Here is a 53918-nt window from a genome sequence, read left to right as displayed (position 1 = left end):
GGATTGAGCTTTGGACAGTTGGCACCTGACGTTTGTTCACTGGAGTTTTTCAGAGCGTATATCTTCGTTTTTCATGCGATTGCTGAAGTAATGAGAGAGGCAGGGGATTTCATGCCAAGAGGGATGTGTACAGCTACTGACAGAGGATAGAGATCATGTACAATATACAAAACCTAAAAACGTAAACGGGGGCTACAATAGACATGGCATAGATCGGCTCCCATATGTCACGCGTATAACACACAGGGAAATTTATGGGTCTAGTGAGATGTAAAACGTTATATCAAAGTGTGTATATTATATAATCGAAGACTCATTAGAGACGTACCTTTCCTCACCATACATCTCCCCACCTCTCTCTTGGCCTTTCTCTGGGGGGCTTGGGGGGTCTGTTTTGGGTGTGTCGGGGGGTCTTATGTGGCCGTAGGTTGCCGCCGGGGGGCCAAGCGTCGTTCATGTGTAGTTGGAGTTGGGTGGTGATGGCCGGGGGGTTGTTTCTAGCCCCCAGTTGTCTGAGACGCCGCTTTGCTTCTTCGCCAAATACGTCTCGTCCCCCACTGCGTCAACTACGATCGCGGCTTGCCAGCTTTATGATCTCGCGGGCGGCGTTGCCCTTTCCAGTACGGGCCAACTAGAGATGGCCATATACATGACGCCCGCCGTGTTGGCCACGGCAGCGGTGGCGCTGAGCGGCGCCGTCGTAAAGGCGACGTTGGGAGGCATGTTGTTGACCTTCGCAGCCACAAGAGCAATCGTTGTCATAAGCAACATATTGATACTCGCCGGCGTCATACGCCGCCGTTGCCACCCCAAGTCTTGTTCAATTGACAATACCCATCGTGGCGTTGGCAGCGACGCCGTGAGAACGACCGCTTGCTCACGCCGGACAGGCAGGAGTTGGCGCACCGGATTATCGAGGAGGTGTTTCCAAAGTACGGACTTGGGAAAGCCCTTGTGGGTTATGCCAAATTTCTCTGGCGCGACGTGGCGTTCTTCAGAACAGTCCTCCTTGACGTACAACTTAGGGTTGAAAACGAAAAGACGTGAGTAGAGCGGTCTTCGTCAACCTAAAGAGCGGCATCCTCAGACCGCGGAAGACCGGTATAGCTTCATTCGCCATACCACTTAAGAAAAATAATGTCGCTTGGATTAGGCGGAGGTTGGAGGAGGGCGCCGAGCTTAAGTTGGCGTCCCTAGGCGTGGAGGTGCAGAGGGGCAGAGAGTTGCCCCTCGCCCCAGCGTACCCGGGCGGACTCTTGTGCCGCTAGCAATACATCGGCAACGTAGACTCTTCGTAGCAAAAATGGAACGGGACGCAAGTCCAACAGACAATATGTTGACGTAATCTCCTTCAAGCAGCAGCTATAGTCTCTTCTTGTTGTGTTAATTGAGTCGATAATGTATGTTTAATTAGCTCATCTATTGTTAAGCCGATTTTCTTCTCAATTAATTTATAGAGGTTTTTCTCTAGTGGTTCCCTATCTAACCTTGTAATTATCGATAGATTATGTGCTATCTCATCCACATATTTAGCTAGAGATATGTATTTATTCAATAGTTCCATTTCCTTCTCCTTCCGTGATAAGTATAGTCTCAACTTCTTTGCCGCATCTCTAAGCGCAAGTCTTATCTCCTTTTCTATTTCTGGTACTTCCGCAATGGCCTCTTTACCTGCTGATGCATATGGTATCTTGGTTGAACATATATGAGTAATTACAGCAAGGGGGGCTGGGAATTTTATCTTGTAGTTCTGCCAGTTAAACTCATCAACTATTTTTCTAGCAACATCAGCACCTTCGTCGTATAGTAGGGGGATTTTATTAGCATAACGTAACAAGAGGGGTTTGTCAACCGGCGGTATCTGGCCGCCCCACGCCACAGCCACTTCAACTATAAAGGGGTGGCCGCTGTAGGATTCTGGCTTACGCGTAACCGCGAAGACAGCCTCAGCGCCCAAAATAGCCTTCGCGCCTATTTCTAAGAGTTCCGAGCCGACCGGAGAGAGCCAGTCGGCACGAGGCCTTCGCCAACCTTCGTATTGTTTCATTTTTTCAACCAGTCTTACGATTTCCTCAGGAGTTAGCGCCGTAGTCTTCGTATTTGGGTTGAAACCTGCCCACTCAAGAAAAGCCTTGGCTGTGCCCTCGCCAACTGCATCAAAATTTTCCGTTAGAAACTCCAAGAGACTCATGTTCCTACTTTCTAACAGCATTTGTTTTACAGTGTCTACGTCTACGCTTTTTGGATGCGGCAATCCTTCCTTAGGCGGTGGCGGTAATTTCGTGGTTCTCCTCTTTAACCACAACTCTAAATCGGGACTCTTGAGTATAATTTCGGCATACGGCGCTATGATGGCAGTTCTCTTTAAATAGTCTTCGATTCTCTTTTTTGCAGCAGGCCAGTTGCCCTCTAAATATACTTTGACAGCTGTGCCGTGCCATTTGTATTTATTAGGGTACTCTCGTCTATCTAAAATAATTGGACTGTTATTATTTGTATCAATCATTATTTGGTATTCATATATTTTATCTGATTTAATAGTTGAAGATCTGACATATACAGGTTTATTTGTAGTACTTTGTGAATATAACACCACCATCTTAAGGCCTAGGCCAAATACGCCGCGATGTTGTTTTATCTTGTATTTACTGCTATAAAAGACGCGGCCAAAGACATTCGGAATTTCGTTGCCTGGAATACCTATTCCGTTGTCTTCTACATATACCGACGCCCACCCCTTTTGCTCATCTTCTATGCTAATCCGGATGTATATGTTAGGTAAAATGCCGTAGGTCTCCGTGGCGTCTAGAGAGTTTTCAACAAGTTCTCTAATAGTTTGATAAAGTGCCCTTGCTGGATTGTGGAATCCCGCCAACTCTCTATTGCGTCTAAACCATTCGGCTACCGGCAAAGCTTCATAAGAATATATTGAAGACACAACGGCCCGTGCTAAAAGTTATTTAAGCTTTCGGCCTCTCTGGCTAGATTTAGTGCGGCGCTAATGTATTTAAAGACGCAACTTGGCCGTATCATGTTCCCACCTGCCATGGCGGGTTACGATAGAGCAATAACTATATTCTCACCTGAGGGAAAAATATATCAAGTAGAATACGCCGGAGAGGCTGTTAAAAGAGGTTGGCCTACCGTCGGCGTAAAGTGTAGAGGCGGCGTTGTATTAGTTGCAGAAAAGAGAAAAATATCCGCTCTGTTTGACCCATCTTCCTTAGAGAAAATTTATCTTATCGATGAACATGTAGCTGCTTCTCCCTCAGGACTTCTGGCAGATGCCAGAATTTTAATAGACTACGCTCGCGATGTGGCGTTAAGCCACAGGTTCATCTATGATGAGCCTATCGACGTAGAGCTTCTCACAAAGGCTATATGTAACTTAAAGCAACAATATACACAATTCGGTGGAGCTAGGCCTTTTGGTGTCGCGTTATTAATTGCCGGAGTTGATAGACATGGCGCCCGTCTATTTCAGACAGATCCTTCAGGAGTTTACATCGGCTATTTTGCTACAGCAATAGGTTCAGATGCCGGCACAATTTCGGAATACCTAGAAAAGAACTATAAATTCGACATTGATATCAGAGAGTGCATAGAGCTTGCAACTAAAGCCTTGGCCTCCGCCGTAGAGATTTCCGATAGCAACAATATCGAAGTTGCATATGCCACAATTGAGGAGAGAAAAATACGGAAAATGACACAAGACGAAATTGCTACTTTATTGACAAAACTACCTAAGAAGACCTAGCAGAAACGTGACAACATAGCTATTTCCTTTATTACCTCTCCGGGTGTCTTACCTGTCTTAAATATTGACGTTAATATATAGAGCGTGTTATCCTCCACTTTTACATAATCTTCAAGCCCTATCTTTCTTATTGTGTCATCTAAACACTCATGTGAAACCCCAACTACTTTACATACAATGTCCTTACTTACGCCGTACTCCATATCGCACTCTATGTGTATATTGTCGATTTGAATAATATAAGTGCTCATGTTACTAGCTCGATATACTCATTTTTAAGTATGTCATATTAGATCCATGTCTTGCCCAATTTCCCTCCTTTATGCACGTGTATACATACACGCCACAGAAGATCCTGAGAAAGTCCTACATGCGCTAGAAAACGTAATAAGGGGACGCTATGTTGTAAAAAATGTAAGAGGGCACTATGGCAATGTGATACAGATAGTAGAGATAAGGCTATACGAATGTGAGGCTTTAGAGGCGTTGAAGTCCATCTTGGTGAGACTCGACGATGTCGAATTTACGCTTATGTTGACAGGAGTAGAGGAAACACGACTATATTTAAAGCTGGATAAACAACAAGCATATAGAGGAATTTTGAAAATTTCACATGGAGACGATACTATATATTTAGAAGTGAGGGGAAAGACATATGCTGTAGGGGATATGAGAAATTTTCTAATGTCTTTAAGAGAAGCGTTAAAAACCTAAGTCAATATAAGCCACATGGAGAGGTTGCCGCTTGAGTTAACTACAAAACTTCGAAAAATGGCCCAAGAGCTAGAGGGCGTGGGGGCTAGGTCAATAATTAACTACGTCATTTACGAGTTTGAGGTTGGGGGACAATCGCTCGAGGTCTTAGAAGAGGCTGAGCAAATGGCAAAGAAGGAAATTGAAGAGCTCTACGAAGTGATAAAGGTAATTGAAGAGTTAAGAAAGGCTATTGTGTAAACGTTTACAACACGTTTACAACTGAAAATTCTGTCCTTTAGGGCAGGAAGGAGATCATAACATTACCTCTACAACAGATTTGTTGGGAATATCGAACCAATCTACAATTCCCTCATTGTGTATTTCTGCTACAACTCTTGTAGGTTTTTGTCTAAGCATCATTGCTATAGTTTCTGCAGTTTTACGCGTCATACAGTAGTCAAAATTATCTATTAACAAGATATTTGGTTTAATTTCTAATGCTGTAGTAAGAGCAAGCAGACTTTTTATAGAACATGGCGCTTTAGATAAAGGCATTTTCAAGCCCTTAGAGATAACAAATGCGCCTATTTTACCAGGTTTGGCCAAGCCTACTGAGAGAGAAACCCCCACTCTCTTGAGACTAGCCCTTATAGAGTCGTATGCAGATGGTCTATAAAGAGCTAAATATGATAAAACTCCTGCCAAATTCCTGGCATAGCGATCTAGCGTATTTACGCGTGCATTAGCGTCTACGAGAGATTTGGGGCTTATGTAGGGCCCTAACATCTGTATTTTAACGCCTAAGCTCTTCCTGGCCGTGGCCAGGAGACTGTTGAATCTATTTATATCCTCCTCAGCCACAATAGATAGGTGTTCCTCCGTTTTAATATTGGGGATTATGACATCTGCCTCTGCGATAGTTACTTCTATAGGCTTTATTAACCTATGTAGGGGCTTTGACGGAATATATTCAAATACTATATCCTCTCCCTTTACAGATATAGTTTGTCTAACTCTCCATTTGTTAACAACTATTGAATAGGAGATGTCTCCACTTTGAGCATAAAAGCTCCAACTTTCTCTTATCTTAGGTATCTTTTTACCAATATTTGAAATTACTCTATACAACACCTCAAGAAATGTCGATTTCCCCACTCCTGTGACGAAAGTTACATCTACGAGCCTAACCGAGACTTTTGAATCTCCAATTCCTACTTCTACGTAATCTACCATCTGCCTAAACTCTAAAATTAAGTAATTAAATATGCTTTATGATACCTGTCGAATTCGTAGTCGAGGTCTTCATAGCGCCTTTAAAAGGCTTGTTGGCACACGAACTAGCCGAAATGGGATACTCACAAAGCAAAATAGGGCAACTCTTAGGTATTTCGCAACCTGCTGTCAGTGCATATCTCAAAAACCCGAAGACATATTACGAAGAAAAACTTCTTAAGATAATAGACAGGAGAGAACTGGGGAGATTGATAAGATCCACAAAGAGTTTGGTCGAGTTGGGAAGTGTGGAAGAAGCACTACGTTATCTCAACAACTATGCGTTAACTCTACTTTCAACACTTAGATTATGTCAATTACATAGAGTAATGCACCCAATGTTACAAAGCTGTGAGATTTGTAAAGATATCCATATATACACCGAGGTTGTAAAAAGAGTAGAAACTGCTTTCGAGATTTTGCGTAGGTGTAATAACTGCTACAAGTTGGTGCCAAAGGTTTTAATGAATATAATAGAACTAGACCTAGGAGTCGGAGTTGGATTTCCAGGTAGAATATATGTAGAAGGAACTCAACTAATGGTGAGGGGGAAGCCTAAGCCGGGTGCTTCACGATTTTTGACAGCTCTATTACAAGAGGTGAATAAAATACACGGCGAGATCAAGGCGGTTGCAAATATCGCATACGTGGCTAAGGAATGTATTAAAAATAAACTAAATGTAGCAGAGGTAGGGCCTAGCAATAGCGAGGAGGAAATAATATCTAACGTTGTTTCAGTATTTCGTAGAGAAGTATTCGACGTCATTTATGATTCAGGAGGTCGTGGGATAGAGCCAAACGCTTACGTTTTTGGCATAGACGCCATAGATGTTGCCACAAAGATCGTGGAAATAGCCAATTGCATCTCGTAAAGAGTGTAGATAAATTTTTAATACCTTTGGGAGATGTGGGTGATGACGAAGAAGGTGGCGGTTGCAAAACTTGACAGAGGCGGCGAGCATTTTGAAATCCTAGTAGACCCAGATGCCGCGCTAGAGCTAAAGTTGGGGAAGCCCCTGGGGATAGATAAAATACTTGTCCACGAGGAGATATACAAAGACGCAAAAAAAGGTCTTCGCGCGTCGGAGCAGTCTTTGAAAAAAGTTTTTGGCACTACCGATATAAGAAAAATCGCTGAGATCATCATAAAGGAAGGTGAAATACCTCTTACGGCGGAGCAGAGGAGGAAACTTATTGAAGATAAGAAGAGACAGATTATCGAGTGGATTTCACGCAATTGTATTGATGTTAGGACGAGGACTCCTGTGCCTCCTCAGAGAGTTGAAAACGCTATAGAACAAGCCAGAGTGTCTATAGATCCTTTCAAACCAGCTGAGGAGCAAGTACAGGAGATTTTAAAAGAAATCCAGAGGATTATCCCTATTAAGATAGCTACTGCACGTATTTCTCTTTCCGTTTCGTCTACTTATGCCCAAAGAGTAAAGGGTTTGGTTGTAAAAATGGCGAAGATAGTAAACGAGAGATATAGACCAGATGGATCATGGGAAGCTGTATTGGAGTTGCCTGCAGGTCTACAAGATGCGTTAATTTCTAAAGTCAATGATATTACTCATGGTGATGCCGATATTAGAATACTAGAAATTGTGTACTAATGCATCTCGTAGTTCCCCGCCAGTTAGTATTTCCGGGCGATGTTGTAGCCACTGCAGAGAGTAGAGTAGAAGGGCCGGTGTACTTAGACAACGGCAAATATAGAAGCCTTGTTGTAGGTCTTGTGGAATTTAGAGAGGATGTTGTGGTCATAGTTCCATTAGAGGGCACATACAGGCCTAAAAAAGGAGATTTAGTCGTGGGGTATGTCACAGATGTGTTAGCTACAGGTTGGGAGGTCGATGTGAGGTCATTTATGCCGGCATATCTCCCTGTTAGCGAGGCGTTGCATAAACATGTCGACTTAGAGACCACGCCGCTCACAACTTTTCTCAATATCGGAGATGTAATAATAGCAAAAGTTAAGGATGTGGATTTAACAGATGAATACCCTATCATACTTACCTTGAAAGAGGAGAAAGTGGGAAAGGTAGAGCGTGGAACGGTTATAGAGATATCCCCTGTGAAAGTTCCCCGTGTAATTGGGAAAAAAGGAAGCATGTTAAACACATTAATGGAGTTGGGTTGTGACATCATCGTAGGTCAAAACGGCAGAATTTGGATTAGGTGTAAAGATGTAAAAGACGAAGTATTTCTAGCTAGCCTAGTTAAGAAGATAGAGGCCGAGAGCCATGTGATGGGGCTCACAGATAGAATAAAAACAGAGATAGAGAAGTGGAAGACGGGCAAGACCTAGAGTCCGAAAACTATAAGTAATTTTAATAATAAGGCGTCTTATGAAGAAACCTCCTGTGCCATTGTTTCAAAACGGTGTAAGAGCTGATGGAAGAGCTCCTGACCAAATGAGGGAGGTAAACATTACAGTTGGTATTGTCAGTAACGCGGATGGTTCTGCTATGGTCTCCTACGGCGCAACTACTGCTGTGGCCGCCGTATACGGGCCTAGAGAAATGCATCCACGACATCTTTCTTTACCAGATAGAGGAGTGATGCGTGTTAGATATCACATGGCGCCGTTTAGTACAAAAGATGAACGTAAGAGCCCAACACCAACTAGACGAGAGATTGAGATTAGTAAAATCTTGAGAGAAGCCTTGGAACCCGCGGTCGTATTAGAGCAATACCCTAGGTCTAGGATAGATGTCTTTATCGAAATTCTTCAAGCAGACGGCTCTACACGAGTTGCCTCGCTTACTGCTGCGTCGCTAGCTCTTGCAGATGCTGGTGTGTATATGAGAGATCTCGTAATAGGAGTGTCTGTGGGGCTTGTAGATGGCGCGGTAGTACTCGATTTAAATGGTCTCGAGGATCAGTATGGCGAGGGAGACCTCCCCGTGGGCTATATGCCGAACTTAAAGAGGTTCACCCTACTCCAATTAGATGGAGCTTGGACAAGAGACAAGTTTTTAGAGGCTCTTAACCTTGCTATTAAAGGTGCCGAGTTTGTATATCAAAAAGCTCGTGACGCGCTAAAGAGCAAATATATGACAATAGCTGAGGATATCTACGGGAGGTAATTATGGCGTCTATTTCACCATATGGAAAACGCTTTATCTCCTATCTAAGAAAAGAACAGATTAGGAAACTGTTAGCGACTAAATATAGAATAGATGGGAGAGAACCCGAGAGAATTAGAAATATCGAAATTAAGACTAGTGTTATTAAAACAGCAGATGGCTCTGCCGAGGTAAAACTTGGAAAAACACATGTTGTAGCTGGCGTCAAAGTGAGTCTTGGACAACCGTTTCCAGATGCACCAGATGAGGGTGTGTTAGTAGTAAATGCAGAAGTTTTGCCTCATGCATCGCCTTATACTGAGGTGGGTCCCCCTGATGAGTTTGCAATAGAGCTTGCCAGAGTAATTGACCGCGGTATTAGACACTGTGGCTATGTAGATTTCAAGAAATTGGTCGTAGAGGGAGGTAAAGCGTATGTTCTCTGGGTTGACCTTTATGTTATTAACGACGATGGAAATTTAATAGATGCGGCAAATCTTGCCGCCGTTGCTGCATTAAAAGATACTCAACTACCTGTAGTCGTAAAAGACGAACAAGGTGTAAAACTAGATCGCAGTAATAAAACGCCTTTACCTATTGAGGTAAGTAAGGCCCCTATTGCGGTCTCAGTTGGTAAAATAGGAGGGGTCCTGTTTCTAGACCCAACTTTTGAAGAGGAGTTAAGCTTAGATGGGCGGATTACATTTACAATATCGGAGGATCGTATAGTGGCTGTTCAGAAGACAATAGGGACGTTTACTTCGCAAGAACTAGAGATGGCGTTAGAGTTAGCTTGGAAAGGCAAAGAGCAACTTATTACAGCAGTGAGATGGGTCTTAGGGGTGTAGACTATAAAAGTTTTTTAAAGTATCTTATCTACGGACTTTATGCCCTTTAGTCATACAAAGATTGTAGGCCCTGCGGGGAGATATGGCGCTAGATATGGCATGGGACTTAGACGTAAGATCACCGCAATAGAGATAAAGCAAAGAGGTAAACACAGATGTCCTAGCTGCAGATCGTTAGTAAGACTCAAGAGACTTGCCTTTGGAATTTGGCAATGTCCTAAATGCGGATTTACTTTTGCTGGTGGAGCGTGGGTTCCTCAGACAGTAATGGGCAAGACGTTAACACCAGAGGAGTTGAAAGAAGTAGAGATTCAGAAAGCACGCTGGAGGGAGGCCGGCAAATAGGTTAAGGCAATTGTGGTGTGTCGTGTTGTCATAACAACATCGCGTAACCCCTCTAAAAAAACGCGTGAAATAGTCAACGACTTAGTCTACTCACTGCCTGGCTCTGAGAAGATCGTCAGAGGTAAAAAGTCTCTCTTTGCTATTTTAGAGGAGGCTGTAGCTTGTGGAGCACGTTACATAATGTTTATATGGGATAGAAGAGGTATGCCATCGGCTTTATTATTTTACGACATAACAATTAGAAATTGGAAGCCTTATATACTTAAAATATCAGGAGTAAAAACTAGAGAAGATTTTCCAGTTTTTATTGCTAGAAGACCCCGTGCAAAAACTGCGGCAATTGTGGATTTAACGAAGGGAGAACTCGGCGATATTTTCGTCGAAATTTTTCAATACCCCCTGCTTTATGACCTCGATATTGTCAGAGGGCGTTTTGACACTATAATTTTAGTTAGACACGGTGACGGTTACATAGTTGAGTTTCTAGGCGAAGATCTAGGCCCACGGGCCCCTCTTTTTAGAATAAATAAAATCATATATAGGTATGTACGTGTATAAATTAGAAATAGATATAAATAATGATATATTTATTCTGGAAATTTTTGAAATACTAGAAAAAGAAGTTCGCTTCCCCAGAGGCTGTCTTTATGTAAAAGACGGAAAAATTGTAGCGGAGGCAGCAGACGCTTCTAGTCTGAGATCGTTAGTACATACAATCTTCCGTGCCATGTATATAGCCGAGTCTGTCGCCGTTTTTAGATAATGTTTATATAGTAGATGCAGTCTTAAAGCTGATGGCGCAAATACCCCCATCTCTACAAGACTTAGTTAACAGGTTTAACCAAGTGCAAGCCCAGTTACAAAACGTTCTTCTAAGAAAACAACAATATGAGGCTGAGCTTAGAGAGGTCGAAAAAGCGCTTACAGAGATCGAGAAGCTTCCGCAAGATGCCAAGATATACAAAAGCGTAGGTAACTTCCTCATCCCCCAAAATAGAGATGCCGCTTTACAAGAGCTTAGGGAGAGAAAAGAGTTGTTAGAGTTGCATACTAAGACTCTGGCTAGGCAAGAGTCTTTGTTGAGAGAACAGATAGAAAAACTGAGAGAGGAGATAAACAAAGAACTAAGCAGATTAAAAGGGAGTGTGGAAACGGCGAAGGGCGGGGGATAAGTAAATGGATGAAGTCGAGTTTATATCTTCAGAGGTTGTTAGGTATATAGAGAAGAAATTGGGGAGGGCCGTTAAACAAGTAGTTGTCTCAGTTTCTTTCTCGGAGAATGGCGTAGAAGTTGATGTAGATATAGACGCAAGTGTGTTGGTTGATGAAACGTATTTACAAAGAGTTGCCGACGAAGCGGCAGAGCTCGGCGTCTGTATTGCAGACCTTATAAGGGAAAAGGGGTGGCCTATAGAACACAGGGAGGTTGCAAAATGTTGGAGAGATTAAAGGAGTTATTAAATGACGCAGAAAAGGTAGCCATTGTAACCCATAAGAGGGCAGACGCCGATGCCCTAGCTTGTGCCAGAGTGTTAGAGCTTGTGCTTACAAAACTTGGTGTGAAAGTTGTTGCTATAGTATGTCCAGAGGGCTCGCCGCTAGGAGACTGTATGGAGGAGCCGCCTCGCGATGTAGACGTGTACATCTTAGCTGACGTAGCCTCACTAAGCCAAGTGCCCCCGCTTGATAAGAGAATTATCAGAGTGGACCACCACTATCTTGGCGATGATATTCCAGGGATTTTAATAGACAGGCCTAGTTGTACCGAAATTGCCTTGGAATTGGCAAAGGAGGCAGGCGTAGAGATAACTCCTGATATTGCCAAGCTGGCCATATTGGGCATCTATACAGATACTGGAAAGTTAAAGAGAGCAGATGCCAAAACTTTACAAATATTGTCATATCTACTTGAAAAAACAGGGGGCACACTCTATGACGTTATAGGTGGGAGTGAGGAGAACGTGGGCGAGAGGCACCGTATTATAGCATTATTAAAAGGCATGCAACGTCTAGAGATATATGAATCGTCTATTGGCATTATTTGTATATCGCATGTCGGAGCTTATGAGGCAGATCTAGCATCGCTTTTAATTTCTGTCGGCTGTGACATCGCCCTTGTGGCTTCGCTAAAGGACGACGGAGTCCATATCATTATGAGATCTAATAAGTTTGATGTAGCAAGTCTAGCAAGGTCTGTGGGAACTGGAGGGGGACATAGGGGGGCGGCTGTCGCGGTTATAAGCCAGAGAGTTAAAAAAAGCGAGTTGCCGAAGATTCTAAGGAGCGTCATTAGGTTGATAGATAGAGACGCAAAACCTCTCTAGTCTATTAGATCGATCTTCCTTGTCCTGAATCCGCAAGATATACATGCATATATTCTCTCAACAACTCTTCCACGGTACTTCCTAGAGAAATATCTCTCTTCTCTGTAGAGGTAGAGGGGATCTTTGCCGCATTGTGGACATATGTATTCGCTTTTAACCCCGGGGGAGAGTTTATGAGGTTTTTCCACAAAGGCGCGGCCTAGGGCATCTTCAAGCCCTGTTTCAAGTTCAACGGAACTGACGCCGAGAAGTTTTACGTTAAACTGAAGACCATACCAACGGTTTGCTCTCTCTATGAGCGAATTCAAGAAGTCTATTAATACATAAGGTCTGTAAGATACTACTATTAACACGTCTAGGTTATCCAAACCCAAAACCCTTTTGGCATCCTCTATGTCGTCAATATTTGGAAAATCGTCACGGGGGCACCAAAAGCCTAACTGAAGAGATCCGACGGGGGCTATGACGAGCTCCGAGTTTTTTCTACTTCCGCTTATACCACGCTCTCTAAGATAATCAAGAATAACGTCGCATTCCACAATTGCTAAAATGTGAATGTATAAAAATACAAATAAAGGTTGTATCCTCTAGGGCGGGGAGTAGGGGTTTTTCTCAGTTGCATTTCTTACTTCAAAGTCGGCGAAGAGACTGGGTAATGACATGCTTAATACGTTGTCACAATGCTCAACCCCGTCAAGAAACAATACCCAAGACCCCATAGCAAAAACTTTGTATAAGGAGTTGCATAGATGAACATAAAATATGATTTATCTACATGTCGTGAAGATATTAAAATCTTCACTGTGTGCCTAGAATATGCGCTGTCCTATGTATCGATCGACAGCCGACGGCCTTCGGTGTATTTTAATGCCGCCTGAAGAATGGCGTATTAGAAAAACGCAACTAGAAAGATATTGCAACAACGGAGGTAACGGATGTCCAATTTATGCTCAGTATCTAGCTAAAAAAACGATGTAAGCTCTGAGTTCTATAGCTTTTAAAACACTTTCATTTGCGTAACTATGATCTGCGCATCTATCGCTGAGTGTATAGAATCTATAAAACCTAAACAGATCTTGGCGGTATCTTCGCCATTGGGAGGTCTTGGAGTGTTGTCACTTGCTCAACAAGTAAAACTAGCCGTGGTGACGTCAGGACCTGTGTTTAACAAAGTGGCGGTTTTAGAAGCTATAGACAACTTTGGTGCTGAGGTGAGATACGCGCCAAGATTATACACATCGTTGTATAAATTCGTGGGCGGGAGGGAGTGTTGGATTGCCGGCCCCCCTCTTGTGAGATCTGTCATTGTTGGGACATCTACTTCAATAGCTGTGTACGCCTGTACAAAAGCTGAATGGTTAGAGAAACTTCTTACAACTGGCAAGCCGATAGAATTAGTGAGTTCAAAAGTTTTAGGAGGCGGCAGAGACGGACGTTATTTCGACATATTAACAAAACTTAGAGCCCTTAGGGTGGAGGGAGACGATGAAGAAGATATAGCAGACAAAATCCTGAGAAGTAATATATTTGACGTAGACGATCCAGATACAGTTTCCCAATTAATGTGGCGTCTCGTGTCACAGTTTAAAAACCGCTCGACAATAGTTTTTAAAGACCCTGTTGTTGATCTTGGCTTAACAATACCTATGGTGTATTATGCTGTAAAAGTTTTGGCTTCTGGGCAAGACTGTCCCCAGGGGAGATGTATCAAAACGACGGTCAAACTTCTTGAGAGAGCGCTAAAACTTGTGCCTCCGGCTAAAATACACGATGCTTGGCGTAATGCGCTTAGCGAGCCGCAAATGAGGAGAAAAATAGAAGAGAGCCCGTATATACCGGCGACTTTTATACTCACAGGCAGAGTTGAGGTAAAATATGACGCTACGCGTTCTGCTAGAATCTATATGTTTAGTAAGCCTAGTTAACGAGACTTACAACCGAGAGTCTCACCCCTTAAGGCGGGGTTCTAATATAATCTTGTGGCAGAGAAGAGGATATCTAAATACAGATATGCCCTGCTTGTCGAAGGGGCTCTGTCTTTGGGGGAGCTGTGGTCGTCGGCCCATGCCCGTGTCGGAGACATGTGCTGTTAGTGAAGGCGTGGGCAAGAAGAAATCCCGCCATTTAGTACTGAGGCGGATAGCCAAAATGTCCGCTCGTCAACCTTGACGAAAGATATTAGCTGAGATACTCACAGCGAACTTCACCCCAAGGGTAGGGAGGGCAGTTATCTGCTGACCTCTCTCCATGTTAGACCCAATGAATCGGCATATCTATAGGCCTCCTCCATTTCTCTTTCTGAAACTCTTCTTCTAATCTCCCTATATTTATCCAGCTTAGATACGAGATATTCTGGCCTGTATTGATCCATTATGTTTACAAGGGCGTGGCGGCAGTTTTCTGCCAGCCACTTTAATACTGGTTTTGTACAACAATCAAGATGGCCTGGGAGGACTAGATGTCTAACTATTATATCCTCCCGCCGCCTACATATAACAGAAAAGTTTTTAGTAATCACTTCCCAATATCTAGGAGCTACCGAATAGCGCATAGCACACATGTTATTACCGTATTTAAAGTCGGGAAGCCATATGTCAATTACGTGGAGAACAAGAGAAAGACCCTCCGGTGTCATATACATGTTTGAATTCCAGAGCTGAGGTACATTGACTCCTTTGGTTGCCAGAATCTTCATAGATTCCAGAATATACGGTATGTTAGGAGTAGGCTCTCCGCCAACCCAATTTATATTTTTGGCTCCCTCCTCTCTTAGCCTTACTTGTATAGCAGCTAAGGCTTCTGCTGTAACTTCCACTCCGGCTTCTGGATATTGTGAAATATCCCAGTTTTGGCAATATACACAACGGAAGTTGCACCCTGTGAAGAAGATTGTGCCCGAAGGCACCAATGGGGCTTCTTCGCCCAGGTGGAGAAAGAAGCTTGCAACCCGGGGTTTGTAATCTAGAAGACAAGCGCCTTTCTTTGTGGTTCTATCTATACCGCATCTTCTCTCACAGAGCATACAATGCTTTAGCTGTCTTTTAGCAAGTTCTATTTTTACGTCAAGAAACGATGCGGGCGGTAGTGTCTTTTTTATAAGAGATGGGTCCGGCCGCTCTCTCTGGCGACTTAACTCCTCATCAAAAACACGCCCTAATTCATTGTGGAGTTTCCAAAGTTCTTCTTCATTCATTTCGGTATAATCCTGTGGAGCCTCAAGCCTGGCTGCTATATGATATTTAGCAGGCGCCTTATTACGCATTACCGAAGAGTACCATGCAAGCCTTTCCCTTATAACAGCGCTTTCCCATATGGATATTGCGTCAGGTCTATAAAAGATCCAATACATCTCTCAACTCTGTATGCACATTTAAATTATTAAACTCGTGACTTTGTGATTCTGATTGCGAAAGGTGCAGAAGCCGAAATATACCTTGTCGATTGGTTCGGAATAAAGGCGGTGTTAAAATGGAGAAAGCCCAAGGCGTATAGAGATCATACACTTGACTATCTCATAAGGAGGAGAAGAACAATTAACGAAGTTCGCAATATGTACATAGCCCACGTAATAGGCGTAAGGGTTCCTGCGGTATATTTTTTTGATCCTGAGAAAACAACTATACTAATGGAATATGTAGAAGGCGAGAGCCTTCGCGATTTACTAAGCAGAGGCGAGCATAAGTACCTGAAAGATGTAGGCATATATATCGGCAAGATGCATAAAGCTGGGTTGATACATGGCGATCTTGCGCCCACAAATATAATTCTTTCAAAGGGAGAGCTTTACTTCATAGACTTTGGCCTGGGCGAGACGAGGAGGGGGTGGACTCGTAAAACAGCCATATTGATGGCGAGAGACATAAATGTATTATTAAGGACGTTAGAGCTTTACGGTGCAAAATCTGAGGAATTTAAATCACTCTTTTGGAGTGGATATAGAGAGGAGATGGGTGTTAGGTCAAGCGTTGTGGAAAGTGAGGTAAGCAGAATAAGAGCATCTGGCCGCTATGTTGAAAGGTAGAGCGGGCCCGGTGGGATTTGAACCCACGACCTACGGCTTAGGAGGCACGACGGACCTAGCCGGGTCCTCCGCCGCTCTATCCTGACTGAGCTACGGGCCCCGCTTTCCTTAACCGGCTGTATTTTAAAATTTTTCAGACGACGTTTACTCACGTTAACGCCTATCTATCGTCTATATATTTTATACGATGTCTATAGTCGTGCTTTACACACTTGATATAAAAATAAGACGTATACTAAGAGGCTTAGCTGCGGAGTTCGCATACTTAGCCATAATTGGATCTTCGGTTATTCCTCCGCGTAGTTTATTAAGACGCCGCCTTATAAAAGTAATACCACCGGAGTTGTTTTCGTATCTTGTTGTAAGAATTGCCGGCGACAATCTGAACGTTTTTACAAACTCTATTTTAGGCATCAGATTAGGTGGGATCCCTAAATGTGACTTGTTGACAGAGGTACTGCCAGAACTTTATCAACTATGTTTAGCTTTAAAAAAGAACGGTCATGAGCCAATATATAAAGTGGCTAGAGACGTTATTATTCCTCTTGCTGTAGTCGCCTCGGTTGCCGGTTATGAAGAAGGCGATATACTATTAACCAGTTATAGAGCTGTCTCAGTTAGAAGAGATAGGGATATATTTACAGTAATGCGGTACTTTAAGAAGTGGTATATCATCGCTAGATTTTAAATAAAGTCGATATACCTTTTAGTGTTTAAGAAAAACGATTGGACGCTGTTAATAGAGGAAGACAGAAATTACAAAATTGTGGCAAAAGTCGGTAGCGGCTTACTCCAAACTATTAGAGGATATATCGACACAGATACGCTAATAGGTGCGCCATATGGTACAGTAGTAACATCTACATTAGGAGCGAAGTTTAGGGCTATTCCTGCGACTATATTTGACATAATTGAACATAGATTCCGTATTAAAGCCCAGGCAATATATCCAAAAGACGCTATATACATTGTAAAAGCTACAGCCATAGGTCCGGGATCTAGAGTAGTAGAAGCTGGAACAGGTTCCGGCTTTTTAACCGCCGTATTGGCTTGGTATGTGAGACCCTGGGGGATTGTCTATAGTTTTGAAAAAAGAATCGATCACATAAGAGTCGCTATAAAAAATATAAAGAGTGTGGGGCTTGATCTATATGTTGATTTACAATTAAGAGACGTTGTTAAAAGCGGCTTTGGCTCTATGAAAGTAGACGCCGTAATATTAGACATGGGGGATCCTTGGAACGTTATTGAAAAAGCCGTAGAAGTTCTAAAGTCAGGGGGTACGTTGGCCGTCTTCTCTACGACTATTGAGCACATGTCAAAAACCGTTGAGATGCTTAAGACATATAACTTCTACAACATTTCTATTGAAGAGGTACTTCTACGTCGTTGGAAATCTGTTGTAGGCGAGCTAAGGCCTGAGACTTTTGATGTTGTCCACACCGGGTGGATTATTACAGCTAGAAAAGCTTAACGCCTTCAAAGAAGTGCGACTTCTTGGTTTCGATATAGCGATAGATACTTCGGGGTTAAATCTTTTTATTAGCTCTCTGTAAGAAGCGCTATGGAACTTTTAAGAGAGGCTAAACCATATACAAAGGATAAACTTAAAACAAATTTAATAGAATGGTTCCATTGGCTTTTAAGAGAAGCGGAGCTGTATGATGTAAGATATCCGGTTAAGGGGGCTTACGTATGGCGTCCTTATGGTATGAAATTAAGGCGTAACGTGGAGAACTTGATAAGGCGTATTCACGATGAAACAGGACACGAAGAAGTGTTATTTCCTGTTTTTATACCCTATGAGTTTTTCAGCAAAGAGTCGCAACACATAAGAGGATTTGAAAAGGAGGTTTTTTGGGTTTCAAAAGGCGGCGAAGGTGGCGAGAGATTAATCCTGAGGCCCACCTCAGAAACTGCAATTATGCCTATGGTGAAGCTATGGATACAAGACTATAAAGATCTACCTCTCCGGTTGTATCAAATAGTTAGTGTATTTAGAGCGGAAACAAAAATGACACACCCCATGATTCGCCTAAGGGAGATTAGCATGTTTAAAGAGGCTCATACTGTACACGCAACTAGAGAAGATGCCGAGAGACAGATTCGGGAGGCTGTGGAGATCTATAAGAGGATTTTTGACGAAATGTGTCTAGCATATATGATAAATAAGAGACCCGACTGGGATAAATTTGCTGGTGCTGAATATACAATAGCATTTGACACTATTCTGCCTGATGGTAGAACTTTACAAATAGGCACTGTACATTACCTTGGCGTAAACTTTACCAAAGTTTTCGAAGTTACGTATCTAGATATAGATGGCACGAGAAAGCTTGCCCACACAACCTCCTACGGTATTTCAGAGAGAAGTATTGCCGCCATGCTTATAACACATGGCGACGATGGAGGTACTACATTGCCTCCAAAATTGGCGCCTATACAAGTAGTTATAGTGCCTATATTCTACGGAGAAGAAGAGATGCCAACGGTTATGAAATTTGTAGACGAAGTATACAGGATGTTGAGAGACGTAGGTATCCGTGTACATATTGACGATAGACGAGATAAAACACCTGGATGGAAGTTTTACTACTGGGAGTTAAAAGGTGTGCCTTTACGCATAGAGGTCGGTAGGCGGGATATAGAAAAGAGACAAGTTGTTGTAACCAGGAGAGATACGCTAGAGAAATACGCCGTATCGCTTGGAGAGCTGGTAGATGCGGTCAAACAACTTATGAGCGTCGTAGAAGACAATTTACGAAAGAGGGCTTGGGAAGATCTAAGAAATAGATTAGTTAAAGTGGAGAAAGTCGAAGATGCAAAAAACGCCATTAGAGAGGGCAAGGTTGTAGAAGTCCCCTGGAGTGGTGACGATGAGTGTGGAGTTAAGTTGCAAGAGCTCGTAGGTGCGGATGCGCTTGGCATTCCTATGGATACAGACCCCTCAATAGGCGGTTTTGATATGCGTGACCTAGCATGTAAAGAAAAACGTGCCGAGTTTTGGCTTAGACTTTCGGAGCGGTACTAGGCCTAACCTAAGCTTACCAACGTCGTCTATACCCCAACAGACAGCATAGACTCAAGAAGTATTTCGTAAATCAAGCCAAGGTGTTCTGGCGCGATGTGGTGTTCTACAGGGCGGTTCCGTTAAACGCCCAACTGAGAGTGGAAAACGAAAGAGACATGGGCAGAGCGGTCTTTGTCGACCTAAAGAGCGGCGTCCTCAAAGTGCGGAGGTTGCAGAGCACATTTGCCGTCCGTCTCAGGAGAAAGACCGTCGAGTGGATAAGGGAGAGACTAGAAGAGGGCGCCAAATTGAAGTTGGCGTTCTTGGGCGTAGAGAGGCGGAGGGGCAAGAGGGGGTCGACTTACGGAAGGTTGTATGTAGCGCTTGTATTCGCCCGCGAAGCGATGCCGGTGGAGCCCAAGGCAATTGTCGCCGTTGATATGAACCGTCTTGACCACGGCGTTACGGCGGGACTCATCGTGGACGGCAGAATCGTCAAACGGTTGAGACTTCCAGATGCGTCAATAGCCAAAGAGTTAAGGAGACTCCACAAGGAGATAAGCCGACTCGAGAGACAGACTGCCGAAGAGAATTAGTACGCTTGTGACGACCGCTTTACTGGCGGCAAAGATTGACGTCATTGTCAAGATGTGTGCCGAGTATCGTCGCCGCGGCCCTACCGCTTAAATCAAGCACTACCACGGCCATGAAGACGTTGGCAACGACGGCGAGTCAAGGCGCATCGGCGAAGAGCGGGTTCACCCAAAATCCACAGACAGAGTGACGGCGGTTTTGCCAAATCCCGTGCCGATGGCCACGTATACCGTCGGTCGGTTCATGGTCTTATAGACTCAGAAGACAAAGTGTGAAAGAGACGTGTTGAAAAGTGCTTGAGAGTCTGAATTGTCACGTAGATCATGCCGACGTAGAAAATATAACCTAACATTAAGGGTAGCTAAACGTCAGGTTATGGCAGAAGAATGGGGTTGGTTCATCGCGTAAGCTAATTTATGGGGGCGACTACGCCTAATTGTAGTCAACACTAAAAACTTTTGGCTTGTCGCATGTACTCTTCACTAACAGAAATTCACCCTCTCCATATATGCTTCACATGTACGTCTACAGAACGCTAAAGGTGAAGATACCATGGCGTCTCATCAAGGAGGGATCAAACGTCCTAGACCTTGCAATGTATATGTGTCTAGAGGGTTGGGTACTGCAAAGGGGGTAATAGGCAAAAATTTAAAAATTACTTAAGTAAAGGCGTTGTGCCTAAAAAGAGGAAAAATAGAGGTCGTAAAAAGGGCGATAAGGGACGGGAGCCATATGTATATTGTGATAACTGTGGGAAAATTATGCCGAGATCTAAAGCCGTTAGATTAACAGTTCCTTACTCCCCTGTGCCACCAGACTTAGCCAGAGAATTGGAAAAACAGGGCGCGATAATCCCACGTTATCTAGTTACCAAGACTTACTGCATTAACTGCGCAGTATTCTTTGGTATAATCAAGGTAAGACCTCGAGAGGAGAGAAAGAAAAAAGTGCCATTACAACAGGTCATTTGAGTTTTTTAATAAAGAGCGACGTAGCTTGTCCTTGGTCCGTAGATCTACATAATCTTGTTAAGAATAGATTTGACGTACTTATAGACTTTCTCGTAGAGTCTCTACGTGGCGGTGCACGCGAGGTATATATTATGTTATGTGAAGGAACGACATATCGCGTCACGTCTTACCCCTCCGACCGTACGCATGCGGTGGCCAGCTGGCTCCTCTCGTTACCAAGTTTTAAAAGCGATCTAAAGACTATAGTTGGGCGGTTTAGACACGTCTATTATTTACATGAAAGGGGAATAGATGTGTCTGAAATTGCTCTTACGTCAGACGGGCTTTATATCTTTGGCGATCACGATGGTCTTTCGCAAGAGGATGAAGAGATATTATCAAAACACGCTGTATGGATATCGCTGGGGCCTGTCCCATATATGTCTTGGCAAGCCGCAGCATATGTGGCATATTTAATTTCTCAACTTCAAAAATAACAAGATTTATTTGCTATGGTTTCCGAAAAACTAAGAAGGTTCATAAACTTAGACAGAATAGGCAGGTTTATACCGCTTGACCCAAATATATTGACTATAGCTTCTGCGCTAGTTGCATGGGGTGGTGTGCCGCTTGTGTTGCTTTTTAACTGCCCGCCTTGGCTTTTTATATTGGTATCAGGGCTCTTAGATGGCCTAGATGGAGCAGTAGCTAGAAGTAGAGGCACTGTGACAAAAAAAGGCGCATTCTTAGATTCATTTCTAGATAGGTACTCAGATGCGGCATATCTTTTGTATTTTATACCGTACCTAGATCTTCTGATGCTATACATTGGCCTAGTTGGCACATTTGCAATTAGCTACGCCAGATGTAGAGGTGAAACGCTTGGCGTAGAGGTTAGGGGGATTGGCTTTATGGAACGTGGAGAGCGTGTAGCTTACCTCTTTTTAACAGCGCTCTTTATTGAGGTTGCTCATTATTATACGAAATACTTGCTCTATGTATATGTGTCGTTGGTCAATATTGCAGCGTTATACCGTGGTTTAACCGTTTTTAGAAAGTTTAAATAACCTAGAAGGGAGAGAGACAATGAGTGTCGTTGCAAAGATTTCGAAAAACTCTGTAGTAAGCAAAGAGGTGGTGAATAAAGATGTAACAGAGGCGGTGAAGGAGATAGCTGTGGAGTTATTAAAGTCTTGGAATCCTACGAGCTCCGATTTCATAATTCTAAGGGATTTCTACTCAGTATCATATCCAGCGCCATTAGCTAAAGAGCTTTTGGAGAAGGTTAGGAAGTATTCGCCTAAAAGGATAGAGGATAGAGTTGAAGTGACGTTGCCAATATATGAAATTTTTTACGAGGCCAGATGGGCTGGAGAGAGTCTTCAAGTTGATAATGCCACGGTGGTGTTTCCATATATTGACGATGTTACAACAGAGGAAGTTTTAAAAGGCGTCTTAACAGGCTTATCTGGCGTTGAAGAGGAGGAGCTAGAGTAAACGTGTTGCGCCTCTTAGCTCTTCGATAGAGACTCCCATAGCCTCTAGAATTTGTTCGAGAGAAGTGCTTATGTACTCTAAGTACTTCTTTTCATCTATCTCATCTATCCGTGCAAGTTGTATAGGTTTAACGCCGACAGAATCCTTAGTCTTGATTAGAATTATAGCGTCGCCTTTGCCTATCTGTATTCCGTACTTTAATAGTTGCTCAGCGGCTTTTACATGCTGAGGCCTATTCTTAGTGTATTCAGATAAGTTTTTGCTTAATACCATCTTTATACCTAGCTTATCTAGTGTTATTCTCTTCTCCCTAATCTTTGTTTCGGCTTCTTTCACCATTGCTATAATTATATCTCTCACTTTAATTATATCATCTACACTATTTATATTTTTCAAGTTATTTATAATGTCTTCAACAAGCTCTTTTACAAAAGGTGGAGCGTTACGCTTTTTAGCAACAATGCCTTTGACTATAACGCTTCCATCATTTGTTATGCCAAGGTAGTTTTTCTTTCTGCCGCTAAACATAACAAACTTGTATACTTTGTCAAGCTCGATATCTATGCCGATTTCTTCTGCATGTTTTATCAACTCTTTAATCTTATCTTCAGTAACATTCCATAGAAATAGCGAGTCTGTATCACCATAGACCGGGATTAGCCCTAGCTCTATTGCCTTAAGAACTGTACTTGTCATTATATACCTCGCTAACGCTGTTGTTAATTCAGCGACTGGCGGACAATATAGCGGAAACGTCTCAGCGCCAAAGACGCCGTATGATGCGTTTATGAAAACCTTCATTGCGCTTTGAACTACATCATATAACTGTCTCTCGATAGGAGAAGATGCGGTTTTCGCAAGTTTCTTATATACATGGACTCTGAGATCTCTCAAGATTCCAACTAGCGTGCTTGTAAGCCCTGGCCTATCGCGACATACTGTATGAGGAAGTTCTGGGATTGGTTTTTCGGCATCTTGGCGACAGTTTACAGTTTCGTAAGATAAGTTCCATTTGCTTATGATAGATGGATATAGAGAGGCGAAGTCTAAGACGTAGACGTTGAAAAATATGCCTAGGGGCGGGTCTAAGACTACAGCTCCTGCATATTTCTTTCCCTTAATAATCGCCTTGGTGTGAACAGCCCCCTTCTCCTTTAAGATATCCTCCTTATTGGGGATAAGCCATCCCCTTTTTCTGTGTTCATAATAGAGCATATTCCGAATCCAAGCAGATACTTGAGATCTTGTTATATCCTCTATAGGCATTTTAGCGATTCTGGATAATAACATTATCAGCTTCATGACCATTTCGCTGTTGTATAGAGTGAAATAGAGAGTGATTAAAGCGTCTCTGTAGTTATACTCTGCAAGTTCCCAGTACCCCATTCTAGACACGTTTTTCTGTCTTTCCACCTTGCCCACGCCGAGTATTGCATAAGCTATTCCATCAAGCCCTCTCTCGCCTCTATAGACGCCGCCAAATGCATAAGCCTCTATAGCCTTTATTGCAAAGAATTTATACATGTCTATATGAACGCCGGGAGCCACGCTGACGTAATCTCTTTTCACAGTTATGGGTATTTCTTCTCTTGGTATGCCGAGTGCAATAGCTCTATTATACAGATATGGTAAATCGAAGTTGTCGCCGTTGAATGTTATTACGATTGGATATTGTACTATGGTCTTAAATACTTCTCTAATCAGCTCATACTCGCTGTCGAAAAATAGTATCTCGTAATCAGGTCTATATTTGAGCTCAGCCTCAATTTCAGGTCTTTTCAGCATTAGTACACGTTTAAGCCCGTCGCTTCCTACTAATGCCACAGAAATAATCTCATACTCAGCCTCCTTTGGATCTGGGATCTTATTTTCTTGAGGTGTGTAAACTTCTACGTCTATTGCTACTCTCCTTATGTGTGGTACAGGCGCTTGGAAAAGTGGTATCCACTCTTCTGCAACTTTTGCATGTTCTGGCTTGAAAACGCTACTCAGTGTTTGTCTTACCTCAGGCGGAATTACAATCTCTACGGGAGTTAATCCGTTGCCGTTTGTCTGATACCACATTCCTGGTATGACGTTTCTATCAAAGAGATAGCTATGGTGGTACTTTATTCTAGATTCCCATGTTTCTCCTAGGATATCTCTTAGCGAATTTTTGCCGCCGCCGATAGAAAGCGGGTCTTTGGCGTATACTTTAGTTACCAAGATTTTTTTATCATATAGAGCATTATATTTCTCCTCTACGTCAAGGTGACTGAAGCCCGGATGACGTAAAACTTCGGGAAATTTCTCAGCTATCTCTTCTGGTGTCTTGTTAGTTATAAGATAGGGTTTATGTCCCGTTTTATCATACCAGTAATATATAACATCGCCTATTGGATCGTAAAACTTCACTAGTGCCTTACCCTCAGATCCATCATATACAACGGCTAAAACGATGGAGGGCGGCACTGTATTAGAGACGACGCCCTTTACCCTCCCCTCTTCTATTGCCTCGCCTTCATATTCCTTAGTTTCCTCTTCTTCGAGTTCTACCTCCTCCTCGAACTCTAACACATAGCTATATCCAGACGAGGAATAAAAATTAACAACAGTATTACATCGGGGGAGATTCAACAGCCCCCGTCCATGATTGCGAGACCTACGGTTGTAATGATGTTAAGAACAAGATATGTGCCAACATTCTGATAAGGCTGAATGCCACGGCTTCAAATTTTTGCGTCAGAATTTAACCTAAGTCGCTGTTTTTACTTCTACGAAAACTTATAAACTATACCTTATTGAAGTTACGTGGTAATTTATGTTTCTCCACATAAGACGGATAATAGGACGTCTGTTGCTACAGATTTAAAGCGGATTATAATCACAGAGATTATAAATGAGGCTATACACGGTGTGACGATACTCGACGAGCGAGGTGTACCGCTTATACACCACTTGCCTAATACTCTTACTGCAAAAACATTACGGCAAGTGTCAAACCTCATTGAGATAATAAGTATAATAAAGCAGAATCATGACGAAAATTTAGGTGAACTTAATTATGTCACCATAAAGTACGCCAATTATAAAGTTGGAATATTCGAACTTCCTAATAAGAAAGGTTGGTTAATTGTGTTTGTTAATCCTCTTTGGCACATAGAGAATTTATTACCAAAAATACGTCAATTTGCCCATAGAATTAGCCAAAGCATTACTTCTTAGCTCTAGTCCTCCTCCATTGTGCGCAGCCCCTGAAGGGTCTTGACCCCGGGCAAGAGAGTCTGAATTGTCTGGGCTTAGCGACAGCCCCTGTGATAATCAGACCCCAGAGCTGGGGGTGTGATACACGGGAAAGAGAGAGCTCTGGGAAAAAGCTAAGTTACTGCCGCTGGTGTTATAAGAATGACTCAGGCCTTAGAGAAACAACATCGTCTTTGTTGTTGACAAGATGCGCGATGAGACTTACCTAGAGCAGAGGCAGAGCGACGAAAGCGGAGATAGGAAAACATATCTACGGTGGATTAAGACAGTGGAGGAGGAGTTCGACGACGTTAACCCAGTGGTATAATCTTCCATATCCGGAAGAGAGACGGTTCATCACTGTCTGTCCAGGACGTAGAGTCAAGGTGAAAGAAGAGGATTAACTAAAGGCAAAACAAAAACACTCCATTTTTCCATCTCAAATCTTAGTATCTAGCTTTTTAAACTCAAAAGTTCTCTATGTCCCTTTAGCTCTACCCAATCTTTGATGGGCTGAAGCCAATTCGTTTCGTGTAAGAGCCAGAAGCAGATTTAGCTCCCCAGCTAACACCGCTGAGGCTACAATTTCCGCAAATTTTAGAGCGTTGGTGCCAGGCGGGTTCCCTGGGCCTGCCACCCCTAACAGTTCTAAAGCCTCTCGTTGCGTAGGTAGCCCTGTTCCACCACCTACGGTGCCGACTTCTAGACTGGGCAGAAATACAGATATGTATAAGCCCTCTTCTCTAGGTTCAGTCGTCGTTATGCCCATGCTAGACTCAACAACTTGTGCTACGTCTTGCCCTGTTGCGATAAATATTGCTGCTATAATGTTGGCGAAATGTGCATTAAAACCGTATGAATGCGCTAATGCCGAGCCTATGAGATTTTTCTCGACGTTTACGTTGTGAACATCTTCAGGAGAGACTCCAAATTTTTTCAATACATCTCTCTTTATCAACGCCTCTGCTATTACAGTTTTACCTCTACCTAATATAAAGTTCACAGCATTGGCTTTTTTATCAACGCACATATTTCCGCTAAGTGCCACAAGTTTTGCTTCAGGGAACTTCTCACTTATATATTTCGCAATAGCGTCTGTGGCTATAGTAACCATATTCATACCCATGGCGTCCCCCGTAGAGAAGACGAATCTTAGCCACACGTAATTCCCAACTATAAAGGGTTGTACTTCTTTTAATTTCCCATGTTTAGTCGTAGACTCTGCTACCTTTTTCAATTCGTCAAAATGTTGATATACCCACTCTACAAATTTTATGGCTTCTATAACTGACTGTAGTTTAAACAAAGGCGCCCTGGTCATGCCATCTTTTAAGACTTTTACCCTAGTACCACCAGACTCTGTAATTATTTTTGCCCCTCTGTTTACCGAGGCGACAAGCGCCCCCTCAGTAGTTGCGAGCGGGATGTAAAAATGGCCGTTTGCATAATCGCCTTTTATCAATAAGGGGCCTGCGACGCCAACTGGTATCTGCACAGCCCCTATGACGTTTTCTATATTTTTTCCGACAACAGTGTTTAGATCTATCGTCGTCTTGCCTATATTTTCCAACTTTACACCTGTTACTCTCTCTAAAAACTGGCGTCTTGCCTCGGCTGCTTTATTGGCGTCGCCATATATTTTTTCAAACTCGTGTAACTTAACTTCCATTAAAAACATTTTAATAAGTTGGCTTTATAACTCTTCGATGAGAGACGTATACATTGTAGGAGGGGCCTTATATCCCGCGGGGAGACATTATGGTAAAAATATTGATGACATGGCTGCAGAAGTTTTAGACAAAGCATTAGCAGAAGCAAAGACAGATATTGAAGCCGTTTTTATAGCATCATCAACTGCCGAGCTTGCAAACAAACAGCAGATCTTGGGCGCGTATGTACTGGAGTCTCTCGGTCTTGATAAAATACCCGTATTTAGAATAGAAAACGGCGATGGATCTGGAGGGGCTGCCATAGCTTTGGCGCATCATGTCTTGAAATCGGAGGAGTACAACTGTGTCGCTGTTGTGGGTGTCGATAAGCCAAACGACGTATTAAGTAACCAACAACAAGATATCTACGCTACAACTCTTGATACCTATTTTGAGAGATACTTCGGTATTACCCCGTTGGCATATGCGGCATTAATGGCAAAGGTATACTTGAGAAAGTATGAATACAGGTATGAAGAGTTGGCACAGTGGGCGGTGTTAATGCATAAACATGGTGCAAACAACCCCTACGCATATCTTAGAAGGCAGATAAAAATTGAAGACGCCATTAATAGTGAGCTTGTCAGTGAGCCATTGCGCCTATATGATATTGGCCCCCTCGCAGACGGTGCTGCAGCTGCCGTATTGTGTAACAACAAAAAAGATGGTCCACGCATACTATCGGCATCTGTTTCTACAAACGCCATACCATTTAACCTAAGGCAAGATTATGACATCCTCTATAGCGCACAAGAGGCAGCGAAAAAAGCGCTTGAAAAAGCAAAAGTCACTCCCAGAGATATAGCGACGGCGGAGGTACACGACTCTTTCTCTATATTTGGTATACTTGCACTAGAGAGTCTCGGTTTTGTAAAAAGAGGTGGCGCGTTAGCGGCTATAAGAGAAGGCGATTTACCTATTAATCTCAGCGGCGGCCTTAAATCCAGAGGTAACATACTCGGCGCCACTGGGGTTTACCAATTAGTGGAGGTTGCTTGGCAACTTATAGGCAGAGAATTCAAACGTGTAGACGGAGATTATGGGTTGGTGCACAATATGGGGGGTGTTGATAAAGTGTCGACAGTTGTCGTTGTTGGAGTATGACAAGATATAAAAAGAGAGTGATAATGTGTTAATATGAAACACGAGTCAGTGCCAATATACTGGAGAAATATCCCTCATTACTATCGTCTTGTAGCTAAGAGATGTAAAAAATGTGGTGCAGTTTACTTTCCGCCAGTTATAAAATGCCGATGTGGTTCTAAGGAGTTGGAAGACTTTGAACTTCCGCATGAGGGAAAACTCGTGGAGTTTACAGTATTGTATCAGGTTGGCACAGATTTTCTCAAACAAAAGCCCTTAGTAATAGGGCTTGTCGAACTTTCTAATGGCGTTAAGGTAGTAGGCCAGATAGTAGATGTTCAGCCGGAAAAGCTCACGCAAGGAGCGAAAGTAGAAGCTGTATTTCGTAGGGTTATGGTAGATGGGAAATATGGGCTTGTCATGTATGGTTATAAGTTTAGGCCGGTTGATGGGGTATGAGCCGCGTTGGTATAGTAAGTTGGGGCGCGTATATACCAAAATACCGGATTAGGACAGAGGAGGTGGCTAAAATCTGGGGTGATGACCCTCTACGAATTGTAGATCTGTATCTTGTTGATGAAAAGAGTGTAGAGGGAATAGACGAAGATGCTGTAACCATAGCGGTTGAGGCTGCTAAGAGAGCTTTGAAGAGGGCGAGGATAGACCCAAAGCGTATAGGGGCGATTTATGTCGGTACGGAATCTAAGCCATATGCCGTAAAGCCAATATCTTCTATACTAGTAGACGCGTTGGGGCTTAGCAATAACGTGTTTGCTGTCGATATGGAATTTGCATGTAAGGCAGGTAGCGAGGGCCTAATGGCAGCTATGGGGCTTGTAGAATCTGGTAGAATTGAATATGGTATGACGGTAGGTGCGGATACGTCGCAAGGAGAGCCCGGCGAGCATTTAGAATACTCTGCCAGCAGTGGAGGGGTTGCATTAATTGTGGGGAGAGATGGTATAGTCGCAGAGCTGGAGGCTGCGTATTCGTTTGTATCGGATACGCCCGACTTTTGGAGAAGAGAGGGATCACCATATCCTATGCACGGAGAGGGTTTTACAGGGGAGCCTGCATATTTTCGTCACATTATAGGAGCTACTAGAGGTCTCATGGAAAAATATGGATATAAGCCCTCTGACTTTACATATGCGGTATTTCATCAACCAAATGGCAGATTTCCAGTTCGTGTAGCATCGATGTTAAACATTCCTATAGAGAAGGTAAAGCCAGGAATTGTAGTTACACACATAGGCAATACGTATAACGCCTCAGCATTAATGGGATTTGCCAAGATCCTTGACATGGCCAAACCCGGAGACAAAATATTACTTGTGCCGTTTGGAAGCGGTGCTGGGTCTAATGCATATGTATTTACTGTCACAGATACAATTCTAGAAAGACAAAAAACGGACGTGCCTACTGTGGAGCAGATGTTGCGTGACAAGATATACATAGACTATGCGCAGTATCTAAAAATGCGTAAAATGATAAAATTATTTGAATAACACGCTACTTAAACCATCGTGAAAAAATAGCGTACATTACTTTTTACATGCCGAGAAGACAAACAGATAAGATCTTTGAGAGGAAGGAACAGGTTATAGAATATCTCAAAATGTACGGTGAACTTACCACCAGTAGACTTATTCAGTTAACAGGGCTTAGTCACTCTCAAGTGTTTTACATACTAAAGTTGTTAGAGAAAGAAAATGTAGTGAAGGAGATTAAGAGGGGTAAAATAGCATATTGGAGACTTGTTGAAGCTAAAGAGGCTTAGGCTTTTAAAACGACGTCATATGTAAATTTAGTGCTCTCAGAGTTGTATAAAGCCGGAAAAATCAAACAAGAGGCACTTGGAGTTCTTGCAAAGACTATAATATGCATAAAGATCGGGTGTCTACCCTCGGGGCCTGAGGTTATCTTTGGCAATGTAGTTCTACAACTTGCTGAGTCTTTATCTACATCAAAGTCCAAACAAGCTCAGCCTAAGGCTCTTAAACAGGAGAAGACTCTACAACAACCTAAGTTGGAGAACCTTAGATCCTCTAGAGTCCAAGTACAATTAGAGAGTGACAAGTCTAAGTCTGTAGAGTCTAAGGAACCTAAGAGTGAAACTAAGGTAGAGCTTGTAAAAGAGGAGCGCATAAGTCTAGATAAACTCACTACATTACTGGCAGAAGAGGCAAAAGTAGATAAGGCAAAGGCAGACAGTGTAATAAACACTTTGTTTAACTACTTATCCGTATATCCTAGCGTAGGCGTATTAAGACTAATAGAAGATATTGCAAGAATGACAAAGGTAGAAGGCAGAGTAGTTAGAGCCGCGTTAGAAATCTTAAGATCTGCAGATTTGATAGACTTAAAGGAGGAGGGGGTAGTGAATTTGAAGAGACAAATTAGACGTGGAGAATTGCCACTCTAGCTCCTCCTAGGTATATATATCTCAGTTCGATGGCCTTTAGAGACCAAGACTAAGTCCCCTCTTTCGCTTAAGTTTCTTAATATTTTAAACGCCACCGACATTTTAATACCATATTTAGAAGCTATTTCATATGGCGTGATAACTCTCATATTCTGAATATCCTTGGCAATAGTTTGAAACAGCTTTTCGTCAAGTATTTGTATTGTCCTTTTGGTTTGTGTCTCCTCTTTTTTAGTCTCTTTCTTTGACTTTTGAACTTGTTGTTCTTTTTCTTTTTCAGCCTTTTTGGCAAGTTGGCTTAATGTGGGCTTTTTCTTTCCGCCCATAAGCTAAAACAAGTATCCCTATAAAAAACCTTTGCAATATAATTCTCGCGGCTTCTGTAGCCGGGATTTTCCTGAGAACTATACTGTTTTAAACCAAGCATATTTAAATAGAGGTTTATAAATTGTCATATGGAGTCTGGCGGACCAACTTATCGTATCGAGAATATCGTGGCAACGGTAAATCTAGGTGTGGAATTAGACTTGGAGAAACTCGCCGAAAGACTTGCAATGGCAGAATATAACCCAGATCAATTTCCTGGCTTAATCCTCAGGTTAACAAAACCTAGGATTTCTGCGTTGATCTTCCGCACGGGCAAAATGGTTTGCACAGGCGCAAAAAACGAAGAGGATTTAAAAAACGCAGTTAGAGCATTAGTGAAGTTGCTCAGAGACCACGGCGCCGAGGTTCCGTTTGATCCTGAAGTTCAGGTACAGAATATTGTAGCTAGCGGTAATCTACATGCTGAAGTCGATTTGGAGCAGGCAGTATTGATGCTAGAGAATGCTATGTATGAGCCAGAGCAATTTCCTGGCCTTATATATAGGATGTCATCGCCTAGAGTTGTCATGTTAATATTTGGCTCTGGTAAAATTGTCTGTACAGGGGCTAAGTCAGAGAGAGATGTTGCTACGGCCGTTCAAAAACTTTACAACCAGCTGAAGGATCTAGGTGTACTATATATAGAGGAGGGTGGCAGAGAGGAAGAGGAAGAGTTGGAAGAGTTGTGATATTTTTATACAGTGAGAGAATCCTCGATGTAGACCTTGTACAGGTCGTGCCGACGTGCGAAGCCTACGATCACAGAGTGATTCCTCTTGTGTCAGAAGATCTACGCTGTCTTTATACTGCTATCCGCAAAGCAAGTCAAGGAGTTGTTTTAAAAACTAGAAGTAGACTCTGGCTATCTCTTGCACGCGAAATTAGGCTAGACTTGCCTATTTATATATGGGGTCTCTCTATAAGAAGGAGGAATATAATACCGATATATCATGCGGTTGAATATCGAGGACGTGGAATTTACTATGCGAGAAATAAGTCTGAGCTTGAAGTACTTGTTGGGAAAGCTATAGATGGCGTGCTACTAGACGTCAGAGGATTTGACCCACTTTTTGTGGAACAGGTAGTCAAGGGAGGTATGGAATGTGAATGCGAAAGGTGTGACATCGTAGAGAGACTATTATGCAATGCATATAAAGAGATAGAGATACTATGAACACAAAGAGAAAGGGTTCTGCAAAGGAGAGAGAATTGGCAAACTACCTATGGGAACGTGGCTGTGCTGTATTACGCGGCTGTTCATCAGGAGGTGGCGTTAGAAAGAGGTATGTGCCAGATCTAGTAGTTATATGTCGGGGGACCGTCTTAGTATTTGAAGTTAAATATAGGTCTAAACATACGTCAATTAAGATAGAGACTGAAAAGCTAGAGCGCTTAATTGAATTTGCCAAGCGAGCCGGAGGCAAGGCTTTACTTTTAATTAAATATGGGAGGAACCCTTGGAAAGTTCTAGAGATTAGAGACAGGGTAGGGCGGGACGAGTACGAAAAAGCGATGGACTTAAGGACGTTTATAGAATCTCTCTTTACGGCCAAACTGGAGGATTTCATCATTAAGAGAGACAATGAACGTTTATAGACAGGTTAGTCTTCGTCGGCTTGAAAAGTAACGAAAACTTCTTTCAACACTATTTATAAACTTCGCAATATGCAATAACCTGTGAAGGAACTTGAGAAGGTAGTAGATTTAGCTAAAAGAGCCGGTATGGGATCTGTTAAGTATGTCAAGTGGAGCTACTCGCCTGCGTCAGATACATACCATGTAAAGATATATCTAGTAAAGCCGTTAGAATGGAGGATTCTTAGTGAAATTATTAAAGAGGTAGAAAGGGTGTTTTCGGTAAAAATATACGTTCCTCATGCTCGCGTGTTGCGGTTAGATCTTAGGAAGAAGTGAGAAATTTTATTAATTCGGGACTTGTACGCTATATGCAAATTAGATGGTTCGGTCATGCTGCGTTTATACTAGAAAGCGGTAGTTTAAAGATATTAATTGACCCATGGATCTCCAATCCTCTTTCGCCGGTTTCGCTACAGGACGTAAAAAATCTAAAGCCAACCCATATATTGGTTACACACGATCATTTTGATCATTTAGGCGATGCCATAGATATAAGTAAAGCTACTGGAGCGCCTATTGTTGGCACCTATGAGCTAACGCTTGAGGTGGCTGAGAAGGGTATACCCGAGGCTCAAACTCTGCCTATGAACATCGGCGGTACTATTAAGTTAGGCGATGGCGTAGAGATATATATGACTCAAGCTTTACATACAGCAAATAGAGGCGCACCGTCTGGTTTTGTAATAGCAACGCCTGAGGGCACTGTTTATCATGCCGGCGACACAGGGCTTTTTAAAGATATGGAACTTATAGCAGAGTTGTACGACATAGACGTGGCTTTATTGCCGATTGGAAGTGTTTTCACCATGGGGCCGCGTGAAGCCGCAATAGCTGTACAGTTGTTAAGACCTAAAAAAGTTGTGCCGATGCATTATAATACATTCCCACTTATAAAACAAGATCCCGAAGATTTCAAATCGCGGGTAGAAGCTATTTCACGTGTAAAAGTCTATCTAATGAAGCCAGGAGATACGCTCAAGATATAGCTTTTGCCACATTGGTAAGGCTGTCATCTTTTTTATTTAAAATATTTAAAACACTATGAATATTATGATGCGTAGATGTGCGTAGCGGGCAGCGCCTGAGGGTTGATGATCTCATCTCGAGGCGAAAAATTGTGTTATGCTACGTTTTGTAAATCAGCAAGAGTTCCTAAGAATGTCATGTCTGTAAGATACACTTCTATATTTTCTGCGTTCCACTCTATGTGTTTAAGAATTGTGCGTCCGCTAGAGATTAGTTGTGGTATTTCTTTAACGTCTACTCCAGTTATAAGTGGGTGAGCGGCCGGCAATATAACTATGCTTATCTTACCCCTTCTTTTACAAGGCTCGCCGTATAGAGATTTACAAAGTTTTGTGCGAGATGTGTATATTTTAAGTATTGCAGGTTCTTTAACTGTGTATCCGATCTCATCTCTAATTACGACAGCAGGATGTGTATGTCCCATCACGATTACTTCTGCTTTTTCTAAGTCTTGTGCCGCCGGTTTTACATGGCCGTGGAGAAGTAGAAACTTATTGAGCAACACTCCGTGTGCTGAAGTAATTTCGACACCTTCTATGTCAGCTGCTATTTCCTGTAGTAATGAGTCATGGTTTCCAGGTATCAAAAGCAAGGGGACTTTCTTTGCTATAGCTCTGAGAAATGTCTTAACTTCGTCTATGCTTTCCCGCGGGATGGGAAGTTCGTGTTTTACATCGCCAAGAATTGCAACAGAAGAGACATTATGAAAATCCGCGAGTTCTAGGATCTTTTCTACCAGTCTGTTAGTTTGACTGATTATGTTTATCCCTCTTTCTCTTCTAAGTTCAACTTCGTAACCAACGTGGGTATCTGCTAATAGCAAGATTTTTTCATGTCGAAGTGGCAAAACTACACCGCGCACGTCGTACCACAACTGTATTTTTTTAAGTTGAGATACCATAGGGGTTTTGTGTATCTCCCCACCTCTCTCTTGGCCTTTCTCTGGGGGGCTTGGGGGGTCTGTTTTGGGTGTGTCGGGGGGTCTTATGTGGCCGTAGGTTGCCGCCGGGGGGCCAAGCGTCGTTCATGTGTAGTTGGAGTTGGGTGGTGATGGCCGGGGGGTTGTTTCTAGCCCCCAGTTGTCTGAGACGCCGCTTTGCTTCTTCGCCAAATACGTCTCGTCCCCCACTGCGTCAACTACGATCGCGGCTTGCCAGCTTTATGATCTCGCAGGCGGCGTTCTCAGAGTGCGGAAGTTGGGCATACCGCCGTTTGTTGTAAAATTGAAGAAGAGCGACATCTCTTAGATCAGAAAACGGTTGGAAGAGGGCGTCAGACTCAAGTAGGCGTTCTTGGGCGTAGGAAGACGGAAGGGCAAGAAAAAGCCGACCTAAGACAAGCTATACGTCGCCCCCATCTTCGCTAGAGAAGTAATGCCAGTGGAGTCCAAGGCTATCGTCGTCGATGTCAACCGCCTTGACCACAACATCATGGTGGGTCTCATCGTGGACAACAAAATCGTCAAGCGGATGAGACTTCCAGACGAAAGTGTGATAAGAGAGTTGAGGAGACTAATCGCTCCTAATATGCTTTTAAAAAGTATAGTAATTATGTGTATAAGCCAAGGGTAGACCCATGTATATTCTTACATGGAGATCCAGACGCCTGGATTTTGTTACTAGGAGAGAAGTTTATCGGAGAGTTAATTAGAAGGTTTAGACATGTGGCGCGAGATATAGACGACTTAGTTCGTTATTCGGTGGAAAATCCAGGCGCAGTAAACATAGGCCTTAGAGGGCTGGAAATAGGCGGTCACTATAGAGATGAATGGATGTTATTTATTGAAAGCGGCTACCTCTCGCCTGGTGCACGTACGAAATGGCCATATGTGCAAAATGATACAAGCCTAGACGTTAGAATCCAAGCCTCGCCATGTTATCTACTTACATCTTTAGACAAACCAAGCCGTAGGTATGTGTGGAGAAATAGAGCGTCATCGTTATTTCATTGGATCTCTGATATACCGCGTTATAAGCCTCTGGAGGTTTTTAGAAAAGCATTTCCTGCCCAGTTGAGAGAGTTAGCAAAACGCGGCTATGCGTGGGTTGCTTGGAGTAGGTGGAGAGATCGACATAATAAACATCTGGCTGAGTGGCTCTACTGGCTTGATACTGGGAGAATGGCGCATATAGATGCTATATTAAGCAGAAGGTGCGAAATGCCGTATTGTACAAAAAACCAAGGCGCCGAAGTTTTGTACGTATCAACGTGACGATATGAAGCCCCTACTAGAAGATGTCATAGATGTACTTGGTGAGGGGTGGAAGATGTACTGGGGCCTTCCGCCAAACGGCGTGTATTTACTAAAGGAGGCGTATATGGCAGATCCTGAAGATATAGAACATCTCTGCAAGTCTGGAGACAACATAGTGATATATATAGCAGCGACATTTGGAGGTCTTAACATAGTCTATGGGAGAGTTAAGCCAAGACCCCTTAACTGTCCTGTTGCCACCTTTATAAAGAACTTTAATAAAAGAGATATAAAAGCTGCAGTAAAGACATTAATAGAATTTGCACTACTAGTAGAAAAGTTACCACTTTTCCAAATAAATCCAGAGGTTGTGCGTTTTGCCGGTCTCTGTGAGGAGTATCCCCTTATTTGCGAAGACCCGCTTGTAATTGTTAATGCCCTAAAGAAAGTCGAAGCTAGAAATAGGAATAAGCCAGTCTCTGTCTTTACGTCTCAGGAGCTTGTCCTACGTGAATTAGTAAGAGTCCTTAGAGATAAGATAGAAGTAGATAGTAAGTTTATCGAAGTTGTAAAAAAAGTGGTAGAAGACCCCGAGAGATTACAGATATGTTATGCTTGACATACATACCTTAACTCTGTTAAAGAAGATTCAAGAGATGTGTAAAGAGGATGTTTTTTACTCTAGACATAAGGACTTATGTATTGCTGTAAGGATAGCACTTTTAAATATAAAGGGCAAAGGTATTAAACTTCGTCCATCTCTGATAAAACTAGATAGCCTATCAGATAAGAAGGTGGCCTCTTATATACTGAAAGAGTTGAAAAAAGAAGTTGGGCCTATTGCCGATAGCGAGAGTTTAAGACAAGCAGCTATCTCGCTGGTATATAAAAAGCTTGTTGAACTAATATGAGGCCGGTAAAACTCGTCGTTATTACTTCTCTCGACGGCGGAGTTGGTAAGACTACCTTAGCAAGCGTTTTAGCTGTGGCTAAGGGATATACATTGTTAATAGATATGGATTGGGAAAAGGCAGATCTCTCACAACTCTTTAGAGTCCCCAAAAAGCCAGGCTGGCTTGCGCCTTTTTTAAAGGGCGGCCTTCCGTATGTGCATAAGATATCGCCAATACTCTACTTAATGCCGGGCTATGAAGCTTTTGAGCTATACCAAAGGTTTGGAGAAGACGTAGTTAAAGACTATGTTGAGGCAATGCTTGAGTGGGTGAGCTACATGCCGAAATTTATCGGTAAGCTAAAAATTCCAGTAGACACGGTAGTAATAGACACGTCAGCTGCGTTAAGAACAGAACTTTTATCTAAGTTGCAAAGTTTTGGAGTATTCAACATCTTTATGGCAGATAGACGTTTAATCTCTCGAATTTCCGATATAAAAGCCGAACACTATAGGCGTTATATGGCGTATTCTACTCTAGTAGTTGTAAATATGGTAGAAAAAGACGAGCTTAAGATGGCTAAGAAGATAGCTCCGGTTGTCTTAAAGAGGGTGACTATTAACGATTATTATGGCGAGTCTATTGCTAGTTCAATATTACGAGATAGAGATAATAGGAAGTCTATTGATAATATTCTAACTAGAATAAAATTGTCATGATATACGCGTCTACAGATAAAACATTAAGATCTAGATGTTGGCTACGTAAAGAGGGTGTAATTGTAGACCGTGGCGTTAGAACTGACGTCTGTATTACAGAAGACCTAATGTATGTAGTGATAGATCCAGAGATTCCAGACGATTTACAAACAGCGCTTCTTCTAGTTATGTTTAGAGGTGCTGTACCTCCCGATGAGAGAGAATATCCAAGGGTTATGAAATCTATTGCCGAAGGCCTTAGAGATAGAACTATATGGTCTCTTTACAAAGATTATAGAGATGTAGTACATTACCTCCTTGATCGTTGGTCAGGAGCGCGGGATTACATGGGCTATGGTGCGTTAGAGACGTTGATGAGAGATCCCATGTTGACAGAGATTGTAATTCCGCAGTCTGTGGCGCCAAGCGCTAAATATACCTATGTGCCTAAGAATCTAAAAGAACAGCTAGAATATTTAAGATTTCAAATGATAGAATTAGGGAGGTACAGGCGGGTTATTGCTGTTAGAAATGAAATACGTCTGCCGACGAATATAGTGATACCTGAGCCGTTGATGTACGTCGTCGTCAAACAGTTGTTGCCTTCGTTAACTATGGACAGACCTATGCTTACGAGAGAGGACCCCATCTACAGGGCGAGGATAGCTGCGGATTTACTTGAGTATAATGTAAACATACGTAAGATTTCGTCATATCCTAAACCATCTAAGGCATTATTAAAGCCGTATGTCTTAAAGCCAAAAGTCAATAACGAGACTAGAGATGTAGATGTGGTAAACCCCGAGAGTCTTGAGTTATTGGCATTTGCCTCATTAATAATGGAGACCAAAGGAAGTGTGATGTTCTCAGGCGGCATGGGCTCAGGAAAGACAACTCAGCTAAATCAACTTCTTTACTTAATTCCGCCGTGGTTTCAAGTGGTGGTAATAGAGAGAGGCGCCCGCGAGATTTGGGCTCCGTTAGAAGGGCAGTTATTACATTTGTCTGTGCCAAACGAAGATAAGCTATGGGCGGCTTTAGACCAGGCTTTGAGATATGGCACTATACATACAATTATTGCGTTAGCCGAAGCTAGAACGCCGGCCGAACTAAAGACGTTGATTAATTATAAATTGACAGGCCACGGCGTTTTGACGACAATACACGCAGACACAGTTAAAGACGCCGTGGTTCGTATTATAGAAGCTGAAGCTCCGCCTGAGGGTCTTGACGGCATATTAGTAATTCAACTGTCCGCAATAGCCGGCGCTAGATTTGTAAAAGAGGCAAGGGCGGTGACAGTAACCAGGGGGAGTGTTGAGGTAAGAGATGTTGTAGAGCTGACGCCTAAGATTTCGGCATATGTCAAAGAGATGTATAAAACTGACTTAAAGAGCGAGCTTGCGTTGAGAGTAAAGGCTTTGTTAAAAGCGTCTGAAATAGACGATTTCCTTATTGCTAGAAAGACAATAGAGGAGATGATATGGCTAAATCGTATTGATTTTAAAGCTTTGCTTTTTGAAGAGGCAAAACGTTTTGGCTATGTATAAACTTTATCTCATAACTATACGGCGTGATACATGATGTTAAAAAGAAAATCTTTGGCAGAAGCTATAGACTCTATTGCATATGGAGAAGGCGAAAATATAGAGACTAAAAGAGAGGAGAGTTGGCAAGAATGTCTAGTCAAAGCGCTTGTAGAGATGCCTTCTGATATTGCAGATAAAGTCATATCGGCGCTACCGCCAGAAGTCTTGTTAAACATGTTGCAGAGCAGAGAGGATCCATATATCAAACTAGCCCTACTCTTATTGAACAAGAGGAGATGATAGAAAAGAAAGCTATAAAGAAGGGGCTTACGGCTTCAACGGCCAGGTGGATATGTGAGTTGTCTAAAGAGCTAGGCGTAGATGAAAAACGATTTTTCAAAGCGGTATTAAAACTTGCAAAACATGGCATTTGGCTAGAGGAGGAAGATTGGCATATTATTGCCAAAGCGCTTGACTTATCGAAACACTTAGACATGGCTATAGACTATATCATACGTCGAGTGACATCAGGGGAGTCTCCTGAAAGAGTTGTGAAAGAAATGCCGAAGGCCGTAGAAAAGGCTGGAAAGCTAGCGCATATAAGAGAGGTGTTGTCAAATCTATTGTAAGTTTTTTCATCACAAGCTTTGACACTTATATGCGTAGAGAAGATTTCTACATCTTGTCAGCGCCTATTTTTGCGACATATCTAGGCGCAGTCTCTGGTTCAGAAGCTTTAAAATATACATCTTTTAACGTAGCCGAACTTGATGAAAAAGAGTCGCGTCGGCTTTTCATATCCTCTCTAATGTCTTCGCCATCTTCTCTCTTTCTGGAGGATAAGGAGGATGTCGCTAGACAGGTTGGATACGCTTTAGCACAAGAAGAGGCTGGAGTAGACAGATCTACGATTGTACATTCGTTTTTAGAAAGCATGAAGGCGCTTGCGTCTTCAAAAATTGAGGCTAAAATGAGGTTGTATGAGTCTATCGCCTCTTCATTAGGTGCAATATTCTTACTACCTCTTTTTCTTTTATTTCTCTGGGCAATAGGCATACTTGTCATAGATCCCCTCATCCTCTTGGCGTTAGTCTATGGCATAACTATGGCGTTGGGGATCATGGCGATTGTTATAACTCCGACAGATTTAGACATATGGAAGACCTATGAATGGTCTATACCTTTAGGAATTGGTATTGCGACTATAGCCATGTTGTGGAATCTTCCCGTAGCTTTTTTAGCCTTTAGTTTAACAACATGGCTATGGCTAAAGATCAGAAATAGATTGTGGTGGTTTAACATAAGGAGGGAAGTTCCGCCGATGTTAAGATCTGTGGCCGCTATGCTTAAAGAGGGGGCGCCGCCTGAGCTTATATTAAGTAGACTAATGGGAGTTTTTAAAACAGCAGCCAAAATAGCATATGGCTATTATGTGCCTTCTCGTTATTTTGTATTAGCTAAGGCGATGTATAAAGCCATAGTAGAGGCTGGGGGTTCAACAGCTATTAAATCAGTTGAATACATACAGTCGATAATTGACATAGAGACTACATCTATTAGACGTATGGCAAGGCTATCTTCTGCATATTTCGCCTTATTTATTGTGGCAGTAATAATTCTCTCTATGGCTGTGTCATCTGCTGTAAAACACTTGGCAAGTATAGACGTAAGTTACAACCCGTTTTTCCTCCCACCCCCCTACGACGAAGTAAGACAAGTATTGACAACTGCAATGTCTCTCATTGCCGCCAGCTACATCTCTGTGTTCTTACTGCCTCTTGGTATACACTATTCGACAATGTTGGGAGGCGCTGTAGGCGTCGTATTACAACATATCATAGCTCTCTTAATCTAAAGTTTTTCCACTATTGTCGCAAAGGTCTTTATGCAAGCTAGAGGACTTACGACCGTTGAGTCTCTGCTTATCGCAGCCGCGTTTATAATCGTCGGTGTCATAGGCGTGTTGACATTTCAAGGTATAGGCAAATCTGCTGCCGAGTCGTTAAGAGCAAATGCCATTGTTACGGCAGACAGAGGGGGGTTTGACGTAACAGTAGAAGTTCTTAACGGCAAAGTGTCTGCAGTATACGTTAGATATGGGCCCTCGGGCGGACAATTAAGCGCGCCTATCGTCGGCTCTTGTATTGTTGCACAAAACAGCCAAATACAAACAAATGTCCCCTCTACTAATTTGCTCCTAGTCGCAGGCCAATCGGCTACTTGTAGATTTACAGCTACGTTACAGTCAGGTGTCCAATATACATACGTGGTCTATGCAATAGATGCAAATAGCGGAAAATCTATCCAAATAGCTAAGGGAGTTGTAACAGTAGGAATATCCTAAGGTTTTTCCACTAACTTCCTCTCTTTTTTCATGGACAAGATCTACATACTCTTGTTATTGACGGTAGCGACGTGGGGTCAGATAGTGAGTTGGCTTCCGCCTTATGCACAATTAAGCCAAGCCTATGTTTACAACGCTACACACTTTCTAGTGTATTTAGATGGAGACACTATATATGTGACACAGATCGGCGTAGTTTTTAATGGCACTAGCGCCGAGAGTAAAGCGGCCTATCAATACCTAATTGAACAGTGTAAATATATTGCTTTAGATGTAAAAAACGTCACTGCAAATGGAAAGCTATGGCTAGCCGATGTCTATTGTTCTAAAGATGGCACTCTGTGGATGTGGCTAGGGTGGCTCCCACTGAGGTTTATGGCGTATAGAGGCTATGTCGAATTTATGAATGCAGATAATATCACTGTTATAACGCCGGTTGGAACGTACGCCGGCTACATCCCGGCTGGGTGGTATTTAGATAGGAGGACGAAGACCGTTTTCAAATTCCCCAGCTTCAACTTAACGTTAATTGAGGAGATATACAGACTTGACAAGATAATAGAGGAGATGAAAATACAACTTAGTCAATACTCAGTAAAATATAACAAAACGAGTACTCTACTAGCTCAACTTGAGAACCAGATAGATGTATTAAGTATACAAAAACAAAAACTAGAGGAGTTGCTTAGACAGAGAGAAAACATGGTAACAGCCCTATCTACAAATTTACAGATGTGTATTTCTGAAAATGAGATATTAAAGAGAAAATTGGCAGAACTAGAGGAGTTAAATAAAGCTCTTTCATTAAAACTAACAAACTTAAGTAAAGCGTATCTTCAACTAAGTCAGAACACTCTAGAAAAACAAGAAGGGGGGAACTCCACAATCTATCTGCTTGTAATCGCGCTTACAGCAATAGTGATATTTCTCTTCATCTATAGGCGTCGTTTAGAGGGTTAAGACTATGGAAGATTTTATTGCCGCGTACGTCTTTGTAATTGCCCTCTCTATATTAGTCGTGTATACGGCAGCGGTGCTAAAGCCGTTTATATTTACAAATGTCGTCGAAGTACCAATAGCGCCGTCAAAAGAATTGCCGACGAGACATATCTATGTTTATAGCTCAGTCTCTGGACTATATGCGGTAGAGTATGAGGGGCTGGATGTAGAGGAATTTAGAAAAGCCATGGGTGTACCCGGCGCTCTAGTTGCAATATTTGAAGTATATCCTGGTGGATATCGTTGCGTAAATTATGCCAACTATACGGTTAAGCTTGGCCCAGACCCATATACTGGGCTTTGGTGTCCACCGCCTTTTAAAACAGAGACAAAGCCCTATTGTATACCAATAGGAATCACCTCACGCGGACGTTGGCTATTGGTACAATACCGTTGTCCATAACATGCATTTTGTAAGAGATGTCTTGGTTTTTGTAGGTCTTGCCGTCTTAACTACGGCAGTTATCTCGTCTCTCTTCCCTTTAAGAGAGGGTGTTGTTACACTACCTGCCTGTTCTAGTTGTAAATTAAAGCTAAGGGGCGGGTATGTAATAGTTCAGGAGAATGACTCAGCTGTACTTTACTTAGGCACTAAAGCTGTTGTAAAATTTGGATGGGCTTATTACAGAGGAGAGCCTCTTGAAGTAGGACAAAAGATTGTGTGTGACCCAATGTATATCTATGTAGTGGGAGGAATTGTCTACGTAAGTTGTGACGACGAAATGCCAAAGATAGGCAAGTGGTGATATGTGGTCAACAGCTTTTGGAATAATTACGTTGGCTTTTGTGGTTTTTGCTATTGTATATGCCACGCTACATGTGCCACATATATCTAATATAGATGTTATAGATCAACTATATAATGTAAAACTTTACCTCAATCAAAGCCTTAATTCATTAAATTATACCCAAAATATAGAAATATTTAGAGAGTATGTAAATATTACAAGAGTTAGAGTAGTAAATATAACAGTTAGCTACAACGGGTCTGTTGTCAAATATCCATTGTTGTTTCCACTTGGCCATAAGGTGTTAGGACGGGAGAGAAATGTGGTCTATCAACTATATGTAGATATCAAATGGTGTAGACCTACTCTCTTGCCAAGTGGCACATTGGCGTATCTGTACGAAATTAAAATAAGACATTCGATAGACATATTGCCTTGGCTAGAGACTAAGGCGCTTGTGCCAATTAGTGATAGTCTCTTCCGGCATTATTATGACGTGTGGAAATCTACTAACAAACCGCCTGTGTTAGGTCTCTCTCCGCCCCCAAATACGACATATGTTAGAGTAGCAAAGGCGTTAATTTACAGCACTAGAGAGGACGATGTAAAGCTCTACGTAGTAGCGCCATCTCCAGTGATATATATCATTGATTATCCGCTCGAACTCCCACTGGCTTGTCCTAACGCATTTTCCCAAAACTAAAGTTTTTCCTATCTTCGATATTGTTTACTATGCGTATTGTAATATTACTACTCCTCTCTATATTAGTATATTCGCAAGTTGTAACTTCTGTAACATGTAAGAAAGAGTTTGAATTTCAACTAGACACTTCCTCAGTTGTTACAATTTCTTTTTCATTTAGTGCGTTAGCTCCGCTTGGAATGGGAGGTCAGACTGTAGTTTTTACAGAGGGTCAACAATGGGTTGAAGTATGGGGAGAGAGGTTTCTCAACTTATCTAAGTTATTAGTCGCATCTACTGCCACATCTGGACTATGGGATAGAGATCTGACCTACTCTCTCACTCTAGAATACTTTAAGCCGGGAGACAGTTGGGTTATTGGAGAGTACTTCTGTAAAGCTAGGTATGACAACGGCTTGGAGGTTATACAGATTTACTACAAGGTAGAGAAAGAGCCGGCGCGTGAAGTTAGACAAATATCATTCGTCGTGTCGCAGACACAAGTTCTATATAGAACAGAGGAGAGAATTTATGTCTCTCTACGCCCAGATGTCTACTACTCATGGCTTACGTCCCTTTGTAAAGAACTGCCAGACAGTCTGACGTGGCCCCGGTGTACACCCTATACGAGGGATAACTACGTAGTCAGCGCCTCCTCGCCTAGGGTTTGGAAGGCGTTAGAAATAAATAGTAAGAAGCCTGGCGAGATGGTCGTATTGAGAAATGTCTACGCTGTTGTTCCAAACCCGTGGCTGTATGGAGAGTGTTATCTAGGGAGATGCTCAGCGTCTATATCTACAGACAGGGGGATTGTTGTCTATATAGGCGATGTATATAACATACCGTTTTCTAAGAGAGTAGACATCTCTATAATTGCAGCGCCTATTGAATGGGGCGAAATTGAGGTTAGGCCGCCGAGACAAATTCCGCTGTATGTCTCACGTGTAGTACAAATGGGGGGTTTTTCATGCAGACCGCCCGACTGCTTTATAGTAGATGAAGTTGGCAATGCAACATGGATAGGCAAAAATTGGGTTTGGAACTGGACGTTAGCGTCTATCGCAGTTAAAACGCCGCACATCTTGGTGCCATATGTAGCCGTGGGACTTGTCCAAGATGGACAATATTCTGCGATAGGTAGAGGCGTGTCGGTGTATATGCCTTTAGGCTCAGTCGCCGTTTTAAAAACTACAGTATTATGGCGTTTAGAGATGGGAAATAAGTCTGTTTGGATAGGCTCAACTCCTGGCACATACCTCCGCGTAGTAGATGATAGAGGCAATATCGTAGATTATGAAGAAGCTGCCTCGCGTGGCAAATTAGAATATCGTGTGACGAATATGCCACTTTCCAATACCAAATGGGCTGTCTTTGAGACTGCTGTAGATGAGACATTTCGGAAAGTCTATACTGCATGGTATTCGCCACCAAATCCATGTAGCCAATGGCCTAGGCAGTTGCTCAACTGTGTACATCTACAACATGTATATACAAAAGTAAATGGCACTTTCCTAAGTTACACCAGGGTCGGGACAACAAATAAATGGCCGGTCACACACCTAGCGCTTATCGATTGGTTAATTCCAAAAATCCCACGTATATGCGGACATGACAGGTTTAGCGACTTTATGAGCTTAGTTGTAGGAGATCCAGCTCTGTACTTCTGGCATACATACCGACTTAGGACTTACGAATTTAACCCGTCGACTGGTGATTGGGATATACCAAGAGAGTGTGAGTACCCACCGCCGCATCAAGTATCTATGTTAAGTTCAGTTTACAATACGGCCTTCTACCGTAACACAACACGTGGATTTGAGAAGTTGTACTTCGAAACAGCTGAAGGAAACGGTACATTTTACAACTATGTTTTTGAAGGCGTAAATGGGTATGAATACCCGGCGGGCTGGACCGACGTGTTGCCACTGGGGATACCGTCTATGACAACAAATACGACAAGTCCCTGGCTTGTGTTTCTAGTGCCAACTACGGCGTGTAGATCTATCATATGTACAAGCCTAGATGTAACTCTCTGGGGGCCTACGCCGGGGCCTACTCCAGATCTAGCTCTCCCTGGTGCTGGTTACTCTTTTCTAATTATATATACAGGCACTATTAAAAATATAACTATACGTATATTTATAGAAAGAGGATTTGTAGCATATATACAGAAAGGTGTGATATATAAACCAGTGGAAAACTATATGTTAACAGAGGTTAAAAAACTCTGGAAACCCTTGGACGGCGTATACGTAGGTCCAGGCTGGTGGACAGAGTATAAACCTCTTGTTTCATGTCAATACTTATCGTTAGGTGAAAAGTCGATATATGTCACTCCAACAGATTGGGCGGGTCCCCTGATCTTGACGATTGAGGAGTTTTCAGAGGGCGCGTCTAAACGCTATAGTTACGTCTTCTTCATTTCTAACAACGTCTCGTATAGAATAGACGTAACTTCGACAACGCCGCAAAACTTCACCACGTTATACCTCAACGTGTCGTTATCGCTATACGTAAACAGAATTCCCTATTTCCACGGCTATGTTGTAATAGGAGAGGGAGGGAGAGTCAGGCCATATATTTGTAAAACTGTAGATATATTGTCACATTCGTTTTTTGGCGGCGTTGGACAAACTTCGCAACTTACAACAAATGGTGAATTCTGGGGAGAAGTTGATATAGTGGACAGAATTAGGTTAGTCGATAAATTTGTTATACCGAGCTTTGAAATAGTAGATTTTTCAAGAGGAGTTGTAAAAATAAACGCAGAGGGACCTGTCATAGGTTTTGCGTTCTACTTAATGCGTAATGGCATATGGACAAAAGTAGGAGAGGCGCTGGGGTCGTGCGTATTAATTAACGCTACTTTAATATATCCCTGGGATCCACTACTCGTATTGCCTATAGTTAAATACCACATAGAGGCACGGGCTGGAGATGTTGTAGTGCTATGGCGTCCAAAACCGTCGCTTTTCTTTAGAACTTGGGCTGACGCAATGGGATATTCTATTGGCGTGTCTAGTACATTAGAAGTACTAGGCAAATGTTAACGCTTAGGTATTTACTATCGCTTATAGCAGCTGTATTAGCCACAGCTATTGTGTCTCTTATGGCGGCGTATGCGCTACAACATGCAGACCCCTTGATAAAGAGCGTTGCAACGTCGTTGGCAAGCGGGAAGTCTGCCAAGTCGGAAATTCCAATCTCGCTACGTAAATATAAGGTGGACTACACATATAGTGAAGGCCGCTGGGTTTTAACAAATAGAGGCAGCATACCGCTCTATGCAGTTGGCGTAGGCGTATGTCCAGACTCTATAAATGTCTTCTTTAACAAAACTTACAGCTCTACTAATAACACAGTACATATATCTAAGTGTTCTATTATCTTGCCGTCTATCGAAATGATACATAACTCAGTTGTATTTACACATGTAGTACCTCTCTGTCTCACAGGCACAGATTTTAAGACAGAGGTTGTAGAACAGAAATACATCTATGCGAATTTTACAATTAGGGTCAGAGCCATTGTGGTAAATTGCTAAAGTTTTTCCCGAGAGATAGAGACGGCTATATGCGGCTTGAATTAGCGTTAATCCCTATCATATTTGCCTTGGCAACGGCCGCTCTGACATTTCTAAAACCTGTAGAATTTCACTCAATAGACTTGACATCGATATTTATCTACTGGCCGGAGTCTCTATACTATGCAGAGAGGGGAGATCCAACAGCTATATATCGTATTACAGGGCTTGTTACATGTCTCTCTAAAGGCGTAATCGAGGCGCCTCCCGGCATTTCCTTTAAAGTACTCAAGCTTATCTGCCGCTTTAACACATGGTAGAAGATATTCTAGAGGTTATAGCAGTTAATACTCTTGCCCTATTTACTCTAGCAATATTTTTAACACTCTATACATACTCCACGCCTAACGTATGTCAAGTAGCTGAGACAGTGTTAAAATTTCCCGGTTCTGAAATTCACGTATATGGACGTTTTAAGGTATGGAACGATACAAAACACGTCTATTTATCGTGCGGCTTGGCGTTGCCTCGAGATAAAGTTCTCCAGATAAACAGAACAGAAGGCCTACTAAGAATAGGTAGTACGGCAGAAGGTAAGTTATATATATCTTAGATGTCAATAAGCTCTGGAAGTAATTTTTTTATGGTGTCCTTCTTTGGGATACCATTTCGATCCCAACCTCTCAAGTGGTAGTAGTAGTTAAGAGCATTTTCTAACTCGTTCCTATCTACTCTCTTAACTTTGCCTTCAAAAGTTAATGGTTTCTCTAACGCTACCGGTAGACTATCATGCCTAATGTCAACTCCCATTTTTACGTTAAGTACCCGGTTTATGAGCACTATTCTCTCCGCAACTTCTCTAACCTCTTCTTCTTTCCACTCCTCGCCTGTGACCCAAGTCAACAATTGTGCAACAGTGTTATAAAACCTGCCTCCTGGATACGCATCATATGCATCTCTACCAAATTTGCACAAGATAAGGGAATCCATTAGGGCAGAGACGTTTTCCATGTGTATTATGGCTTCCACTTTCTCAGGCCCTAGATAGTCGGCACCCCCGAATTTACCAGGTATATCTAGCGCATATGCCATGGTAGCGAGATGATCGGCACCTCTGTAGCCGATTGCATAGCCCAACGCCATGCCTTTTAACATACGGGGATCGTATCCTGCTGGCTCTAGCCCTTTAACATGAACAGCTAGCTCAGGCACGCCAAGTTTTTCAGCAACTAACCTAACGCCTTCTGCAAGCAAACTGCCGACCCCCCTTCTATAGGCTATGTCTTCGACTAACTTAGCTAAGGATTCTCCATCGCCCCATTCAAGTCTTATGGGTATTTTACCCATCTTTGATAAAACAATTGCAAAAGCAAGGACGTTACCCAGAGATATGGTGTCTAGCCCTAGCCTATCTGCTAAGTCGTTTAGTTTGATTACCCAATCTACGTCTCTTATAGCAGCAAGACCACCTAATGCAAATACAGTTTCATATTCAAGATCTACGATAATGTCAAATTTGGTACTTTTCACAGGTCTATGACAAGCCGCAGGACAGTATAGACAAGCCTCTGGCCTTAGGAAATACTCAAGCTTTATCTTCTTACTCCACGAGAGAGCCTCCCATTCATCAAGTGATAATCGTGTCCAATAGTATGCTGGAAAGAAGCCCATTTGATTCCCTAAGTCTATCAGTCTAAGAGTTCCCCCCTCTCTAAGAGCCGCGGTTTTCTGTAAAAACTGTGGCATAAATTCTCTTATCCACCTATCTAATGCCTCCGGACGTGCAACTTCGACATCTCTCCTATCTGCAACAAACACTACGGCCTTCAACCTCTTGAATCCCATTATAGCTCCACCCCCTGTTCTCCCAAACTGTCTCCAGTACTCATGGTTAATTGAGGCGTATCGAACTAAGTTCTCTCCAGCGGGTCCGATTGTTAGAACCGCCGCGCTCCGCCCCCACTCTTTTTTAAGCTCTATCTCTGTATTGATGGCATCTCTTCCCCACAAATGAGAGGCGTCTTTAAACTCCACTTGCCCATTGTGTATTACCACGTAGATAGGTTTTTCGGCTCTACCAGTAAATACAACTGCGTCTACCCCTGCGTATCTCATGACAGCCCCAAGTGTTCCGCCTACATTGGAGCCGCCAAAGATTCCTGTCAGAGGAGATCGAAAAACAGCGTAGGCACGTGTGGCCATCGGTATACGTGTGCCTCCCAAGGGTCCTGATGCAATTATAAGCGGGTTATCCGGCGAGAAAGGCTCTACCTGATATCCGCCAAGTTTGTAAAAAAGCCAAGAGCCAAGTCCCCTTCCTCCCAAGAACTTTCTAATATTCACCTCTTCAATGTACCACGTTAACTTAGATAAATTAACGAAGAAGACTTTAAACATAGCTCATTTAATTCCCTCACTTTTAAATATTTAGATGCTTTAACGCAGATCTAAAACTCTCTTGTGCTTTAACTTACCTAGACAATAGTTTTCTCTCTATATCGTTTTATAGTATTACGTTCTCAAGAGCTTGAGCTAAGTCGTTGATTATATCATTTACATCTTCAAGTCCTACGGAAAGTCTAATTAAATCTTCTGTTATCCCTAGGATTTTTCTATCTTCTTCGGGAATAGGCGAGGCCGCGCTTGCCACAGGGTATGTGGCAATACTTTCCACGCCCCCAAGACTCGGGCCTGGCGTTATTAATCTTAACGACTTAAAGAATTTAATAACTGCCTCCCTGCCGCCCTTTACCCTAAAGGAAACTACGGCGCCAAATTTATCGCCAAAAAGTTTTTTTGCAATAGCATGATCTGGATGGCTGGACAAGCCTGGGTATATAACTTCGCTTACCTTGCTATGCTCAGATAAAAACTCTGCGACTGCCTTTGCGGATCTACATTGCTGTTCAAATCTTACAAATAGCGTTTTAAGACCGCGTAGCGTGAGAAATGCCTCAAACGGCTGCATAATGCCGCCAAGCATAGCTCTCCAGACCCACAACTCCTCAAGTAGCTCTCGTTTAGATACCACAGCCACACCGCCTATTACATCGTTATGGCCAGCGATATATTTAGACGTAGAATGTACAACAAAGTCCGCGCCGTGGGATATAGGCTGTATTAATACAGGCGTTGCAAAAGTGTTGTCAACAACTACGGTAGCCCCCAGATCTTTTGCTGCTTTAATAACTTCTGGAGTGTCTAAAACTCTCAACGTAGGATTTGTAATTGTTTCAAAAAATACAACATTCGGTTTGCTCTCCTTTAGAAATTCAATATATACGTCTGTGCTTGGATACGCCTTTTGCATCTTTACGCCAAATTTACTTAGAGAACTTAAAAGCCGTAATGTCGCGCCGTAGGCCTCCATCGTTACTAATATTTTTGCGTCTGAACGCAGTAGAGATAAAAACACAGAAGATAGGGCAGCCATGCCGCTGTTAAAAGCAAGTGAGTCTACGCCTCCTTCAAGAGAAGCTAAAGCCTCTTCAAGAGGACGTAGAGTGGGATTTTCTTCTCTGCTATATTTGAGGTCAAATCCCCTGTCTGACTTCTGGGCCTCTCCCTCCATTCTAAACAATGCAGTCTGATAAATAGGAGGCTGAAGCGAGCCGTAAGGGTCGGAGTTTCTGTAACCCCTTACGGCTATAGTCGCCCTGCGCATTCTGTCTCTTTATCAATTTGCTATATAAATTTTTATAGCTCTATATCATTATTTTCAATGATCATATATAAAAACTAAGTATTTTCTTTTAGAATTCTATTGTAAAGACACTTAGATTGTTTATTGTTATTATACATATGTACTTATGCTTAAAATCTATAAACCTTGTGTCATCAAGGTCATGTGGTTAAAGAGGCATTAATACTAGATAGCAACGACGACTTAGGCCCTCAATTAGCTAGAGTACTTGTAGAAAATGGGTATATAGTGAGAGTACTAGCGACACCAGAGCGAGGGAAAGCCTATGAGAGAGAACCGGTTTATATACACAACCTGACAGAAAACTACGAGAAAATAATTAGAGAGTTAGATTTTTCTCGTGTCGAAATAGCGATTTTTCCATCTCCAAATGATATGTTTAACCTAACATTTGCAAAAGTAGCCAAGTCCCAGGGAGTGCCTATCGTTGTTATAACCACTAGAAGTGACGCCATTGCAACGACAGCGGAAGAGGAGGGTATAATTGCCATTGTTACATACCACTGCGTGTTATCTAGGCTATTTAGACTACTCAATCTAAAATTTGTAAGATTGCTACAAATCAGAGGAGATGTTGCTATGTTAGAGATCTTAGTTACGTCAGATTCCAAGTTACTTGGAAAAACAATAGGCGAAATAGAAGAAGATACAGGGGCCAAGGTAGCGGTTATACGAGATGGCGAGTTTGTAGTTGCAAAAGATGCAGAGATACAAGAGGGTGATTATCTCATCGCAATAGGCCCGCGGGCGTATTTACAAGAACTCACAGAATAGAAAATTGCACCGTAAATATCAACGTAGGCCTAACTCTGTATACACTCTATCTAGTATTGCATACTTTAGTTCATCCTCTTGTCGCGGATCTCTCAAAAGTCCTCGTACAACTAAAACTATGCCCTTCACGCCTATTTTTTCGACATCTACACTCAGTCGCTCTAGTCCATACTCTTTAGCAACTTCGTTTACAAGTTCTCTAACTCTTTTCAACTCCTGCCGATGTGGTATAAATAGTCTTATTCTAACTTCATGACCCTCAGGAGCTTTTATACGTCTAAATGGCGTCTGTAATAACACTGTATATGGTATGTAGACATACTCTCTTCGTGGATCTCTCAAAACTATATACACATCTTCAAGTGCAGTTATGTAACCGCGTATATTGTCGAGTTCTATATAGTCTCCGATATGAAGATCTAATACTTTGGCAATAAACAGCCCTGTAAGATATTGTTCTAATATACGCCTAGTTCCAAGAGTTAAAACTCCCATGGCAACTATAAAAACAACTAACACTAAGTAGAAAAGATAGTGTAATTGTGTCATTGGGGAAACAATTGCGAGAAAAAGCGAAATAGAAAATAAAACTATTAGAAATTTAACTAAATAAAACTGTTCACTTGAAATAACTTTTAGAAACAATCTCCTTATAGAATATAAAAGTAAGAAGAATGACAAAATAGTGACAATAGTTGCAGTCAATAAGGTAATAATAGTAATTGAGAAATCCATGAGATAGAAAGCCGTTAATTATTTAAGCGTTGAAAAGAAGCCATTGTTTTTATTTGTAATCCTAATTGCTCACTAGTGATGATAAATACGTGGGGCCTACGAAAGATGAGTAAGGTCTGGAGCTCTGAAGATTACGTTACTTTACTCTGCAACTCTAGAACTTTCCTCCTTAGTTACCATATATAGTCTTGCGTTTGGAACTGCGTCTTTTATCATATCTGCAAAATCGCCAGACTGTGTAGCTACTAAGATCTGATAACGTGAAGAAAGAGATCTAACTAATTCTGCGAAAGCTCTCCTGATATTTACATCAACATATGGAATAGGTTCGTCAAATATTATAAAGCCAATTTGTATATTAGATATTTCCCTAAGCGCGAGAGCTAGGGCTAGAGCTATCGAAAGTCTTTGTCCATCGCTTAGCTTTGAAATACCGTATCTCTCGCCAGTGGGAGATATCGCATAGAAGTCGTAGTAGCCCTTACGTTGTTCTAGATCTACATTTACTTTTGAAATATCGCCATATCTATAGAGCGTTAGAAATACTTCGTTAAAGCGAGATTTTGCAATCTCCACTAACCGAGCTCTCGTGTTGACTTTGACAAGTTCAAACTTTGCCTTAACTTCTTGTAGCTTGCTATAGGCATAAAGCGTGTTATCTAGTGCCTTTTTCAAATTTTCCGCATCTCCCCCCACTTCTCTTACAATCTCTTCTAATACAGCCTTCTCTCTGTATAATTCTGCTAAACGGCTAGAAGTTCTCTCTAGCTCTTCGGTAATCTCTCTCCAGCGCATTTCCACATCTAAGATTTCTCTAACGACGCCGGCTTTGTTTAACATTTCCTCAAGCTCTTTAAGGCGGCGTTTTAGCTCTCGAACTCTAAGCATCTTTCCATATTTAGAAAGCGCATCTAAAATCGTGCGTTTGTCAACCCTAGTTATCAAAGAGTGTAATTTTTCAACACGTCTCTCTAGTTGTTTAAGTGCTTTTTCAGCCTGTATCATTTTCTTAATGATTTCTTCTCTCTCAAGTTTTAACTCCTCTAGTCTATTCTTTGTGGATAAATACTCTGCAACCTCGCCGCTTAATATTTCCATTTCGTCTACAGCTTTTTCATACTCTCTAACCCTCTCCTTTAGATCTTCTACTTCGTGTATTAATTCGCCAAATTTGCTCTCTACCTCTCTAGCTATGTTTAACGCAACCTCCCGACTTATGGGAGAGCCGCATATAGGACATCTGTTGACGCCTATTTCCGCAATAT

Annotated in this window: 73 protein-coding genes, 1 tRNA gene and 1 pseudogene (2 of these 75 cut by a window edge); 59 read left to right on the top strand and 16 right to left on the bottom strand. The window is 42.3% G+C overall.

What is annotated here, in order from left to right; all coding sequences use genetic code 11:
- Window positions 1-29: the end of an NADH-quinone oxidoreductase subunit A gene (gene ndhC, locus ACZ49R_RS05315; RefSeq protein WP_464734024.1), read on the top strand. 337 nt of this gene lie to the left of the window's left edge; the window shows 29 of its 366 coding nt (coding positions 338-366); its start codon lies beyond the left edge, outside the window; it ends in the stop codon at window positions 27-29.
- Window positions 30-588: 559 nt separating this feature from the next.
- Here ndhC and ACZ49R_RS05310 read toward each other — a convergent pair.
- Complete coding sequence (locus tag ACZ49R_RS05310; protein WP_464734023.1) at window positions 589-762, bottom strand: hypothetical protein; 174 nt, start codon at window positions 760-762, stop codon at window positions 589-591.
- 99 nt (window positions 763-861) lie between these two features.
- Here ACZ49R_RS05310 and ACZ49R_RS05305 point away from each other — a divergent pair.
- Window positions 862-1229, top strand: a pseudogene (locus ACZ49R_RS05305) (zinc ribbon domain-containing protein); the annotation flags it as partial.
- Window positions 1230-1351: 122 nt separating this feature from the next.
- Here ACZ49R_RS05305 and ACZ49R_RS05300 read toward each other — a convergent pair.
- Complete coding sequence (locus ACZ49R_RS05300; protein ID WP_464734100.1) at window positions 1352-2929, bottom strand: DNA topoisomerase VI subunit B; 1578 nt, start codon at window positions 2927-2929, stop codon at window positions 1352-1354.
- Window positions 2930-3028: 99 nt separating this feature from the next.
- On the opposite strand from ACZ49R_RS05300, the gene psmA reads away from it, so the two are divergent.
- Window positions 3029-3757 carry an archaeal proteasome endopeptidase complex subunit alpha gene (gene psmA, locus ACZ49R_RS05295; RefSeq protein WP_464734099.1) on the top strand — a complete coding sequence of 243 codons (729 nt, stop codon included), beginning with the start codon at window positions 3029-3031 and terminating at the stop codon, window positions 3755-3757.
- Here psmA and ACZ49R_RS05290 read toward each other — a convergent pair.
- On the bottom strand, window positions 3754-4008 hold the full coding sequence (locus tag ACZ49R_RS05290; RefSeq protein WP_464734022.1) for a hypothetical protein: 255 nt from the start codon (window positions 4006-4008) through the stop codon (window positions 3754-3756). The genes psmA and ACZ49R_RS05290 overlap by 4 nt on opposite strands.
- A 46-nt stretch (window positions 4009-4054) precedes the next feature.
- Here ACZ49R_RS05290 and ACZ49R_RS05285 point away from each other — a divergent pair, with 46 nt between their 5' ends.
- The gene (locus ACZ49R_RS05285; RefSeq protein ID WP_464734021.1) at window positions 4055-4471 is read left to right on the top strand and encodes an RNA-binding domain-containing protein; all 417 of its coding nucleotides are present in this window, start codon (window positions 4055-4057) and stop codon (window positions 4469-4471) included.
- A 15-nt stretch (window positions 4472-4486) separates the two neighbouring features.
- The gene (locus ACZ49R_RS05280; RefSeq protein WP_011762593.1) at window positions 4487-4711 is read left to right on the top strand and encodes a hypothetical protein; all 225 of its coding nucleotides are present in this window, start codon (window positions 4487-4489) and stop codon (window positions 4709-4711) included.
- A gap of 54 nt (window positions 4712-4765) precedes the next feature.
- On the opposite strand, the gene ACZ49R_RS05275 is transcribed toward ACZ49R_RS05280, so the two are convergent.
- Window positions 4766-5686: a hypothetical protein gene (locus tag ACZ49R_RS05275; protein WP_464734020.1), complete on the bottom strand. Its 921-nt coding sequence runs from the start codon at window positions 5684-5686 to the stop codon at window positions 4766-4768.
- Window positions 5687-5724: 38 nt separating this feature from the next.
- Between ACZ49R_RS05275 and ACZ49R_RS05270 the strand changes: the two genes are divergently transcribed.
- From ACZ49R_RS05270 to ACZ49R_RS05220, 11 genes are read left to right on the top strand one after another with little or no spacing between them, the layout of a single operon-like run.
- Window positions 5725-6597 carry a thiamine-phosphate synthase family protein gene (locus ACZ49R_RS05270; RefSeq protein WP_464734019.1) on the top strand — a complete coding sequence of 291 codons (873 nt, stop codon included), beginning with the start codon at window positions 5725-5727 and terminating at the stop codon, window positions 6595-6597.
- Window positions 6598-6639: 42 nt separating this feature from the next.
- Window positions 6640-7338, top strand: coding sequence for a ribosome assembly factor SBDS (locus ACZ49R_RS05265; protein ID WP_464734018.1), 699 nt, complete (start codon window positions 6640-6642; stop codon window positions 7336-7338).
- Entirely contained in the window at window positions 7338-8033 is a 696-nt protein-coding gene (gene rrp4 / locus ACZ49R_RS05260; RefSeq protein ID WP_464734017.1) for an exosome complex RNA-binding protein Rrp4, read from the top strand. The genes ACZ49R_RS05265 and rrp4 overlap by 1 nt, the downstream gene beginning before the upstream one ends.
- A gap of 40 nt (window positions 8034-8073) precedes the next feature.
- Complete coding sequence (rrp41, locus tag ACZ49R_RS05255; protein WP_011762588.1) at window positions 8074-8814, top strand: exosome complex exonuclease Rrp41; 741 nt, start codon at window positions 8074-8076, stop codon at window positions 8812-8814.
- 2 nt (window positions 8815-8816) lie between these two features.
- The gene (gene rrp42, locus ACZ49R_RS05250; protein ID WP_464734016.1) at window positions 8817-9641 is read left to right on the top strand and encodes an exosome complex protein Rrp42; all 825 of its coding nucleotides are present in this window, start codon (window positions 8817-8819) and stop codon (window positions 9639-9641) included.
- Window positions 9642-9680: 39 nt separating this feature from the next.
- Entirely contained in the window at window positions 9681-9986 is a 306-nt protein-coding gene (locus tag ACZ49R_RS05245) for a 50S ribosomal protein L37ae (protein WP_464734015.1), read from the top strand.
- A 12-nt stretch (window positions 9987-9998) separates the two neighbouring features.
- Window positions 9999-10544, top strand: a complete 546-nt coding sequence (locus tag ACZ49R_RS05240; protein ID WP_464734014.1) for a ribosomal biogenesis protein — start codon at window positions 9999-10001, stop codon at window positions 10542-10544.
- Window positions 10531-10749: a hypothetical protein gene (locus ACZ49R_RS05235; RefSeq protein WP_464734013.1), complete on the top strand. Its 219-nt coding sequence runs from the start codon at window positions 10531-10533 to the stop codon at window positions 10747-10749. The genes ACZ49R_RS05240 and ACZ49R_RS05235 overlap by 14 nt, the downstream gene beginning before the upstream one ends.
- Before the next feature lie 31 nt (window positions 10750-10780).
- Window positions 10781-11158 carry a prefoldin subunit beta gene (locus ACZ49R_RS05230; RefSeq protein ID WP_464734012.1) on the top strand — a complete coding sequence of 126 codons (378 nt, stop codon included), beginning with the start codon at window positions 10781-10783 and terminating at the stop codon, window positions 11156-11158.
- Between the two features lie 4 nt (window positions 11159-11162).
- Window positions 11163-11435 carry a hypothetical protein gene (locus tag ACZ49R_RS05225; RefSeq protein WP_011762582.1) on the top strand — a complete coding sequence of 91 codons (273 nt, stop codon included), beginning with the start codon at window positions 11163-11165 and terminating at the stop codon, window positions 11433-11435.
- A complete protein-coding gene (locus tag ACZ49R_RS05220; RefSeq protein ID WP_464734011.1) occupies window positions 11420-12310 on the top strand; it encodes a DHH family phosphoesterase in 891 nt (296 codons plus the stop codon). The genes ACZ49R_RS05225 and ACZ49R_RS05220 overlap by 16 nt, the downstream gene beginning before the upstream one ends.
- Here ACZ49R_RS05220 and ACZ49R_RS05215 read toward each other — a convergent pair.
- On the bottom strand, window positions 12307-12849 hold the full coding sequence (locus tag ACZ49R_RS05215; protein WP_464734010.1) for a hypothetical protein: 543 nt from the start codon (window positions 12847-12849) through the stop codon (window positions 12307-12309). The genes ACZ49R_RS05220 and ACZ49R_RS05215 overlap by 4 nt on opposite strands.
- 48 nt (window positions 12850-12897) lie before the next feature.
- A complete protein-coding gene (locus tag ACZ49R_RS05210; protein WP_280531785.1) occupies window positions 12898-13029 on the bottom strand; it encodes a hypothetical protein in 132 nt (43 codons plus the stop codon).
- Window positions 13030-13126: 97 nt separating this feature from the next.
- Between ACZ49R_RS05210 and ACZ49R_RS05205 the strand changes: the two genes are divergently transcribed.
- Window positions 13127-13288, top strand: a complete 162-nt coding sequence (locus tag ACZ49R_RS05205) for a metal-binding protein (RefSeq protein WP_245218467.1) — start codon at window positions 13127-13129, stop codon at window positions 13286-13288.
- A gap of 44 nt (window positions 13289-13332) precedes the next feature.
- Complete coding sequence (locus ACZ49R_RS05200) at window positions 13333-14235, top strand: hypothetical protein (RefSeq protein ID WP_464734009.1); 903 nt, start codon at window positions 13333-13335, stop codon at window positions 14233-14235.
- 302 nt (window positions 14236-14537) lie between these two features.
- On the opposite strand, the gene ACZ49R_RS05195 is transcribed toward ACZ49R_RS05200, so the two are convergent.
- The gene (locus ACZ49R_RS05195; protein WP_464734008.1) at window positions 14538-15659 is read right to left on the bottom strand and encodes a radical SAM protein; all 1122 of its coding nucleotides are present in this window, start codon (window positions 15657-15659) and stop codon (window positions 14538-14540) included.
- Between the two features lie 45 nt (window positions 15660-15704).
- On the opposite strand from ACZ49R_RS05195, the gene ACZ49R_RS05190 reads away from it, so the two are divergent.
- Window positions 15705-16331 (top strand): KEOPS complex kinase/ATPase Bud32, encoded by a 627-nt coding sequence (locus tag ACZ49R_RS05190; protein WP_011762577.1) that lies wholly within the window; start codon window positions 15705-15707, stop codon window positions 16329-16331.
- Between the two features lie 2 nt (window positions 16332-16333).
- Here ACZ49R_RS05190 and ACZ49R_RS05185 read toward each other — a convergent pair.
- Window positions 16334-16431: transfer RNA gene (locus tag ACZ49R_RS05185), tRNA-Arg, on the bottom strand.
- 87 nt (window positions 16432-16518) lie between these two features.
- Between ACZ49R_RS05185 and ACZ49R_RS05180 the strand changes: the two genes are divergently transcribed.
- The 9 genes from ACZ49R_RS05180 (at window position 16519) to ACZ49R_RS05140 (ending at window position 22382) form a co-directional block, all read left to right on the top strand.
- Window positions 16519-17019 carry a hypothetical protein gene (locus ACZ49R_RS05180; protein ID WP_464734007.1) on the top strand — a complete coding sequence of 167 codons (501 nt, stop codon included), beginning with the start codon at window positions 16519-16521 and terminating at the stop codon, window positions 17017-17019.
- Window positions 17020-17040: 21 nt separating this feature from the next.
- Window positions 17041-17805 (top strand): tRNA (adenine-N1)-methyltransferase, encoded by a 765-nt coding sequence (locus ACZ49R_RS05175; protein ID WP_464734006.1) that lies wholly within the window; start codon window positions 17041-17043, stop codon window positions 17803-17805.
- A gap of 90 nt (window positions 17806-17895) precedes the next feature.
- On the top strand, window positions 17896-19362 hold the full coding sequence (proS, locus tag ACZ49R_RS05170; RefSeq protein ID WP_464734005.1) for a proline--tRNA ligase: 1467 nt from the start codon (window positions 17896-17898) through the stop codon (window positions 19360-19362).
- 95 nt (window positions 19363-19457) lie between these two features.
- The gene (locus ACZ49R_RS05165; protein ID WP_464734004.1) at window positions 19458-19937 is read left to right on the top strand and encodes a hypothetical protein; all 480 of its coding nucleotides are present in this window, start codon (window positions 19458-19460) and stop codon (window positions 19935-19937) included.
- 56 nt (window positions 19938-19993) lie between these two features.
- Window positions 19994-20125 carry a hypothetical protein gene (locus tag ACZ49R_RS05160; RefSeq protein WP_464734003.1) on the top strand — a complete coding sequence of 44 codons (132 nt, stop codon included), beginning with the start codon at window positions 19994-19996 and terminating at the stop codon, window positions 20123-20125.
- Window positions 20126-20609: 484 nt separating this feature from the next.
- A complete protein-coding gene (locus ACZ49R_RS05155) occupies window positions 20610-20906 on the top strand; it encodes a 30S ribosomal protein S26e (RefSeq protein ID WP_011762572.1) in 297 nt (98 codons plus the stop codon).
- Entirely contained in the window at window positions 20903-21382 is a 480-nt protein-coding gene (locus tag ACZ49R_RS05150) for a tRNA (pseudouridine-N1)-methyltransferase (protein WP_464734002.1), read from the top strand. Before ACZ49R_RS05155 ends, ACZ49R_RS05150 begins: the two co-directional genes overlap by 4 nt.
- Window positions 21383-21397: 15 nt before the next feature.
- Window positions 21398-21952 carry a CDP-alcohol phosphatidyltransferase family protein gene (locus ACZ49R_RS05145; RefSeq protein ID WP_464734001.1) on the top strand — a complete coding sequence of 185 codons (555 nt, stop codon included), beginning with the start codon at window positions 21398-21400 and terminating at the stop codon, window positions 21950-21952.
- A 19-nt stretch (window positions 21953-21971) separates the two neighbouring features.
- On the top strand, window positions 21972-22382 hold the full coding sequence (locus ACZ49R_RS05140; RefSeq protein ID WP_011762569.1) for a DUF2286 domain-containing protein: 411 nt from the start codon (window positions 21972-21974) through the stop codon (window positions 22380-22382).
- On the opposite strand, the gene ACZ49R_RS05135 is transcribed toward ACZ49R_RS05140, so the two are convergent.
- Window positions 22374-24938: a DNA-directed DNA polymerase I gene (locus ACZ49R_RS05135; protein WP_464734000.1), complete on the bottom strand. Its 2565-nt coding sequence runs from the start codon at window positions 24936-24938 to the stop codon at window positions 22374-22376. The two genes, ACZ49R_RS05140 and ACZ49R_RS05135, sit on opposite strands and share 9 nt — an antisense overlap.
- A gap of 234 nt (window positions 24939-25172) precedes the next feature.
- On the opposite strand from ACZ49R_RS05135, the gene ACZ49R_RS05130 reads away from it, so the two are divergent.
- Window positions 25173-25586, top strand: a complete 414-nt coding sequence (locus ACZ49R_RS05130) for a hypothetical protein (RefSeq protein ID WP_011762567.1) — start codon at window positions 25173-25175, stop codon at window positions 25584-25586.
- A gap of 496 nt (window positions 25587-26082) precedes the next feature.
- Here ACZ49R_RS05130 and hmgA read toward each other — a convergent pair whose 3' ends face one another.
- On the bottom strand, window positions 26083-27282 hold the full coding sequence (gene hmgA / locus ACZ49R_RS05125) for a hydroxymethylglutaryl-CoA reductase (NADPH) (RefSeq protein ID WP_464733999.1): 1200 nt from the start codon (window positions 27280-27282) through the stop codon (window positions 26083-26085).
- A 28-nt stretch (window positions 27283-27310) separates the two neighbouring features.
- Here hmgA and ACZ49R_RS05120 point away from each other — a divergent pair, with 28 nt between their 5' ends.
- From ACZ49R_RS05120 to ACZ49R_RS05100, 5 genes are read left to right on the top strand one after another with little or no spacing between them, the layout of a single operon-like run.
- The gene (locus tag ACZ49R_RS05120) at window positions 27311-28417 is read left to right on the top strand and encodes a thiolase family protein (protein WP_464733998.1); all 1107 of its coding nucleotides are present in this window, start codon (window positions 27311-27313) and stop codon (window positions 28415-28417) included.
- Window positions 28418-28450: 33 nt separating this feature from the next.
- The gene (locus tag ACZ49R_RS05115) at window positions 28451-28855 is read left to right on the top strand and encodes a Zn-ribbon domain-containing OB-fold protein (RefSeq protein WP_011762564.1); all 405 of its coding nucleotides are present in this window, start codon (window positions 28451-28453) and stop codon (window positions 28853-28855) included.
- Window positions 28852-29904 (top strand): hydroxymethylglutaryl-CoA synthase, encoded by a 1053-nt coding sequence (locus tag ACZ49R_RS05110; RefSeq protein WP_464733997.1) that lies wholly within the window; start codon window positions 28852-28854, stop codon window positions 29902-29904. The genes ACZ49R_RS05115 and ACZ49R_RS05110 overlap by 4 nt, the downstream gene beginning before the upstream one ends.
- A gap of 47 nt (window positions 29905-29951) precedes the next feature.
- Window positions 29952-30176: a FaeA/PapI family transcriptional regulator gene (locus ACZ49R_RS05105; RefSeq protein WP_011762562.1), complete on the top strand. Its 225-nt coding sequence runs from the start codon at window positions 29952-29954 to the stop codon at window positions 30174-30176.
- Between the two features lie 30 nt (window positions 30177-30206).
- Window positions 30207-30821: a hypothetical protein gene (locus tag ACZ49R_RS05100; protein ID WP_464733996.1), complete on the top strand. Its 615-nt coding sequence runs from the start codon at window positions 30207-30209 to the stop codon at window positions 30819-30821.
- On the opposite strand, the gene ACZ49R_RS05095 is transcribed toward ACZ49R_RS05100, so the two are convergent.
- A complete protein-coding gene (locus tag ACZ49R_RS05095; RefSeq protein ID WP_464733995.1) occupies window positions 30818-31147 on the bottom strand; it encodes a 30S ribosomal protein S25e in 330 nt (109 codons plus the stop codon). The genes ACZ49R_RS05100 and ACZ49R_RS05095 overlap by 4 nt on opposite strands.
- Before the next feature lie 129 nt (window positions 31148-31276).
- Between ACZ49R_RS05095 and ACZ49R_RS05090 the strand changes: the two genes are divergently transcribed.
- From ACZ49R_RS05090 to ACZ49R_RS05070, 5 genes are all read left to right on the top strand, one after another.
- Window positions 31277-31876 carry a TATA-box-binding protein gene (locus ACZ49R_RS05090; protein WP_464733994.1) on the top strand — a complete coding sequence of 200 codons (600 nt, stop codon included), beginning with the start codon at window positions 31277-31279 and terminating at the stop codon, window positions 31874-31876.
- Window positions 31873-32361, top strand: a complete 489-nt coding sequence (locus tag ACZ49R_RS05085; RefSeq protein WP_464733993.1) for a hypothetical protein — start codon at window positions 31873-31875, stop codon at window positions 32359-32361. The genes ACZ49R_RS05090 and ACZ49R_RS05085 overlap by 4 nt, the downstream gene beginning before the upstream one ends.
- A complete protein-coding gene (gene hjc, locus ACZ49R_RS05080) occupies window positions 32358-32783 on the top strand; it encodes a Holliday junction resolvase Hjc (RefSeq protein WP_011762557.1) in 426 nt (141 codons plus the stop codon). Before ACZ49R_RS05085 ends, hjc begins: the two co-directional genes overlap by 4 nt.
- 81 nt (window positions 32784-32864) lie before the next feature.
- Window positions 32865-33101, top strand: a complete 237-nt coding sequence (locus ACZ49R_RS05075) for a hypothetical protein (RefSeq protein ID WP_464733992.1) — start codon at window positions 32865-32867, stop codon at window positions 33099-33101.
- 32 nt (window positions 33102-33133) lie between these two features.
- Window positions 33134-33811 (top strand): metal-dependent hydrolase, encoded by a 678-nt coding sequence (locus ACZ49R_RS05070; protein ID WP_464733991.1) that lies wholly within the window; start codon window positions 33134-33136, stop codon window positions 33809-33811.
- Window positions 33812-33945: 134 nt separating this feature from the next.
- Here ACZ49R_RS05070 and ACZ49R_RS05065 read toward each other — a convergent pair whose 3' ends face one another.
- Window positions 33946-34713: a metallophosphoesterase gene (locus ACZ49R_RS05065; protein ID WP_464733990.1), complete on the bottom strand. Its 768-nt coding sequence runs from the start codon at window positions 34711-34713 to the stop codon at window positions 33946-33948.
- A 172-nt stretch (window positions 34714-34885) separates the two neighbouring features.
- Between ACZ49R_RS05065 and ACZ49R_RS05060 the strand changes: the two genes are divergently transcribed.
- The 19 genes from ACZ49R_RS05060 to ACZ49R_RS04970 all read left to right on the top strand — a co-directional run bounded on the left by ACZ49R_RS05060 (window position 34886) and on the right by ACZ49R_RS04970 (window position 48054).
- Entirely contained in the window at window positions 34886-35098 is a 213-nt protein-coding gene (locus tag ACZ49R_RS05060) for a hypothetical protein (protein ID WP_464733989.1), read from the top strand.
- 126 nt (window positions 35099-35224) lie between these two features.
- A complete protein-coding gene (locus tag ACZ49R_RS05055) occupies window positions 35225-35422 on the top strand; it encodes a hypothetical protein (protein WP_464733988.1) in 198 nt (65 codons plus the stop codon).
- Window positions 35404-36063, top strand: a complete 660-nt coding sequence (locus tag ACZ49R_RS05050; protein WP_464733987.1) for a hypothetical protein — start codon at window positions 35404-35406, stop codon at window positions 36061-36063. Before ACZ49R_RS05055 ends, ACZ49R_RS05050 begins: the two co-directional genes overlap by 19 nt.
- A 4-nt stretch (window positions 36064-36067) precedes the next feature.
- Entirely contained in the window at window positions 36068-36664 is a 597-nt protein-coding gene (locus ACZ49R_RS05045; protein ID WP_464733986.1) for a hypothetical protein, read from the top strand.
- Window positions 36657-36956: a hypothetical protein gene (locus tag ACZ49R_RS05040; RefSeq protein ID WP_464733985.1), complete on the top strand. Its 300-nt coding sequence runs from the start codon at window positions 36657-36659 to the stop codon at window positions 36954-36956. Before ACZ49R_RS05045 ends, ACZ49R_RS05040 begins: the two co-directional genes overlap by 8 nt.
- Window positions 36953-37657 carry a nucleotide-binding protein gene (locus ACZ49R_RS05035; RefSeq protein ID WP_464733984.1) on the top strand — a complete coding sequence of 235 codons (705 nt, stop codon included), beginning with the start codon at window positions 36953-36955 and terminating at the stop codon, window positions 37655-37657. The genes ACZ49R_RS05040 and ACZ49R_RS05035 overlap by 4 nt, the downstream gene beginning before the upstream one ends.
- On the top strand, window positions 37654-39186 hold the full coding sequence (locus ACZ49R_RS05030) for an ATPase, T2SS/T4P/T4SS family (protein WP_464733983.1): 1533 nt from the start codon (window positions 37654-37656) through the stop codon (window positions 39184-39186). The genes ACZ49R_RS05035 and ACZ49R_RS05030 overlap by 4 nt, the downstream gene beginning before the upstream one ends.
- A 30-nt stretch (window positions 39187-39216) precedes the next feature.
- Window positions 39217-39465 carry a hypothetical protein gene (locus tag ACZ49R_RS05025; RefSeq protein WP_464733982.1) on the top strand — a complete coding sequence of 83 codons (249 nt, stop codon included), beginning with the start codon at window positions 39217-39219 and terminating at the stop codon, window positions 39463-39465.
- Entirely contained in the window at window positions 39462-39794 is a 333-nt protein-coding gene (locus tag ACZ49R_RS05020; protein WP_464733981.1) for a hypothetical protein, read from the top strand. The genes ACZ49R_RS05025 and ACZ49R_RS05020 overlap by 4 nt, the downstream gene beginning before the upstream one ends.
- Before the next feature lie 29 nt (window positions 39795-39823).
- A complete protein-coding gene (locus tag ACZ49R_RS05015; RefSeq protein ID WP_464733980.1) occupies window positions 39824-41020 on the top strand; it encodes a hypothetical protein in 1197 nt (398 codons plus the stop codon).
- 30 nt (window positions 41021-41050) lie between these two features.
- Entirely contained in the window at window positions 41051-41509 is a 459-nt protein-coding gene (locus ACZ49R_RS05010) for a hypothetical protein (RefSeq protein WP_011762623.1), read from the top strand.
- 30 nt (window positions 41510-41539) lie between these two features.
- Window positions 41540-42469 carry a hypothetical protein gene (locus tag ACZ49R_RS05005; RefSeq protein ID WP_464733979.1) on the top strand — a complete coding sequence of 310 codons (930 nt, stop codon included), beginning with the start codon at window positions 41540-41542 and terminating at the stop codon, window positions 42467-42469.
- 4 nt (window positions 42470-42473) lie between these two features.
- Window positions 42474-42911: a hypothetical protein gene (locus tag ACZ49R_RS05000; protein WP_011762625.1), complete on the top strand. Its 438-nt coding sequence runs from the start codon at window positions 42474-42476 to the stop codon at window positions 42909-42911.
- Between the two features lies 1 nt (window position 42912).
- Window positions 42913-43254, top strand: a complete 342-nt coding sequence (locus ACZ49R_RS04995; RefSeq protein WP_464733978.1) for a hypothetical protein — start codon at window positions 42913-42915, stop codon at window positions 43252-43254.
- 1 nt (window position 43255) lies between these two features.
- On the top strand, window positions 43256-43939 hold the full coding sequence (locus ACZ49R_RS04990; protein WP_464733977.1) for a hypothetical protein: 684 nt from the start codon (window positions 43256-43258) through the stop codon (window positions 43937-43939).
- A gap of 29 nt (window positions 43940-43968) precedes the next feature.
- On the top strand, window positions 43969-46968 hold the full coding sequence (locus tag ACZ49R_RS04985) for a hypothetical protein (RefSeq protein ID WP_464733976.1): 3000 nt from the start codon (window positions 43969-43971) through the stop codon (window positions 46966-46968).
- Window positions 46962-47462 (top strand): hypothetical protein, encoded by a 501-nt coding sequence (locus ACZ49R_RS04980; RefSeq protein WP_464733975.1) that lies wholly within the window; start codon window positions 46962-46964, stop codon window positions 47460-47462. The genes ACZ49R_RS04985 and ACZ49R_RS04980 overlap by 7 nt, the downstream gene beginning before the upstream one ends.
- 29 nt (window positions 47463-47491) lie before the next feature.
- Window positions 47492-47761, top strand: coding sequence for a hypothetical protein (locus ACZ49R_RS04975; RefSeq protein WP_464733974.1), 270 nt, complete (start codon window positions 47492-47494; stop codon window positions 47759-47761).
- Window positions 47755-48054 (top strand): hypothetical protein, encoded by a 300-nt coding sequence (locus tag ACZ49R_RS04970; RefSeq protein WP_464733973.1) that lies wholly within the window; start codon window positions 47755-47757, stop codon window positions 48052-48054. Before ACZ49R_RS04975 ends, ACZ49R_RS04970 begins: the two co-directional genes overlap by 7 nt.
- Here the strand turns inward: ACZ49R_RS04970 and ACZ49R_RS04965 are convergent.
- Together ACZ49R_RS04965 and ACZ49R_RS04960 are read right to left on the bottom strand one after the other, a co-directional pair.
- Window positions 48051-49838, bottom strand: a complete 1788-nt coding sequence (locus ACZ49R_RS04965; RefSeq protein WP_464733972.1) for an aldehyde ferredoxin oxidoreductase family protein — start codon at window positions 49836-49838, stop codon at window positions 48051-48053. The two genes, ACZ49R_RS04970 and ACZ49R_RS04965, sit on opposite strands and share 4 nt — an antisense overlap.
- Before the next feature lie 106 nt (window positions 49839-49944).
- Window positions 49945-51105: a cystathionine gamma-synthase family protein gene (locus tag ACZ49R_RS04960; protein WP_464733971.1), complete on the bottom strand. Its 1161-nt coding sequence runs from the start codon at window positions 51103-51105 to the stop codon at window positions 49945-49947.
- Window positions 51106-51288: 183 nt separating this feature from the next.
- Here ACZ49R_RS04960 and ACZ49R_RS04955 point away from each other — a divergent pair, with 183 nt between their 5' ends.
- Window positions 51289-51918, top strand: coding sequence for a TrkA C-terminal domain-containing protein (locus ACZ49R_RS04955; RefSeq protein ID WP_011762633.1), 630 nt, complete (start codon window positions 51289-51291; stop codon window positions 51916-51918).
- An 18-nt stretch (window positions 51919-51936) separates the two neighbouring features.
- Here the strand turns inward: ACZ49R_RS04955 and ACZ49R_RS04950 are convergent, their stop codons facing one another.
- A complete protein-coding gene (locus ACZ49R_RS04950) occupies window positions 51937-52653 on the bottom strand; it encodes a mechanosensitive ion channel domain-containing protein (RefSeq protein WP_464733970.1) in 717 nt (238 codons plus the stop codon).
- 141 nt (window positions 52654-52794) lie between these two features.
- On the bottom strand, window positions 52795-53918 hold the 3' portion of the coding sequence (locus tag ACZ49R_RS04945; RefSeq protein WP_464733969.1) for an AAA family ATPase. It continues 1249 nt past the right edge of the window; only the last 1124 of its 2373 coding nucleotides appear in the window; the start codon falls outside the window, past its right edge — the gene reads right to left on this strand; it ends in the stop codon at window positions 52795-52797.

Source organism: Pyrobaculum organotrophum, assembly GCF_055384425.1.
This window is presented reverse-complemented; position numbering and strand designations above follow the sequence as displayed.

Excerpts from the sequence above, each read along its gene's own strand:
- ACZ49R_RS05285 (WP_464734021.1), top strand. The coding sequence starts at position 4,055 with ATGTCTTGCCCAATTTCCCTCCTTTATGCACGTGTATACATACACGCC.
- ACZ49R_RS05265 (WP_464734018.1), top strand. The coding sequence starts at position 6,640 with ATGACGAAGAAGGTGGCGGTTGCAAAACTTGACAGAGGCGGCGAGCAT.
- ACZ49R_RS05070 (WP_464733991.1), top strand. The coding sequence starts at position 33,134 with ATGCAAATTAGATGGTTCGGTCATGCTGCGTTTATACTAGAAAGCGGT.
- ACZ49R_RS05020 (WP_464733981.1), top strand. The coding sequence starts at position 39,462 with ATGATAGAAAAGAAAGCTATAAAGAAGGGGCTTACGGCTTCAACGGCC.
- ACZ49R_RS05205 (WP_245218467.1), top strand. The coding sequence starts at position 13,127 with ATGCGCTGTCCTATGTATCGATCGACAGCCGACGGCCTTCGGTGTATT.
- rrp41 (WP_011762588.1), top strand. The coding sequence starts at position 8,074 with ATGAAGAAACCTCCTGTGCCATTGTTTCAAAACGGTGTAAGAGCTGAT.
- ACZ49R_RS05010 (WP_011762623.1), top strand. The coding sequence starts at position 41,051 with ATGCAAGCTAGAGGACTTACGACCGTTGAGTCTCTGCTTATCGCAGCC.
- ACZ49R_RS04970 (WP_464733973.1), top strand. The coding sequence starts at position 47,755 with ATGGTAGAAGATATTCTAGAGGTTATAGCAGTTAATACTCTTGCCCTA.
- ACZ49R_RS05000 (WP_011762625.1), top strand. The coding sequence starts at position 42,474 with ATGGAAGATTTTATTGCCGCGTACGTCTTTGTAATTGCCCTCTCTATA.
- rrp42 (WP_464734016.1), top strand. The coding sequence starts at position 8,817 with ATGGCGTCTATTTCACCATATGGAAAACGCTTTATCTCCTATCTAAGA.
- ACZ49R_RS05110 (WP_464733997.1), top strand. The coding sequence starts at position 28,852 with ATGAGCCGCGTTGGTATAGTAAGTTGGGGCGCGTATATACCAAAATAC.
- ACZ49R_RS05120 (WP_464733998.1), top strand. The coding sequence starts at position 27,311 with ATGAGAGACGTATACATTGTAGGAGGGGCCTTATATCCCGCGGGGAGA.
- ACZ49R_RS05195 (WP_464734008.1), bottom strand. The coding sequence starts at position 15,659 with ATGTATTGGATCTTTTATAGACCTGACGCAATATCCATATGGGAAAGC.
- ACZ49R_RS05270 (WP_464734019.1), top strand. The coding sequence starts at position 5,725 with ATGATACCTGTCGAATTCGTAGTCGAGGTCTTCATAGCGCCTTTAAAA.
- hmgA (WP_464733999.1), bottom strand. The coding sequence starts at position 27,282 with ATGTTTTTAATGGAAGTTAAGTTACACGAGTTTGAAAAAATATATGGC.
- ACZ49R_RS05140 (WP_011762569.1), top strand. The coding sequence starts at position 21,972 with ATGAGTGTCGTTGCAAAGATTTCGAAAAACTCTGTAGTAAGCAAAGAG.
- ACZ49R_RS05095 (WP_464733995.1), bottom strand. The coding sequence starts at position 31,147 with ATGGGCGGAAAGAAAAAGCCCACATTAAGCCAACTTGCCAAAAAGGCT.
- ACZ49R_RS05200 (WP_464734009.1), top strand. The coding sequence starts at position 13,333 with ATGATCTGCGCATCTATCGCTGAGTGTATAGAATCTATAAAACCTAAA.
- ACZ49R_RS04960 (WP_464733971.1), bottom strand. The coding sequence starts at position 51,105 with ATGCGCAGGGCGACTATAGCCGTAAGGGGTTACAGAAACTCCGACCCT.
- ACZ49R_RS05210 (WP_280531785.1), bottom strand. The coding sequence starts at position 13,029 with ATGGGGTCTTGGGTATTGTTTCTTGACGGGGTTGAGCATTGTGACAAC.
- ACZ49R_RS05055 (WP_464733988.1), top strand. The coding sequence starts at position 35,225 with ATGCCAGTGGAGTCCAAGGCTATCGTCGTCGATGTCAACCGCCTTGAC.
- rrp4 (WP_464734017.1), top strand. The coding sequence starts at position 7,338 with ATGCATCTCGTAGTTCCCCGCCAGTTAGTATTTCCGGGCGATGTTGTA.
- ACZ49R_RS05115 (WP_011762564.1), top strand. The coding sequence starts at position 28,451 with ATGAAACACGAGTCAGTGCCAATATACTGGAGAAATATCCCTCATTAC.
- ACZ49R_RS05230 (WP_464734012.1), top strand. The coding sequence starts at position 10,781 with ATGGCGCAAATACCCCCATCTCTACAAGACTTAGTTAACAGGTTTAAC.
- ACZ49R_RS05275 (WP_464734020.1), bottom strand. The coding sequence starts at position 5,686 with ATGGTAGATTACGTAGAAGTAGGAATTGGAGATTCAAAAGTCTCGGTT.
- ACZ49R_RS05310 (WP_464734023.1), bottom strand. The coding sequence starts at position 762 with ATGACAACGATTGCTCTTGTGGCTGCGAAGGTCAACAACATGCCTCCC.
- ACZ49R_RS05025 (WP_464733982.1), top strand. The coding sequence starts at position 39,217 with ATGATGTTAAAAAGAAAATCTTTGGCAGAAGCTATAGACTCTATTGCA.
- ACZ49R_RS05035 (WP_464733984.1), top strand. The coding sequence starts at position 36,953 with ATGAGGCCGGTAAAACTCGTCGTTATTACTTCTCTCGACGGCGGAGTT.
- ACZ49R_RS04990 (WP_464733977.1), top strand. The coding sequence starts at position 43,256 with ATGTGGTCAACAGCTTTTGGAATAATTACGTTGGCTTTTGTGGTTTTT.
- ACZ49R_RS05030 (WP_464733983.1), top strand. The coding sequence starts at position 37,654 with ATGATATACGCGTCTACAGATAAAACATTAAGATCTAGATGTTGGCTA.
- ACZ49R_RS05040 (WP_464733985.1), top strand. The coding sequence starts at position 36,657 with ATGCTTGACATACATACCTTAACTCTGTTAAAGAAGATTCAAGAGATG.
- ACZ49R_RS04995 (WP_464733978.1), top strand. The coding sequence starts at position 42,913 with ATGCATTTTGTAAGAGATGTCTTGGTTTTTGTAGGTCTTGCCGTCTTA.
- ACZ49R_RS05015 (WP_464733980.1), top strand. The coding sequence starts at position 39,824 with ATGCGTAGAGAAGATTTCTACATCTTGTCAGCGCCTATTTTTGCGACA.
- ACZ49R_RS05180 (WP_464734007.1), top strand. The coding sequence starts at position 16,519 with ATGTCTATAGTCGTGCTTTACACACTTGATATAAAAATAAGACGTATA.
- ACZ49R_RS05220 (WP_464734011.1), top strand. The coding sequence starts at position 11,420 with ATGTTGGAGAGATTAAAGGAGTTATTAAATGACGCAGAAAAGGTAGCC.
- ACZ49R_RS05145 (WP_464734001.1), top strand. The coding sequence starts at position 21,398 with ATGGTTTCCGAAAAACTAAGAAGGTTCATAAACTTAGACAGAATAGGC.
- ACZ49R_RS04985 (WP_464733976.1), top strand. The coding sequence starts at position 43,969 with ATGCGTATTGTAATATTACTACTCCTCTCTATATTAGTATATTCGCAA.
- ACZ49R_RS05290 (WP_464734022.1), bottom strand. The coding sequence starts at position 4,008 with ATGAGCACTTATATTATTCAAATCGACAATATACACATAGAGTGCGAT.
- ACZ49R_RS05045 (WP_464733986.1), top strand. The coding sequence starts at position 36,068 with ATGAAGCCCCTACTAGAAGATGTCATAGATGTACTTGGTGAGGGGTGG.
- ACZ49R_RS05235 (WP_464734013.1), top strand. The coding sequence starts at position 10,531 with ATGTACGTGTATAAATTAGAAATAGATATAAATAATGATATATTTATT.
- ACZ49R_RS05245 (WP_464734015.1), top strand. The coding sequence starts at position 9,681 with ATGCCCTTTAGTCATACAAAGATTGTAGGCCCTGCGGGGAGATATGGC.
- ACZ49R_RS04980 (WP_464733975.1), top strand. The coding sequence starts at position 46,962 with ATGTTAACGCTTAGGTATTTACTATCGCTTATAGCAGCTGTATTAGCC.
- hjc (WP_011762557.1), top strand. The coding sequence starts at position 32,358 with ATGAACACAAAGAGAAAGGGTTCTGCAAAGGAGAGAGAATTGGCAAAC.
- ACZ49R_RS05225 (WP_011762582.1), top strand. The coding sequence starts at position 11,163 with ATGGATGAAGTCGAGTTTATATCTTCAGAGGTTGTTAGGTATATAGAG.
- ACZ49R_RS05090 (WP_464733994.1), top strand. The coding sequence starts at position 31,277 with ATGGAGTCTGGCGGACCAACTTATCGTATCGAGAATATCGTGGCAACG.
- ACZ49R_RS05280 (WP_011762593.1), top strand. The coding sequence starts at position 4,487 with ATGGAGAGGTTGCCGCTTGAGTTAACTACAAAACTTCGAAAAATGGCC.
- ACZ49R_RS05005 (WP_464733979.1), top strand. The coding sequence starts at position 41,540 with ATGGACAAGATCTACATACTCTTGTTATTGACGGTAGCGACGTGGGGT.
- ACZ49R_RS05105 (WP_011762562.1), top strand. The coding sequence starts at position 29,952 with ATGCCGAGAAGACAAACAGATAAGATCTTTGAGAGGAAGGAACAGGTT.
- ACZ49R_RS04950 (WP_464733970.1), bottom strand. The coding sequence starts at position 52,653 with ATGGATTTCTCAATTACTATTATTACCTTATTGACTGCAACTATTGTC.
- proS (WP_464734005.1), top strand. The coding sequence starts at position 17,896 with ATGGAACTTTTAAGAGAGGCTAAACCATATACAAAGGATAAACTTAAA.
- ACZ49R_RS04975 (WP_464733974.1), top strand. The coding sequence starts at position 47,492 with ATGCGGCTTGAATTAGCGTTAATCCCTATCATATTTGCCTTGGCAACG.
- ACZ49R_RS04965 (WP_464733972.1), bottom strand. The coding sequence starts at position 49,838 with ATGTTTAAAGTCTTCTTCGTTAATTTATCTAAGTTAACGTGGTACATT.